59 protein-coding genes (1 of these 59 cut by a window edge) are annotated in these 57,671 nt (G+C 41.2%); 4 read left to right on the forward strand and 55 right to left on the reverse strand.

Features of this window, described 5'->3' with window-relative positions:
- Positions 1–25: 25 nt before the first annotated feature.
- The 15 genes from A8709_RS28460 to A8709_RS28530 form a co-directional block, all read right to left on the reverse strand.
- Positions 26–1,432 carry a UDP-glucose dehydrogenase family protein gene (locus A8709_RS28460; protein ID WP_065857658.1) on the reverse strand — a complete coding sequence of 469 codons (1,407 nt, stop codon included), beginning with the start codon at positions 1,430–1,432 and terminating at the stop codon, positions 26–28.
- 37 nt (positions 1,433–1,469) lie between these two features.
- A complete protein-coding gene (locus A8709_RS28465; RefSeq protein ID WP_065857660.1) occupies positions 1,470–2,429 on the reverse strand; it encodes a UDP-glucuronic acid decarboxylase family protein in 960 nt (319 codons plus the stop codon).
- Between the two features lie 29 nt (positions 2,430–2,458).
- The gene (locus A8709_RS28470) at positions 2,459–3,265 is read right to left on the reverse strand and encodes a WecB/TagA/CpsF family glycosyltransferase (protein ID WP_065857662.1); all 807 of its coding nucleotides are present in this window, start codon (positions 3,263–3,265) and stop codon (positions 2,459–2,461) included.
- Complete coding sequence (locus A8709_RS28475; protein WP_065857664.1) at positions 3,262–4,341, reverse strand: NAD-dependent epimerase/dehydratase family protein; 1,080 nt, start codon at positions 4,339–4,341, stop codon at positions 3,262–3,264. The genes A8709_RS28470 and A8709_RS28475 overlap by 4 nt, the downstream gene beginning before the upstream one ends.
- Positions 4,342–4,374: 33 nt before the next feature.
- Positions 4,375–5,583 carry a glycosyltransferase gene (locus tag A8709_RS28480; protein ID WP_065857666.1) on the reverse strand — a complete coding sequence of 403 codons (1,209 nt, stop codon included), beginning with the start codon at positions 5,581–5,583 and terminating at the stop codon, positions 4,375–4,377.
- An 18-nt stretch (positions 5,584–5,601) separates the two neighbouring features.
- Positions 5,602–6,753, reverse strand: a complete 1,152-nt coding sequence (locus A8709_RS28485) for a glycosyltransferase (protein WP_065857668.1) — start codon at positions 6,751–6,753, stop codon at positions 5,602–5,604.
- 15 nt (positions 6,754–6,768) lie between these two features.
- Positions 6,769–7,725, reverse strand: coding sequence for an O-antigen ligase family protein (locus tag A8709_RS28490; RefSeq protein WP_167357198.1), 957 nt, complete (start codon positions 7,723–7,725; stop codon positions 6,769–6,771).
- Positions 7,726–8,167: 442 nt separating this feature from the next.
- Positions 8,168–9,460: an oligosaccharide flippase family protein gene (locus A8709_RS28495; RefSeq protein WP_065857672.1), complete on the reverse strand. Its 1,293-nt coding sequence runs from the start codon at positions 9,458–9,460 to the stop codon at positions 8,168–8,170.
- A 31-nt stretch (positions 9,461–9,491) separates the two neighbouring features.
- Positions 9,492–10,148 (reverse strand): sugar transferase, encoded by a 657-nt coding sequence (locus A8709_RS28500; protein ID WP_208607762.1) that lies wholly within the window; start codon positions 10,146–10,148, stop codon positions 9,492–9,494.
- Between the two features lie 17 nt (positions 10,149–10,165).
- A complete protein-coding gene (gene galU / locus A8709_RS28505) occupies positions 10,166–11,062 on the reverse strand; it encodes a UTP--glucose-1-phosphate uridylyltransferase GalU (protein WP_065857674.1) in 897 nt (298 codons plus the stop codon).
- Between the two features lie 347 nt (positions 11,063–11,409).
- The gene (locus A8709_RS28510; RefSeq protein ID WP_065857676.1) at positions 11,410–12,120 is read right to left on the reverse strand and encodes a CpsD/CapB family tyrosine-protein kinase; all 711 of its coding nucleotides are present in this window, start codon (positions 12,118–12,120) and stop codon (positions 11,410–11,412) included.
- Positions 12,101–12,856, reverse strand: a complete 756-nt coding sequence (locus tag A8709_RS28515) for a YveK family protein (RefSeq protein ID WP_065857678.1) — start codon at positions 12,854–12,856, stop codon at positions 12,101–12,103. The genes A8709_RS28510 and A8709_RS28515 overlap by 20 nt, the downstream gene beginning before the upstream one ends.
- Before the next feature lie 77 nt (positions 12,857–12,933).
- The gene (locus A8709_RS28520; RefSeq protein WP_084225570.1) at positions 12,934–13,695 is read right to left on the reverse strand and encodes a tyrosine-protein phosphatase; all 762 of its coding nucleotides are present in this window, start codon (positions 13,693–13,695) and stop codon (positions 12,934–12,936) included.
- On the reverse strand, positions 13,689–14,138 hold the full coding sequence (locus A8709_RS28525; RefSeq protein WP_065857680.1) for a hypothetical protein: 450 nt from the start codon (positions 14,136–14,138) through the stop codon (positions 13,689–13,691). The genes A8709_RS28520 and A8709_RS28525 overlap by 7 nt, the downstream gene beginning before the upstream one ends.
- A gap of 690 nt (positions 14,139–14,828) precedes the next feature.
- The gene (locus tag A8709_RS28530) at positions 14,829–15,827 is read right to left on the reverse strand and encodes an LCP family protein (RefSeq protein WP_065857682.1); all 999 of its coding nucleotides are present in this window, start codon (positions 15,825–15,827) and stop codon (positions 14,829–14,831) included.
- Between the two features lie 583 nt (positions 15,828–16,410).
- Between A8709_RS28530 and A8709_RS28540 the strand changes: the two genes are divergently transcribed.
- Positions 16,411–16,779, forward strand: a complete 369-nt coding sequence (locus tag A8709_RS28540) for a helix-turn-helix domain-containing protein (RefSeq protein WP_065857686.1) — start codon at positions 16,411–16,413, stop codon at positions 16,777–16,779.
- Positions 16,780–16,884: 105 nt separating this feature from the next.
- On the opposite strand, the gene A8709_RS28545 is transcribed toward A8709_RS28540, so the two are convergent.
- Positions 16,885–17,391: a tyrosine-type recombinase/integrase gene (locus tag A8709_RS28545; RefSeq protein WP_065857688.1), complete on the reverse strand. Its 507-nt coding sequence runs from the start codon at positions 17,389–17,391 to the stop codon at positions 16,885–16,887.
- A gap of 242 nt (positions 17,392–17,633) precedes the next feature.
- On the opposite strand from A8709_RS28545, the gene A8709_RS28550 reads away from it, so the two are divergent.
- A complete protein-coding gene (locus A8709_RS28550) occupies positions 17,634–17,924 on the forward strand; it encodes a hypothetical protein (protein ID WP_065857690.1) in 291 nt (96 codons plus the stop codon).
- Positions 17,925–17,967: 43 nt separating this feature from the next.
- On the opposite strand, the gene A8709_RS28555 is transcribed toward A8709_RS28550, so the two are convergent.
- Complete coding sequence (locus A8709_RS28555) at positions 17,968–18,834, reverse strand: metallophosphoesterase (protein ID WP_065857692.1); 867 nt, start codon at positions 18,832–18,834, stop codon at positions 17,968–17,970.
- 212 nt (positions 18,835–19,046) lie between these two features.
- On the opposite strand from A8709_RS28555, the gene A8709_RS28560 reads away from it, so the two are divergent.
- Positions 19,047–19,220 (forward strand): anti-repressor SinI family protein, encoded by a 174-nt coding sequence (locus A8709_RS28560; protein ID WP_244163362.1) that lies wholly within the window; start codon positions 19,047–19,049, stop codon positions 19,218–19,220.
- A 19-nt stretch (positions 19,221–19,239) separates the two neighbouring features.
- On the opposite strand, the gene A8709_RS28565 is transcribed toward A8709_RS28560, so the two are convergent.
- The 3 genes from A8709_RS28565 to glmS form a co-directional block, all read right to left on the reverse strand.
- Positions 19,240–19,581: a helix-turn-helix domain-containing protein gene (locus tag A8709_RS28565; protein WP_065857696.1), complete on the reverse strand. Its 342-nt coding sequence runs from the start codon at positions 19,579–19,581 to the stop codon at positions 19,240–19,242.
- A 161-nt stretch (positions 19,582–19,742) separates the two neighbouring features.
- Entirely contained in the window at positions 19,743–20,084 is a 342-nt protein-coding gene (locus A8709_RS28570) for a helix-turn-helix transcriptional regulator (protein ID WP_065857698.1), read from the reverse strand.
- An 8-nt stretch (positions 20,085–20,092) separates the two neighbouring features.
- Positions 20,093–21,895, reverse strand: coding sequence for a glutamine--fructose-6-phosphate transaminase (isomerizing) (glmS, locus tag A8709_RS28575; RefSeq protein WP_065857700.1), 1,803 nt, complete (start codon positions 21,893–21,895; stop codon positions 20,093–20,095).
- Positions 21,896–22,010: 115 nt separating this feature from the next.
- Between glmS and A8709_RS34790 the strand changes: the two genes are divergently transcribed.
- Complete coding sequence (locus tag A8709_RS34790; RefSeq protein ID WP_167357199.1) at positions 22,011–22,178, forward strand: hypothetical protein; 168 nt, start codon at positions 22,011–22,013, stop codon at positions 22,176–22,178.
- 13 nt (positions 22,179–22,191) lie between these two features.
- Here the strand turns inward: A8709_RS34790 and A8709_RS28580 are convergent, their stop codons facing one another.
- The 35 genes from A8709_RS28580 to A8709_RS28735 form a co-directional block, all read right to left on the reverse strand.
- Positions 22,192–23,361, reverse strand: a complete 1,170-nt coding sequence (locus A8709_RS28580; protein ID WP_065857702.1) for a DegT/DnrJ/EryC1/StrS family aminotransferase — start codon at positions 23,359–23,361, stop codon at positions 22,192–22,194.
- A 66-nt stretch (positions 23,362–23,427) separates the two neighbouring features.
- A complete protein-coding gene (locus tag A8709_RS28585) occupies positions 23,428–24,072 on the reverse strand; it encodes an acetyltransferase (RefSeq protein WP_065857704.1) in 645 nt (214 codons plus the stop codon).
- 4 nt (positions 24,073–24,076) lie between these two features.
- Complete coding sequence (locus A8709_RS28590) at positions 24,077–24,673, reverse strand: sugar transferase (RefSeq protein ID WP_065857705.1); 597 nt, start codon at positions 24,671–24,673, stop codon at positions 24,077–24,079.
- A 13-nt stretch (positions 24,674–24,686) separates the two neighbouring features.
- Positions 24,687–25,520 carry a glucosamine inositolphosphorylceramide transferase family protein gene (locus A8709_RS28595; protein ID WP_167357200.1) on the reverse strand — a complete coding sequence of 278 codons (834 nt, stop codon included), beginning with the start codon at positions 25,518–25,520 and terminating at the stop codon, positions 24,687–24,689.
- Positions 25,521–25,662: 142 nt separating this feature from the next.
- On the reverse strand, positions 25,663–25,809 hold the full coding sequence (locus tag A8709_RS35765; protein ID WP_482194137.1) for a YwzD family small protein: 147 nt from the start codon (positions 25,807–25,809) through the stop codon (positions 25,663–25,665).
- Positions 25,810–25,812: 3 nt separating this feature from the next.
- Positions 25,813–26,853: a UDP-glucose 4-epimerase GalE gene (gene galE / locus A8709_RS28600; RefSeq protein WP_065857707.1), complete on the reverse strand. Its 1,041-nt coding sequence runs from the start codon at positions 26,851–26,853 to the stop codon at positions 25,813–25,815.
- A gap of 23 nt (positions 26,854–26,876) precedes the next feature.
- Positions 26,877–27,950: an EpsG family protein gene (locus tag A8709_RS28605; RefSeq protein WP_065857709.1), complete on the reverse strand. Its 1,074-nt coding sequence runs from the start codon at positions 27,948–27,950 to the stop codon at positions 26,877–26,879.
- A 21-nt stretch (positions 27,951–27,971) separates the two neighbouring features.
- Positions 27,972–28,856, reverse strand: coding sequence for a glycosyltransferase family 2 protein (locus A8709_RS28610; protein WP_065857711.1), 885 nt, complete (start codon positions 28,854–28,856; stop codon positions 27,972–27,974).
- Positions 28,857–28,860: 4 nt separating this feature from the next.
- Positions 28,861–29,970 (reverse strand): glycosyltransferase family 1 protein, encoded by a 1,110-nt coding sequence (locus A8709_RS28615; protein WP_065857714.1) that lies wholly within the window; start codon positions 29,968–29,970, stop codon positions 28,861–28,863.
- Positions 29,955–31,109 carry a glycosyltransferase family 4 protein gene (locus A8709_RS28620; protein ID WP_065857716.1) on the reverse strand — a complete coding sequence of 385 codons (1,155 nt, stop codon included), beginning with the start codon at positions 31,107–31,109 and terminating at the stop codon, positions 29,955–29,957. Before A8709_RS28620 ends, A8709_RS28615 begins: the two co-directional genes overlap by 16 nt.
- Before the next feature lie 11 nt (positions 31,110–31,120).
- Positions 31,121–31,996 carry a UTP--glucose-1-phosphate uridylyltransferase GalU gene (gene galU, locus A8709_RS28625; protein WP_065857718.1) on the reverse strand — a complete coding sequence of 292 codons (876 nt, stop codon included), beginning with the start codon at positions 31,994–31,996 and terminating at the stop codon, positions 31,121–31,123.
- Between the two features lie 19 nt (positions 31,997–32,015).
- The gene (locus A8709_RS28630; protein WP_065857720.1) at positions 32,016–33,842 is read right to left on the reverse strand and encodes a polysaccharide biosynthesis protein; all 1,827 of its coding nucleotides are present in this window, start codon (positions 33,840–33,842) and stop codon (positions 32,016–32,018) included.
- 484 nt (positions 33,843–34,326) lie between these two features.
- On the reverse strand, positions 34,327–36,519 hold the full coding sequence (locus A8709_RS28635) for a right-handed parallel beta-helix repeat-containing protein (RefSeq protein ID WP_065857722.1): 2,193 nt from the start codon (positions 36,517–36,519) through the stop codon (positions 34,327–34,329).
- A 122-nt stretch (positions 36,520–36,641) separates the two neighbouring features.
- Complete coding sequence (locus tag A8709_RS28640) at positions 36,642–36,971, reverse strand: S-layer homology domain-containing protein (protein WP_065857723.1); 330 nt, start codon at positions 36,969–36,971, stop codon at positions 36,642–36,644.
- 334 nt (positions 36,972–37,305) lie between these two features.
- Complete coding sequence (locus tag A8709_RS28645) at positions 37,306–39,723, reverse strand: right-handed parallel beta-helix repeat-containing protein (protein WP_065857725.1); 2,418 nt, start codon at positions 39,721–39,723, stop codon at positions 37,306–37,308.
- A 237-nt stretch (positions 39,724–39,960) separates the two neighbouring features.
- Entirely contained in the window at positions 39,961–41,508 is a 1,548-nt protein-coding gene (locus tag A8709_RS28650; protein ID WP_065857727.1) for a lipopolysaccharide biosynthesis protein, read from the reverse strand.
- Positions 41,505–42,545: a glycosyltransferase family 2 protein gene (locus tag A8709_RS28655; RefSeq protein ID WP_065857728.1), complete on the reverse strand. Its 1,041-nt coding sequence runs from the start codon at positions 42,543–42,545 to the stop codon at positions 41,505–41,507. The genes A8709_RS28650 and A8709_RS28655 overlap by 4 nt, the downstream gene beginning before the upstream one ends.
- Before the next feature lie 14 nt (positions 42,546–42,559).
- Positions 42,560–43,747, reverse strand: a complete 1,188-nt coding sequence (locus A8709_RS28660) for a glycosyltransferase (protein WP_065857730.1) — start codon at positions 43,745–43,747, stop codon at positions 42,560–42,562.
- A gap of 21 nt (positions 43,748–43,768) precedes the next feature.
- Positions 43,769–44,962: a glycosyltransferase gene (locus A8709_RS28665; RefSeq protein ID WP_065857732.1), complete on the reverse strand. Its 1,194-nt coding sequence runs from the start codon at positions 44,960–44,962 to the stop codon at positions 43,769–43,771.
- 20 nt (positions 44,963–44,982) lie between these two features.
- The gene (locus A8709_RS28670; protein ID WP_065857734.1) at positions 44,983–46,176 is read right to left on the reverse strand and encodes a glycosyltransferase; all 1,194 of its coding nucleotides are present in this window, start codon (positions 46,174–46,176) and stop codon (positions 44,983–44,985) included.
- Between the two features lie 61 nt (positions 46,177–46,237).
- Positions 46,238–47,434: a glycosyltransferase gene (locus tag A8709_RS28675; RefSeq protein ID WP_065857736.1), complete on the reverse strand. Its 1,197-nt coding sequence runs from the start codon at positions 47,432–47,434 to the stop codon at positions 46,238–46,240.
- On the reverse strand, positions 47,424–48,029 hold the full coding sequence (locus A8709_RS28680; RefSeq protein WP_084225574.1) for an acyltransferase: 606 nt from the start codon (positions 48,027–48,029) through the stop codon (positions 47,424–47,426). The genes A8709_RS28675 and A8709_RS28680 overlap by 11 nt, the downstream gene beginning before the upstream one ends.
- A complete protein-coding gene (locus A8709_RS28685) occupies positions 48,026–48,748 on the reverse strand; it encodes a glycosyltransferase family 32 protein (RefSeq protein WP_065858687.1) in 723 nt (240 codons plus the stop codon). Before A8709_RS28685 ends, A8709_RS28680 begins: the two co-directional genes overlap by 4 nt.
- Positions 48,749–48,892: 144 nt before the next feature.
- A complete protein-coding gene (locus A8709_RS28690) occupies positions 48,893–50,086 on the reverse strand; it encodes a nucleotidyltransferase domain-containing protein (RefSeq protein WP_065857738.1) in 1,194 nt (397 codons plus the stop codon).
- Positions 50,087–50,141: 55 nt separating this feature from the next.
- Positions 50,142–51,950, reverse strand: coding sequence for an ABC transporter ATP-binding protein (locus tag A8709_RS28695; protein ID WP_065857740.1), 1,809 nt, complete (start codon positions 51,948–51,950; stop codon positions 50,142–50,144).
- Between the two features lie 108 nt (positions 51,951–52,058).
- Complete coding sequence (locus A8709_RS34270; protein ID WP_141692692.1) at positions 52,059–52,196, reverse strand: paeninodin family lasso peptide; 138 nt, start codon at positions 52,194–52,196, stop codon at positions 52,059–52,061.
- Between the two features lie 24 nt (positions 52,197–52,220).
- The gene (locus A8709_RS28700) at positions 52,221–52,673 is read right to left on the reverse strand and encodes a lasso peptide biosynthesis B2 protein (protein WP_065858691.1); all 453 of its coding nucleotides are present in this window, start codon (positions 52,671–52,673) and stop codon (positions 52,221–52,223) included.
- 10 nt (positions 52,674–52,683) lie between these two features.
- A complete protein-coding gene (locus tag A8709_RS28705) occupies positions 52,684–52,980 on the reverse strand; it encodes a lasso peptide biosynthesis PqqD family chaperone (RefSeq protein WP_065857743.1) in 297 nt (98 codons plus the stop codon).
- A 2-nt stretch (positions 52,981–52,982) separates the two neighbouring features.
- A complete protein-coding gene (locus A8709_RS28710) occupies positions 52,983–53,909 on the reverse strand; it encodes a phosphoenolpyruvate carboxykinase (ATP) (protein WP_065857744.1) in 927 nt (308 codons plus the stop codon).
- Between the two features lie 102 nt (positions 53,910–54,011).
- Positions 54,012–54,143, reverse strand: a complete 132-nt coding sequence (locus tag A8709_RS34275; protein ID WP_141692693.1) for a paeninodin family lasso peptide — start codon at positions 54,141–54,143, stop codon at positions 54,012–54,014.
- A 12-nt stretch (positions 54,144–54,155) separates the two neighbouring features.
- Positions 54,156–56,096 (reverse strand): asparagine synthase-related protein, encoded by a 1,941-nt coding sequence (locus A8709_RS28715; RefSeq protein WP_065857746.1) that lies wholly within the window; start codon positions 56,094–56,096, stop codon positions 54,156–54,158.
- Between the two features lie 296 nt (positions 56,097–56,392).
- Complete coding sequence (locus tag A8709_RS28720) at positions 56,393–56,851, reverse strand: S24/S26 family peptidase (protein ID WP_065857748.1); 459 nt, start codon at positions 56,849–56,851, stop codon at positions 56,393–56,395.
- Positions 56,838–57,107 (reverse strand): PqqD family protein, encoded by a 270-nt coding sequence (locus tag A8709_RS28725; protein ID WP_065858693.1) that lies wholly within the window; start codon positions 57,105–57,107, stop codon positions 56,838–56,840. The genes A8709_RS28720 and A8709_RS28725 overlap by 14 nt, the downstream gene beginning before the upstream one ends.
- Before the next feature lie 99 nt (positions 57,108–57,206).
- Positions 57,207–57,410, reverse strand: a complete 204-nt coding sequence (locus A8709_RS28730) for a hypothetical protein (protein WP_065857749.1) — start codon at positions 57,408–57,410, stop codon at positions 57,207–57,209.
- 12 nt (positions 57,411–57,422) lie between these two features.
- A protein-coding gene (locus A8709_RS28735) for a hypothetical protein (protein WP_084225576.1) crosses the window boundary here: on the reverse strand, positions 57,423–57,671 show its final stretch. Its footprint extends 1,473 nt past the window's final position; the window shows 249 of its 1,722 coding nt (coding positions 1,474–1,722); the start codon falls outside the window, past its right edge; its stop codon occupies positions 57,423–57,425.

The following is a 57,671-nucleotide window of genomic DNA, read 5'->3' on the forward strand; positions in this document are numbered from 1 at the left end:
GGAAACACTTCAGCCTCATTTTACGTTAAGTCCTGACAAACTCTTGGATTCTATTTCTCGAGGAACTGATCCCTAATCCTTCATAGTCAAAACCTAATTTCTGCAAGGGACCTTGCTTTAAGACATTTCTCGTGTCTAGCACATATGGACTTCGCATATTATCCTTGGCAGTCGACCAATCCATGAGCAAATACTCATCCCAATGGGTTAATAGAATAACAGCATCCACGTTATGCGTAACATCTATGGCACTAGTTACATATTGCACGTCCAACCCAGCATTCAATTGCTGGAACATCACCATGCCATGAGGATCATGCGCTTTTACTCTGGCACCTGCATCTATCAACTCTTTAATAATGACGGAGGCTTGCGTTTTACGTGCATCATCCGTATTCGGCTTAAATGTAAGACCCAAAATGCCAATGTTTTTGCCTGTCAACGTCTTCAATTTCCGCTTAATTTTATCTACAACATACTCATGCATTTGTTGATTCGAATGAACAGCCGCTTGAATAACGGTTAGTTCGCAGCTGTATTTCTGGCTCGTTGCTAATAATTCAGCTGTGTCTTTCGGGAAACAGCTCCCGCTCCAGCCGCTAGAAACCTGTAGAAATTTAGAGCCGATCCTAGAATCCATGCCCATCCCCGTTGCGACTTCCGTCACATTGGCCCCTAAGGTTTCGCACAGTCGCGCGATCTCATTAATATAGCTTATTTTCACTGCTAAAAAAGCGTTGGATGCATACTTAATCATCTCGGCGCTTTTGATGTCCGTTTCATAATAGGTGGGCAAAGCGACATTCGGATTATGAGCGAAATGAAAATCAAGCGACTTTTCTTCATAGTCTACCCGATTTAACAAATTGAAGTATAATTCTTTCATCACTTTTTTAGAATGAGCATTCTCAATACCCATCACAATGCGATCCGGGAAAAACACATCTTCAAGTGCGTAACCTTCCCGGAGAAATTCCGGATTGCTCGCCATTGCAAAATGCGTGTTGACCTGTAACCCAGATACTTCCTCAATGATCGAAGCTACCAAATCTGCTGTGCCGACAGGAACCGTGGATTTATTAATAATAACCGTAAACTTATTCGGATTAATATGATGCCCTATACTTTGCGCAGCAAGTCGAATGTATGTCAAATCGGCCGTTCCATCCCCCTTGGAAGGCGTTCCTACACCAATAAATACAACATCTGCATCGTAGATAACACCGTAGTCCGTTGTTGCAAACAACGATCTTCCGATATAACTTTCAATTAAATGATCGAGCCCCGGTTCATAAATAGGGCTTTTGCCCGCGTTCATTTGATCTACTTTATGCTGATCAATATCCAGCACCGTCGTATGATGCCCTAACACCGCAAATGCTGCTCCTGTCACACTGCCAACATAACCCGATCCGATACATACTACATTCATCGTATGTTCCCTCCTAGTCTCTCTATACCCATGTGTATTAGATAAGCGCTAGCTTCTCTTGATAGGAATGAATCGTTCTACGCAAACCTTCCTCCAGTGAAATGTCAGGATGCCAGCCCAGAATGTCAGCGGCTCGATCAATGACGGGTCTTCTTACTTTTGGATCATCTTCGGGGAGTTCATGAAATGTAATCGCGCTAGTGGTGTTCGTCAATTGTTTCACGAGCAGGGCTACATCCAAGACAGAATGTTCATTCGGATTGCCAATATTAATAATTTGTCCGGTTGCAGCATCTAGCTCCATCATACGCATAAGCGCTCTGATCGTATCGTCGACATAGCAGAACGAACGCGTCTGACTGCCATCGCCATACACCGTTATATCATCTCCCATCAAAGCTTGCGTTACGAAATTAGAAATGACCCTGCCATCATCATTGCGCAGTCCAGCCGAGTACGTGTTGAATAGGCGGACAACTTTCGTTCGCACCTGATATAAGCGATGGTACTCATAACAGAAGACTTCACCAAGCCTCTTGGCTTCATCATAGCAAGCACGTGGTCCCCACGTATTCACATTGCCACGATATTCTTCAGGCTGCGGATGTACCTCCGGATCGCCGTAGGCTTCACTCGTACTCGCGTAGAGAACTTTGGCGTTATACCTCCTCGCCAGTTCCAGCATGTTCTGTGTGCCAATCGTATTCACATAGATGGTCTCAATCGACGATGCTTGGTAGAGCTTTGGCGATGCGGGAGAGGCAAGATGATAGATTTCATCCACTTCTTGGACACCCTCCACATCTATGATGGCTTTGTTGGATACATCAAATTCAATAAAGCGAAAACCGGGATGATTCATGCATTCACTTAAATTTGACATTCTCCCTGTCACTAAATTATCAACACCGACCACCTGATGACCTTGACCTAATAATTCCTTCGTTAAATGTGAACCCAAGAAACCAGCTGCACCTGTAATCATGATTTTACTCATCGACACGTACCTCCTAATAATTGAGATCACTACCCAAACGATTGCTCCCGTTCACTTCCAGTGGGGAATAGGACAGGTATCTTTTTAAAACCGATAAGTTCCCCCACGACGGTGAAAACGTACAATGGATTTAAATACATATATCTCTTCCATAGACGTTTAGGCTCCTGAATCATACGATAGAACCATTCTAAGCCTCGCTTTTGCATCCAAGGCGGTGCTTGCTTGAGCGTACCTGCGTGAAAGTCAAAGGCGGCTCCAACTGCAAGCAACGGCATGCCTAGCAAATCCCTATACTCGAAAGCCCACACTTCTTGCCTCGGACAACCGAGACCAACGAATACAAGCTGAGCACCGCTCGCCTGGATTCGATTCACCACGCCCATTTTCTCCTCAGACGTTAGCTTTCTAAATTGGGAAGGCTCCTTCCCCGCAATTTGTAACCCTGGAAATTGCTCTTTCAAATTCTCCTCGAATAAATCGAGCGTCTCCAACTTGCTGCCGTACAAATAAATCGATAGCTGCTGATTAGCAGCCGCTTTGGCCACCCGCAAAGTCAATTCAGGACCATAGACACGTTCTTTCAATCCCGTTTTATATAGCCAGTTTAATCCCCACTTCACCGGTTGACCGTCGGGAACGACTAAATCCAAACCGTTCAATCTTCGACGATGCTCGGTATCCAAATATCCCGTCATTACGCCATGAACAGCTAATGCGGATACCGCAAATGGTATACGTTGCTGCGCTGCATTCGTAATTAACTGGACGGCTGAATCATAATCAACCGCAGATATATTCACACCACAGATGGCATGCTTCCCTTTATTGATCATATAGCGACACTCCAGCGATCTTTATTCTCTTCGAAAATACCTTCCAAAATCATTTGAATATGGTTATAGGCTTGCTTCCATTCCGGGAAATGCGCCTTGAATTTGGCCATATCAGAAACATACCATTGATGATCTCCCGCTCGAGCTACATCTGAATACGTATAATTGAATTCCCTGCCCGTGATTTCCTGCGAAATCTGGATCGCTTCAAGCATAGACACATTCGAGTCTCTACCGCCTCCCAAATTGTATACTTCCCCACCTCTTCTCGGATTCGTATAGAATGCATGAAAGGCTGATATCACATCGCTAGAATGAATAACATCTCTGACCTGTTTACCTTCATAACCAAAAATCGTGTAAGGCGTTCCCGTTATCGCACATCGCATTAAGTAGTTGATAAAACCATGCAGCTGCACGCCAGATTGCTTGGAGCCGCTTAATACACCACCTCTGAAACATACCGTTTTGAAGTTAAAATATCGGCCATATTCCTGCACGAGCACGTCTGCGGCAAGCTTGGAGGCACCGAATAAAGAATGCATACTTTGGTCTATACTCATTTCTTCTGAAATGCCATTACAGAACGTATGCTGCGGATCGATCTCCCAACGGGAGTCCAACTCAATAAGTGGAAGGGTGTTAGGTCGATCCCCATACACTTTGTTCGTTGATGTGAAAATAAAAACTGCCTCCGGACAATAATGCCTCATCGCCTCAAGCAGATTTAAGGTCCCGTTGGCATTCACCCCGAAATCGGTAAAGGGATCTCTTACTGCCCAATCATGTGAGGGTTGAGCGGCCGTATGAATGATGAGAGAAATATCTTCTCCATACAGACGAAATACGTCATTCAATTGATCCGCATGGCGAATATCAATCGTATGATGCTTGTAATTAACGCCTAACATGCCCTCTAAACGCTGACGATTCCATATCGTTGATCCTTCTGCCCCAAAAAATGTTTCTCGCATATTATTATCGATCCCAACAACCGTATAACCTAGACCAGCATAGAACTCTGTTGCTTCTGAACCGATCAAACCAGCGGAACCTGTAATCATGACGATAGACATAATTCAACACTCTCCTCGTTATTTGCTATTCATTTAGCTGACAAAGATCTGCCGCTTCTCCGGATTGGCGTCATTTTTCACGAGCAAGTTTGCATATTCGAGCTTAATTTTATTAACCGTATGTTGGACTAAAAACTGATTTCTAATGGTTTCTGTTGCATGAATCCCTAGCCGCTTCCTCTCACTGCTATCCGTTAAAAGTCTTTCTAAACCTTGACTCATCGCCACCTCGTTCGCATTCACCAGTAGTCCGTCTTTCCCAGAGGTAATAATATCAACCGGACCTCCCCAATTAGTAGCAATTGAAGGAAGACCGCAGTACATCGCTTCAATTAAAACTCTGCCGAAAGGCTCTGGTGTGGTAGAGGCTAGGACGAAAATATCCAATGCCACATAGATGTTACGGCTATCCTTAATAAATCCGGCAAAAATGACCCTATCTTCGATATGTAACTCTTTCACAAGACGTTTGAGACCTTCCAACACATATTCATTACCAGGAAAACAATCGCCAGCCAAAATTAAATAGGTATTCGGCGGCTTCTGACAAGCTGCGAACGATTTAATGAGCAAATCTTGACCTTTCCATGTACTGATTCGCGCTACATTTCCGATGACAACAGCATCAAGTGGAATGCACAGCTTTTTACGCATTTCCGCCCGATTCATCCGCTCACTCACTTGATCGATATAATCTTCTTCAATACCATTAAAAATGGTAACCAGCTTACGATGCTTGCGATACTGCCCAAAACGCTTACTTACATCCGTCGAAATACATATAATTCGGGTCGATAAATGAAAAATGAGGTATCGATATATTCCCCAAAGCAGCTTTGGAAAATCATCAAATACCTCTCGCATATGCCAAATATGGGGAACTTTCAGCAACTTAGCTGCTATGGCTCCTGACATGATAATGGCTGAATTACTATGGATAAGACTAACCTTCTCTTGCTTTACTAATTTGTACAACTTGGGTATGGCTAGAAAGAAATGACTCACAAATCGGAGTAAACTTAAGAGATTAACAAATGTTTGCCTTCTTAAAATCAAGAGATCCTGCCTAATGAACACTTTGGCCCCGAGCATTTCCAGCTCTCTTACCAACTCGCCCTCTTCAGGCAAAATGACCATGGCCTCATACTTATCTTTTTCCAGACCTTTTATTAAAGATAGAAGCGATCTGCTGGAGCCATATAAATCACCAGTAACATGAAAATATAAGACTTTTATTTTCATTGAAGCCCCATATCCTTCCTAACTAATTTTAATGGGTAGATTATTCTGGATAATCCCCTCGTACAAGGCTTCAAGTTCCGTATTTTGCTTGGTAATATTAAATAAACGTCGTACTCTGTCCTTACCCTGTTGGCTAAAAACCTCCCAAATATGTTGCTCTTCTAAAAGTGTTCTAATATACGCAGCGAGCATGTTGGTATCCTTTTCTGGAACTAGAAACCCTGTTTCACCATGCGAAACCGCTTCTGTAATTCCCCCTGTAGCGAAACTAACAACGGGAAGTCCCATCGCATTCGCTTCAGCAAACACCATGCCAAATCCCTCTGCATCGCCATTACTCGCAATGACGCTTGGAACGGAGAATACCCTCGCTTTATTCATCCATTCCCGAACAACCTCAGGCGGCTGTACGCCTAGAAATCTGTATTTCTTTAGTAAACGCCCTGCCTTTTCCTCTAAGTGATTCCTAAGCGGGCCATCACCTATGCAGACAAGTTCACAATCAGGCACCCATTTCTGAACTTTTCTCATCGCATCAATTAAGTATTCGGCTCCCTTCTTCTCTACTAATCTGCCTACGAACAGAACAATCGGATATCGTTCAACCTGATCGTCAGGTGTGAAGGCATCCACATCAATCCCAATATAATGGCGGACGACCCTCTCCTCCGGATACCCCTGCTCTAGCATTTTACTCCTGATAAAATCAGATACCGCTATGAAAAGTGTGCCCGTTCTCTGTAATTCCTGACGCTTTCGGATGTACAATTTATGCGTATAGAAATCAGCATATTCATCCTTTACTGTCGCATCAAACCCATGAAAGGTAACAATTAAGGGCACCCCTAACGATTTCACTAATGGTAAAGCGAGTACGCCTCCAAAACCAAAATGTGCATGAATCAGAGATGGCTTGATACCAGCAACTTTCTTCATGAACCCTGTTGATTTACCTAATAGTTTATACATCGTTTCTTTGCCCCAGCCCATAACGCTCTGGTCATTCAACACGATCACCCGTTCATTCGGCAGCTTGAGCCCTTTAATTTCTCTAGAGCCTACGTAGTAGGGTGTGAATGTTTGTAAGGCTTCTGATTGGGCTCTGACAAATGTTTCTGAGGGTGATAACAGATGATCCTTATAGATCACCACGTTCCTTTTTCCATTCATAGATGCCCCCACTCCTTATACATTCATATTTTGTGGTTTGATTTGCGGTATCCCAGGTATCCGGTTATCACGTTTACTCCCTACATGACTTAGACTTAGCCTAGATGGTTCTATATTTCCCAGCATCTTTTCCTTTTCTTTTTTGACATAAATAAGGAGCAATGTGAAAGTAATAAAATGATACAAGAAATTTTCTTTGAAAATATTACTTTCCAATGTAGATTCTGTAATCCCTCTAATTAACAAAAGAAGCACCATCATGATCGTAATAAACTTACTCTCTTGCGAGTAGCGCCATCCAAATTTAATTAAGATAATGACATAATAAATAAGGCCAACTACACCGACAATGCCTGATTCTCCGAGTGTTTGAAAGAACTGATTGTGTGCTTGACCAGGTGCCCAATTATACATCGATAGGAAAGGCAGCCTTGTTTCTTCATCTTTCCAAAGATCCAATCCGTACCCAAATATCGGGTTATGCCGCCAAATATCGATGGTATAGCTCCAGACAAAATTCCTACCCGTTAAACTCGTTAGTAATTGCACGTCTTGGCTTTGTAAATCTAAATAATTCGAAGCTGCAGAATTGATCATAAACAGATAGATGCATAACACGAATATCCCCGCAATCAGCAAGTAAATATGACGTACGGCAGAAGTTCGAGAAACAATTAAGACAAAAATAAAAATAATCAAAAATGTAACCCAAGTCGTTTTGGACTGCGTCAAGATAAGTACTGTTAGACTAACCAGCCAATGGAGACTATTTACATAAACATTCTTTTTCTCCATCATACGATTCGTCACCCAAAAAACGATGGCCATTGGCGCCAAATGATTCGCTAAGTTAGCTATCCCATGTAAACGAAAGGAATAAATAAAGCCTAATTTGTAGTTCTCCTCAATCGCAAAGCTAGGGTCAGCAATAGCAAAAATTAAGCTTCCATAGAGATAAATTAATGCAATCATTCTTACTAGCTTAATGAACCACATTAAATCCTTTCCTTTCATTAATAAAAGCGCAGTGAAACTCAAGGGCAACACGAACCATTGCGGAGAAAGAGATACTTTCGATCCAAGAAATGAGGACAAAATCGGACCACAGGAAAAGATCATGGAGGAGAACCATAATTGCAGTTCGGGTTTATAAAATTTTTGTTGGATACCTGGCCATACGAAAAGAAAGCTAACAAACAAGATGATAGCTGTTATGGCGGATCTTAATAGGAGAGCAGTGCGATCCTTTTCCATCGTGACAACCATGAATTGATCTAGATTAAATACTCGGGGGCTTGTAAGGTTATTAATAATGGGAGAGATCATAATCAGAACTATTACGCCGATTAAGCCTATTCTTAGTATATTGATCTGAGCATGGCTGTTAGGATTATGTATCATTTACGCCTCCAAACTACTGACTTGCAACCTTCGTAATCAGTTTAGTTTTGGTCTTACACTGCCACACGATCACCCATAATCCAACGCCTAGAACCGTGTTAGCTACTAATCCGGAAATAATCGCCCCTTTCCAAGAATAGAGGGGGATTAACACCATATTTAATACGACACTCACGATAGCGACGCCAATTTGCATCATACTTCGGTATCCTTGTAAGCCTGCTCCCGTCAATAAGTCTGCTGCAAAATATTGAAGTCCTCGAATACATGGCAGGATGGCCATCCATCTAATCGCTTCGACGGCATTATTATAATCAGATCCTAGGACATACGGGATAATGGGGGCAAAAGCATATAACATCATGCCGGATACCACGCCATATACGCATCCCGCTGGAAGCAGCTTCTTGGCAAATTGAAGGCTTCCACTTATCCCCCTAGAGCCATGCTGAAAAAACTTGCCATATGACGCTGCTAATAACGACCGTATGGGTGTAAACACAACATCGATAATACGGTAAGCTGCGGCATAAATACCCGTCGCTTCTAAGGTTGAGATTTTCGCAAGGATACTCTTGTCGATTTCATTATAAACACCTTGCGAGGATAGACTGATCGAGAAATAAAAGCCTTCTACGATATCTTTTTTAGTAAACGTAAGCTTCATACTTGGATAACCAAGTTGGCGGTTGACGATGATGACACCCATTACCGTTGTTAGTACTGTACACAACAAATACAAGCCTCCCCATTGGTCAGGCGTAGGCTGAGATACAGTAAAAAACAAACCGCATGCAGCTATCATCCGCATCACGCTTTGGCAAACTTGCAGCTGCGCCGTCCATCCCAGCCTTTCGAAAGCTTGGAAGGCCTGACCGCTTATATCTAGTATTCTTGCAAAAATCATATCGGATATGGCCACGGTTGCGAGCAGTTTAATAGGAATAGTGGCTGGCAAAAATAAATGGGCCACTATTAATAAAATACCGACTAACAGGATGCCTGATAACACGGTTATGATCAGTGCATTTCCCCAGGACTCCTTAAAGGAGGAACGATCCCTAGCTACATTTCTCACCAAGATATTTCCTGTACCGAAGCTGGCAAATGGGGAGAAAATCGATGTTATGGCTACGACACCAACAAAAGCACCAAAGCCTTCCACACCAAGTGCGCGTGCGATGAAAATAAAATAGATGGCTTGAATACCTGTCTTCAAGCCATTCCCTATAAACATCCAGAGCGTATTCTTAGTCAAATTATTGTTCTTCAACCGAAGAACCCTATTCATCCACTCATTTTTCATCAAAGTTCCGAAGTCTCCTTAGCTACGCAAATTAGACCGTGTTGCTTCTGATTACGACCATTACTGTTCCCCATATGATCTTGATATCCATTCGCCATGAAATCTCTTCGGCATACTTGAAATCGTGTTGCAAATTGTCGTGAATTGGATAGATTCGCTCCGGGCTAATTTGCCATAAACCTGTGATACCCGGTGTTACTCGGAATCGTTGCCACTCCCAATCTGTATACTCCGCCTCGACAATCGATTTCTGTTCAGGTCTCGGACCAATAAAGCTCATTTCGCCTCGTAAAATATTAAAGAGCTGCGGCAATTCATCTATGCTGCACTTTCTTAATATGCGCCCTACCGATGTAATTCTTGGATCCTCACCAGAGATAGGCGATCTCCCTTCTTTGGGTACATCCACATACATGGTACGAAATTTATAAATGTTAAACAGGCGACCGTTTTTACCATATCGTTGCTGCTTAAAAATGACAGGACCTTTGGAATCTATCTTAATCCATATAGCGACGATGAGAAGAAGTGGAGAGGTAAACAAAAGAAGACTTAAGCCCACGAGTAGATCAAGCAGCGGCTTTACGACTTGAATATAAATCCCACTTGGTTCAGATAGCTGAGTGAAGGTGTCTCCAGCTACAGAATTACCAGTACTCGCCCTATTTTCGATTGTCGCCATGTCCATTTCTAGTCATTCCCTCCTTAAACAATCGTTCGAAGTGCAGGTTGAGCTACCGCATATTCGTATAAATACCGTTCAAACTCTTCACTCAATTCATTATTCTTCAGCGCAAATTCGACGGTCGCCTTCAGGAATCCGATCTTGCTGCCTACATCGTATAATTTACCTTCATACATATAACTGTACATCGCTTGCTGCTGTGCAAGCTGCTGCAGGGCATCCGTTAATTGAATTTCACCACCTACACCGGGTTGTGTGTGTTCTAACAGATCCATTATTTCTGGATTTAGAATGTAACGACCCATGATGGCTAGATTAGACGGCGGGTTTTTCTGCGGTTTTTCAATGAGATTATGAACAAATGAAAGGCGATCTGTCACGTGTTTCCCTTCAATAACACCGTACTTATTCACCTCTTCCCAAGGGACTGGCGCAACAGCAATGATGTTGGAACTATCCGTGGCATCGTACACGTCCATCATTTGCCTTAAACAAGGAACCTTACTATCAATAATCATGTCCCCTAGTAGTACGGCGAAGGGCTCATTCCCAATAAATTTACGTGCGCACCAGATCGCATGCCCTAGACCCAAAGCTTCCTTTTGCCGCACATAATGGATGTCTACGAGATTGGTTAGATCATGTACAATTTGCAGTAATTCGCTTTTGTTTTTACTTTCTAAGTTTTGCTCCAGTTCGTAATTTTTATCAAAATGATCCTCAATCGGTTTCTTACTTCGTCCCGTCACAATGATGATGTCTTCGATGCCGGAATCAATGGCTTCTTCAACGATGTATTGAATAGTCGGCTTATCCACGATCGGCAGCATCTCTTTGGGCATAGCTTTCGTTGCAGGTAAAAATCGGGTTCCTAAACCAGCTGCAGGAATGATGGCCTTTCTTACAATTCTCTCCATATTACTCCTCCTATTTACTCTTTATCTATCAACTACGGGTTACAGTTGGCCAAAATAAACGGCTACGCCGTCCTTCAAGGACAGAGCGTTTATCTAGGAATATAAGACAATTTAGTATGTGAAACTTATAAAGTCTTATATTTTTAAAAAAACCAGGCATGTTGTCTTACGAAGTAACACAACACGCCTCGATTTTTTAATGTGAATCAGGGCATTTAACCCCCCCTCACTACACACCATTGACGCTAAACGTCTAAGGCCTGGGGCCCACGGCATGCACGAGTGCCTACAATGATAACGGTGTAGTAGACATTACCAATAACGGATTGAACTAGGTTGGATTCATCCTATTGACCATAGTAATAGTTATATGAAACATCACTTTTCTTATGGCGCTTATTGTTGAGCACAACGCCTAGAATCTTGGCCTGAACTCTCTCCAAGTTCTCAATCGCTTTTCTGGCCACATCTCGTTTTACTTTACCCTCACTAATCACCATGACAACACCATCGCATTTGGTCGCTAGAATCTGTGCGTCTGCCACGGCCAAAGTTGGCGGAGAATCGATGATAATCATATCGAATTGGGTGGCCATATCAGCTAAGAGTGCCGTCATTTTCTGAGACATAAGCAGCTCGGAAGGATTCGGAGGGATCGGACCCGACGTAATAATGAACAAGTTTTCCACCGTGGTTTTAAAAATAACCTCCTCGATTTCCGTCTGATTCGCTAATGTACTCGTGAGTCCGTATCGATTGGACTTTGCGAAATAGTGATGAATGGTTGGCTTTCTTAAGTCAGCATCAATGAGCAGTACTTTCTTCCCTTCCTGGGCATACGCCACTGACAAATTGGCAGCTGTTGTTGATTTGCCTTCAGCGGGTTGCGCAGATGTAATAAGAACCGTTTTCATCATGTGATCGATCGAGGAAAACTGGATATTCGTTCTTAACGTTCGATAGGCCTCTGAGACTTGCGATTTGGGGCGTATGTCTGTGATGAGCTGATGGCTAACAGCTTTATCCGCTTTACTAGTCTTATTGGTTAGCGTTCGCATATACCGTATCCCCTACCATTCTTTGTGATTTAGAGGCTACTTTGCCTGTTAATTCTTCCGGCTTCACATTCGAGATAGTAGCAAGTGTCGGTAAACTTAGGTACAAGGTAATGTCTCTTTCGGACTTGATGGAATCATCCAAATAATCTAGAAGAAATACAAGGCCGATCGCGATCATCAGTGACACCACGAATGCGATGGCCACATTTAATTTTAAATTGGGTGAGACTGGCGCCAAGTGATCTTCCGGCTTCGCTTCGTTTAAAATAATGACATTATCCACTTTCAAAATTGAAGGAATCGTATTCTTGAATACTTCGGAAACGGCATTCACTGTTTTTGCCGCGTTCTCCAACGATTTACTCTTAATCGATAAGGTCATGACCTGTGTATCAATGGTGGAGTCAACACTTATCATGTCAAGTAAATCTGTACTTGTCAGTCCAAGTTCAGGGTACTTCTCCACGACCTTATCTAGAATAGCAGGGGTTTGAATAATCTCCTTATAGGTCTTAATCAACAACGCATTTGTCCGTAAAGAATCATAATCCATGTTATCTCGGCCTTGCGTATCGTTTGATTTATTTACTATGATTTTAGAACTCGCTTCGTAAAGCGGGGACATCAAATAATAGCTCGCAAGACCTGCTGCCACACTAGCTAGTAAGACAATGATCGCGATGAACCCTATCTTTTTTTGAAGAATTTGGAGATATTGTTTTAATTCAATTTCCATAGTAACCTCCAGTACTTAGTTAATGTTAGATAAAATATCACTCCATGTTAGATACATGCTCAAAAAAATTTCCCCATTCATTTAAATGACCAAAAACGTCTTTGATAGGCCTGAGGCACGATCGGAATCGGTTCATTTTGAACGACACATGCAGCGTTTAACAGATAATTCTCTACGGCTTTAGGGCCTATCTGTTTATCCAGATAAGCGAGTGCCATGGACAAATCACTCCTCCTGCTGGCCATATTATGCGCATCGGAGGCGATGAGATGAGACATATTCGTCTTGCATAAGTGAATTGCGAACTTCTGAACTTTACGACCAAATAATCCGGTGATGGATTGTGAAGTCACCTGAAACCTGCAACCTTGCTCCAAGTAATGGTGGAGACGGTTCGGGTTACTCATCAAAACCTGATTACGTTCAGGATGTGCAAGGATGACTGTTAAACCGAGTACGTGCACTTCATACAACAGGTCATCGAAATAGGTGGGAATATCGCCTAAAGGCAACTCCAATAGTAGATAGTTGGAATCATTTAGTGTCCGAATTTCGCCAGCTTCCCAATCATTTAGGAGCTCTTTGTACACTCTTACCTCTTGACCAGGAAGAATCTCAATAGGAATTTGCTGTTTCTGCAGCTCCGCATTCAGTTCTTGGACAGCAAGACCAATCTGTTTAGCCGGATTATCATATCTGCCACACCCATGGTGAGGGGTAGCAATCATGCTATGTACCCCCTCCATCGCAGCATACCTAGCCATTTCAACCGCCACTTCCAGGCTAGGGGCACCATCATCTAAGCCAGGGAGAATATGACAATGCGTATCAATCAGCATGACACATCCATATATGGCGTTTGTGCTGCATGCCTCATCGCATGTTCATACCTACGCACGGACTTCTGATATTCAAAGAAATATTCACTTTCCCATGAACTTACAACTTGCTGCACAATAGCTTCAGCGTATGATTCTTCTTCCAACCACACTACCGTATAGATAAAGCCACTCTCAAACTGACTCCGTTGACGAATTACACCGCGGAGAGAAATCGCTTCGTTATGAAAATTGAATTGAAAACACCAAATTACATTTTCATTAGTGGGTAGGCTTAAATACGAAATAAAATCCATTTGGCTGACACTAATACGGACCGCTTTAAACGGCGTATACTTGGAATCCAAGCAGTGTTGATCGATCTGTTTAATATTCATCAAACCGTAACAAGGATATTTCAAAACAATCGCTGCCTCGCAGACTTCAGTAAAGCTTGTAGTCATTTCTTCCCCTCCTCTAATGTTACGTTGTGTATCATCGCGGGCCTGACTGACTACAATGCTGACTTCCTTACACTGTGGATGTTGTTAGTTAGAACTTTCTGAGGTGTGACTTATGGAGATTCGGACTTAAATCGTGGGAGCGTAGAAACTAATTGCCTGTGAGTGAATTAGCTTTCTCGCATATGTCAGAGGGGGGCGTTCGATTGATTAGAAAGGGGCTTCTGTTTGGATTGGCTTTCGTGCCATAATATAAATTCCTTAATATCCAATCCCAAATGTCTCAAAACATCTTTGATGTCAAGTGATACTGGCTTATCTTCTACCATAAAAGAGCACCATCCTTGATCATGTTATGTTTCCTGACAACTTCAGTTAATCTGCTTTCAATTTATGATACATCTTGTATCTTGTCAAGAACATTTTACAAATCGTTTACGATTACTCGTTCACTTACTAGCTGGTTAGTTCCCATGAAAATAACATCATTTGTTTTCAAAGTTATGCCTGTAATTCCCCCATTATGATAAGAATTACGCATCAATTTGAATATCTACTCTTGTAAGCGCACCCATCGTCTGATAGAAACATCATCACTCTTGCTATGCCTTTTTTCGAAAATAATCTCCTCACCTTACAGATACATAATGTATCAATAAGGGCAGCATGGTCCATTGAATGCGTCACTGCGTGCTAATTCTTTAGTAATGTGCTGCTGATTTCCTTCACCTTATCCAGATCGGGTATCCAAAAATATAAGCGTAGTTGTGTCAATGGATCCAACTCATAACCACTGTGACCCGGAATTTGCATGGTCGTAAAATCTTCTGATGTCATTCCTTTGAATAACCAGGCTAGGCTAATGATATCGCTATCTTGGAAATTGGTATCCACAATATCCTTTTTCACTTTGGTTAGCAAGCTGGCAATTTCGCCAATATGCTCGGGTCTTAGCACTTCTTGCGCGACGTTTTTTAAAATCTGCGATTGCTCCGTTTGCCTGCCGAAATCACCGTCGGGAAACGCATATCGTTCCCTCGCTAAGCTTAACGCTAATTTTCCATCGATATGCTGCATGCCTTTGGGCAAGGTCGTTTGAGAATGCAGTAAGTAAATATCGTTTTTGACTTCTACATTCACGCCCCCAATGGTATCGATGAAATCTTCAAAGCCTTTAAAATTAGTTTTCATGTAATAATTGATGGGCACATCTAAGAAATCACTTACCGTTTGGAGGGCTTCCTGCGTTCCTTTCTCGTTTCCTCCCTTCATCTCACCAACCAAATGAGCATGATTGATTTTGGTGTAACCCACGCCCTCAACCTGAACCCTGCTGTCTCTGGGAATCGAGATGATGTTCACCTTGCGAAGATCCGGCATAATATGCAAAACCATAATGACATCAGACCTTGAATCTTCATCTCCTCTGGCATCAATACCCAAAAGAAGCACATTAAATGCTTTTACCACCTTTGTTGGTGCTTGGGTAGAAGGTTGAACCGTAGGTTCACTCTCCTCTTTACGCGCTGCAATCGTCGTTGTTGTTTCTGTCGAAACGGCCGGCTTACTCAATACAGGTAATGTAACTTGCTGGAAGTGATGACTCGGTTCGTATTTCCAGTAGATCGTCCCCCCAATACCTATGATTCCAACAAAGAGAAAGCCTGCAGTGTACACTACCCAACGACGCATGTAGTCACTCCCTTAACTTACCTATTTATTAGATACGTATTGTATCATTACATATAGGTAAACACAAGTACGAATAAACCACACCGCCTTTTTATTAAAGGGAGTGTGGTTTATGGGTTGCACCAGCTACCGTTCACATCTACCAAGCTAATCCCGCCTTACTCATTTAGATCCAGCTTTCAACTGCCATTCCTTCATAGCTGTGTATAAAGATATTGGGTACGGTTTCACATTTCAAACAATGAGCTAGAGGAATTGTTGTATGATAATACCCCGTTTTGAATACCTTCTTAGCATGACTTTTGTCCATCGTAGCCTTACATTCGACACAATATACCTTTTCCAAATTAATCATTTAACTTCACCCCTTAATATATGACTATATGTCGCTTCGTGTTACAATATGTATATATATTTCATTATATGATACAATTCGTAACTTATCAAGGGGTATCGTGTCTTTCTCATACATTTTGTATCTAGTCAAATGATTCTCTACTTTGATATAATAGTCTTCTGGTATAATTCGTTAAAGATAGTGGATATAATGATAAGGAAAAATGTACAGTGAGGACTGATCAAGCTGAAGTATGGAGATCGTATTGCGCTCTTGCGTGAAAAAAGAGGACTAACCCAAGAGGAACTATCCATTAAAATTGGTATATCCAGGGCATCCCTTTCTCACTACGAAACAAATCGCCGTGAACCAGATTACGAAACTATTAATAAGATTGCAACTTTCTTTCATGTTTCTATTGATTATTTGCTTGGTCGTACTAATCTTCAAGACACGGTCCTGGATACCGATGTTCGTGATTTCGTTGAGAACCTCGATTTAACTGACGAGAGTATCTTACAGAAGTTTGCATTAACTGTAGATGGTAAGCCGCTTTCCTCTGAGGAAGCACGACGATTCATCGCGTTTGTAAGGGCTGAGCGTTCATTAGAGTAGTTTGTAAGTAAAATTTTACAATACGATCATTCTCACGCCCTAGATCCCAAATTTTACGTTCAAGTACATCTTGCTGAGTACCTACTCCCAACGCTCAGCCAGCCATTAATTGTTGACACCGATATACTTTAAAGTCACAGATGGTGCAGACTGATTAAACAGATCCCTAAGCACAGAGACATTTCTCGTTTTGAGGTAGTAATGATAGCCGTAGGTTTTTCGCAAGGTGTGCGTACCTATATCTGTTAAACCTACCTGCTTTGCAGCCTGATTGAGAATGCGATATACGCGTATTCTTTTGATGGGGTTACCTGTTCGTTGGGAAGGGAATAAGTAGCTATCCTCGTCCATATACTGAACATATTCCTTAATATAAGCTTTTAGCTGCGAAGAAAGCTGAAATGTCTTTATTTTACCCGTTTTTTCCTCGCGTACACTCACTGTATTTCGATCCATCACATCTTTCACTTTCAAAAAAAGAAGATCACTGAGATGGAGCCCGGAATTGATCCCAATTGTGAAAAGAAGCCAGTCTCGCACCGATTGTTCCTTCAACACTTCCTGTATCTGCTCAATTTTCTCTTGTTCTCTAATAGGTTGAACAACTTGCATGAGTAGCACCTCACATGACCTTAAATAGTTTTCATTAGTATGTTACACTATGTATCTACGAATAACTATTAATCCGTTTTTGTTAAATTTATCACACTCCTTAACTATAATATGTTACATATTGTATCATAAATTTAGGAAATGATCTATGCTTTTACCGTTCTCAAATCCTATTATTTGCGGTATAATTCTTAATAAAGAACATTTCTCGCTAGGATTATTCGTGAAGGGAGGCCAAGTGCATGGTTAAATTCCTTAAATTCCACTTTATTATCCTACTCGCCAGCGCCATCATTTTTCCTGCGTATTCTTATGCATCAGCAAGCACCTCTCAATCAGACAATGCGCTCCAAAGTAAATCCCAGAGCATTCATCAATTTTTCAGCTATTTCTTTAATGATCATAAGAAAGTAAATGAAGAATTTAATGATTTTATAGCCAGTTGGAACCAGCAAGACTTTGACGACATTAACTGGGATGACGATGGGACAAGAAGTTCATTGGATATTTGGAAAAAATGGTTCAGCTATTAAAATAGCGAAAACTCCGCTGATATAGAGCGGAGTTTTTATATGTTTATGTCAGCCTTGGTTCTAAGGCAAACACGGTAATTTCAGGCCGACAATTAAATCGAATCGGATACAGGGTAGTGCCAATACCACGATTCGTGTAGACATGAAAATCGCTGCCTACGAAGCTGTATAAACCTATCGAATACTTTTGCCCTAAATCGGGTGTAAATACACTTCCGTAAAATGGAATTCGAATTTGACCGCCATGGCTGTGACCTGACAACTGTAAATCGACAGGATATTCCCAAGCGGTATCAGCGAAATCCGGCTCATGTGCAAGTAATAGGACGAATTCCTCATCCCGAATTCCTTTTAGCGCAAGCGGTAAATCCGGATTTCCATAAAACATTTCATCCACACCGACGACTTGAATATTCCCCTCCGCACGTTGCACAGACCTGCTCGCATTGACCAAAACGGTAAAACCGGCTCGCTCCAGAATAGCTACAATGCGATCTGCGCCTAAACGCATATCATGATTACCAAGCACGGCAAATTTCCCCAATGGCGCGTGCAGCTGCGATAAAATGGGTATAACATCCTCCGTCACTTCACCTTGATTAGAGTCAAATAAATCTCCTGTAAAACAAAGTATGTCCGGGGACTGCCTTTGAAGAAGTTCAACCAGCTTAGACAGGTGATTCAAGCCGTAATACTTGCCAATGTGTGTATCACTGAACTGCACGATTCGTACACCAGCAAATGATGGCGGATACCGCCGGAATGCTAGCTTTACAGTCGTCGTCTGTACCCAATTCCGTTCTCCGAATATACCATACGCGCCACTCATCCCTAGTAATACACCGAACGAGCCAAAGGCAAAAAGACTATGCTTAAGGAATGACCTGCGACTTATACGTTCCTTGTCCACGCCTATGTTTCCTCCCCTCACCCTGTCCAAATTATGGGCCATTCGACTTACACTGACGCGTTATTTGTCGGGGGATGTCAGCGCAAGTCATGATACACTTTGTATAATTTTAATATAATCGGGATTGATTTCGAGTAAAAAACGTGAGATAATACTTCTAACGATACAAAGTGTATCTTACACAGAATGTTTTGGAGGGGTCGTTTGTGAGTATGATAAACCAGATGGATATCGAAGAATTTGATGCTGAGTGGATCACCCTAATCATGAGCGCACGCAAGATGGGCCTGAGTATGGAGGATATCCGCGCATTCCTAAGAAGCCCCTTCCAGCCGAAAAAATACGCACATAACACGACTGAAAATGATCCTTGTATGTCCCCATAGAATAACAAACCTTGCCTACTTATTCATCGTTTGGCCGCTTCAATCTCCATTTATTGAAATCCAAAAACTCCCGAAATTGCTGCTTATCTACGCCAGAAGTCATCGCTTCTCTAATAATATCGTACCATTCTTCATCGATTTCATGTTCACTTCCAACCGTCACTTCCTGGTCATCGATAAGTCGATCGACAGGCACTTTTAAGACAGCGGCAATTTTCTCCAAAAATTGAATCGAAGGATTCTTTTGAATATCTCGCTCCAAGCTGCTAATATACGATTTGGCTACCCCTGCACGTTCAGCTAGTTCTGTCAGGGACAAGCCCTTCTCTTTCCTTAATTGTTGAACCCGTTTTCCAATCATATGCGATCTTCCCTTATATTAAAGTAGTAGTTTCTCCCTTTATTATAGCAGAATTCCTTGTAAAGAACAAATATTGTTCCTAATAAAGAACAGTAATAGCCCCTAAAAGGGGCTATTACTTACTTGTTTCCTTTACACCATTCTAGCGAAGATCCTTCATGCTAAGTCACTTTTTCCGTATGCCATTTCATAAACTCTATGAGCATTTTGAACTCTTGGATCCGTTCTTTTTTGATGCCGGATCGCTTCAAATCCAATATAAAATCCATCCATTCTTGATCCAGCCCGGCGTTCTGCTCTGCCTCAACGGTAATGAGTAATAACACCTTTAAATCAACCTTCAGAACCAACGCAATTTTCTCCATCACATGGATAGAAGGGTTCTGTTTGAGATTGCGCTCAATATTGCTTAAATATGACTTGGAAATACCTGTTCGTTCAGATAGCTCCGACAATGTGTAGCCTCTTTGTTTACGGATGCTTGAAATGTTATGACCTATCATCGTTATCCTCACTCCACAGTGACACTTTTCGCCAGATTTCTTGGTTTATCAATATCACATCCTCGATACTTAGCTGCGTAATACGCGATAAGCTGTAAGGGAATAACTGAAACTAGCGGCGTAAGCAGCTCGTGCACAGCCGGCAGAACGATCTGATCCGTCCCTTCCTCCATTCCCTCCATGCTAATCATACAAACATGTGCGCCGCGCGCCAAAATCTCTTGGACATTGCTTCGTATGTTTGCACGAACCGAGGACTGTGTCACTAATGCGATTGCAGGAGTCCCCTCCTCGACTAAAGCAATCGTACCATGCTTCAGCTCACCGCCTGCAAATCCTTCAGCCTGAATATAGGAGATCTCCTTCAGCTTCAAGGCACCTTCCAAAGCGACGTAATAATCCACACCCCGCCCTATAAAAAAGCAATTCCGCGAGGCATTCAAATACTGCCAAACTACCTCTTCCATCATTTCTTTTTTATTAATCATAATCTCCATGGCATTAGCCGCCATACTGAGCTCATGGAACGGATTCATCTGTCCCGCTCTGCCTTGTGCTTGCGCTTGATCGAAAGCCAACAGGGCTAATACAGCAATTTGAGCTGTGTATGCTTTGGTGGATGCTACCGCAATTTCGGGACCAGCATGTGTTAATAGCGTATAATCAGCTTCGCGCGAGAGCGTTGAGCCTGGTACATTGGTGATCGTCAAAGCAGGATATCCTAACTGCTTAATGGCTACCAATACCCCGCGGCTATCAGCTGTCTCTCCACTTTGCGAGATGAAGATAAAGAACGGATGCTTCGATAGAATAGGCCGGTTATACAGAAATTCACTCGCGATATGCGACTCAACAGGGATGTCAGCAACCTTCTCTAGCAGTTGTTTGCCAACTAGCCCCGCATGGTAACTAGTGCCACAAGCTATGATGTATACACGATCCGCTTCTTTCAGACTGTTTCGTAACTCCGAATCGATTCGGATATTTCCGCTAGCATCTTGATATTTGGAAATCACCTTACGAATGACCAACGGTTGTTCATCAATTTCTTTGAGCATGTAATGCGGGTAAAGGCCCTTCTCCATGTCGCTGGCATCCAGCTTGACTTGAAAGGGTCTTCTTTGCATGATTTCCCCTCGTAAATTGGTAATCTGCTTCGCATGCTGGCGAAGAATGACCATCTCTTCATCCATCAATTCTACGAATTGATTGGTAAGCTGCAGCATGGCCATGGCATCGCTTGCAATAACATGAAAATCAGTACCTTGCCCGATGAGCAAAGGACTTTTATTTTTGCCAACATAAATCGTTTCCGTATCCTCATGATCCAACAGTGCAATGGCATAAGAACCTTTAATTTCTAAGAGCAGCTGCCTGAATGCTTCCGGTACACCTAGTCCCTTTTCCACCAAATAGGCCATCATCTGAGCAATGACTTCCGTATCTGTGTCACTAGCAAAGGAAACTTGCGACAGAAACTGACGCTTCATTTCTTGATAGTTCTCAATGACACCATTATGTACAACCGTGAATCGGCCATTATTACTTTGATGCGGATGGGCGTTTCTCCGGCTTGGCTTGCCATGTGTCGCACATCTCGTATGTCCAATGCCAACGTTCGCCACCTCTTCAAGATCGATCACTTCACGAAGAGCTGCAATTCTGCCTTCTTCTTTATAGACATGCAGCCCCCTGTCGTTCAAAATAGCAATGCCAGCAGAGTCATACCCTCTGTACTCTAATCTTTCTAAGCCTTTGACTAGAATCTCTTTTACATCTTGATTACCGATATAACCCACAATCCCGCACATCGTAGAGGCCTCCTCATGGATATTCTTAATAAAGAACGATAGGATAATAGCTCGTATTAACTGAATACATTTGCCGATTTATACATACGTTTGTACAGAGGGGAGGGATCATGTCATGTATTCACTTTGGTCGGGTGTATGGAAGAAGACGTCATCTACTTACCATAAAATTATGCATGCCTACACTTACATTCTCTACCAAGACTGCCTAGATAGCGAAATGAAGGAAGCCTTCTTCACGAAAATGCGCTATCATCAAGCAAAAATTGATACATCAGCCTAAACCGCTTAGACGACTAAGCCGTCATACTTTTCGCGGTTATGATCGACTTTTGAATACAGGTAATAACCCTTGCTTGTTCTTCCTCCGTCAGGCTGGACCCCGAGGGTAAGCAGATTCCTGTCGTAAACAATTGCTCCGAAATGTGCTCCGTATCGCTATGCGGATAATAGGCAGCACCTTCGAATATAGGCTGCATATGCAGCGGCTTCCATACGGGACGAGCTTCTATATTCTCTTCCGTCAATACGTCTAATAATGAGGCTACAGAAACACCGGTTTCGTCAGGATCTAGTGTAAGAACCGTTAGCCATCGATTGGATCTCGTCTGTGCTAATTCCGGCATAAAACGTATACCCGGCAGATCGCTTAACGCTGCAGAATAGCGTTCGAATACCGCGCGCCTTGCTAGGACTCTGTCTTCCAAAACAGCTAATTGAGCGCGGCCTATCCCCGCTAATACATTGCTCATCCGGTAATTATAGCCAAGTTGACTATGCTGATAATGAGCCGCATTGTCTCGGGCTTGCGTCGCCAGGAAGCGCGCCTTTTGTAAGCCTTCGACATCATTGGAAACTAGTATGCCGCCGCCTGATGTCGAAATAATTTTATTCCCATTAAAGGAATAGATGCCATATTTGCCAAAGGAACCGCTCGCTCTTCCTTTATAAGACGATCCTAAAGATTCCGCTGCGTCCTCGATGATCGGGACTTGATACGCGTTACATAGCGCTACGATTTCGTCCATCTTGGCGCTCTGCCCATATAAATTAACTACGATGACCGCTTTAGGCAAGGCATCTTGTCGCGCGGCCTCTCGTAATGCTCGTTCTAATGCTTGCGGCGACATGTTCCACGTTTCTGGTTCCGAATCAATGAATACCGGTGCAGCGCCTAGATAAACAATGGGGTTTGCGCTTGCTACGAAGGTGAGACTTGAACAGAATACGGTATCACCTGCCGTTACATCCAATAATCGCAGGGCTAAGTGAATAGCTGCAGTTCCTGAGCTAACCGCCGCTGCATCGATGCGTCCCACATAAGACGCAAGCTCTTTCTCGAAGGCATCAACGTGTGGACCTAACGGAGCGATCCAATTTGTATCAAATGCGTCCTGGATATACGCAAGTTCATTACCACTCATATGCGGAGGAGAAAGATAGATACGCTTCTTATTCGTAAACATGGTTTCAGGTCACACCCTTTCAACATAATAAGAACTAGACTAGTGTCGGTACAGTGATGATGTCGTTTACGTTTTACTAGGAAGAACAGTTGCTGGAGTTCCTACAGCCGTCTGGTACGAAGGAATATTATGAATAACGGTAGCACCAGCACCTACTAGCGTCCATTCACCAATATGTTTTCCTGGAATAATCGTCGCTCCAGCTCCAATCATAGTTCCTTCCTGGATGACAACAGCCCCAGTTAATGTTGCTCTTGGTGCGATGTGAACATAGTCTGCTAGCTGACAGTCATGCTCAACGATCGCTCCTGTATTAATAATGGCATGATAGCCAATTTTGGCGTCCGCATTAATGACTGTGTTGGCCATAATGACCGTTCCTTGCGCGATAGAAGCGCTCGAACTGATCACTGCCGTTTCATGAATAAGGGTCAGGTAATGCTCATTCGGGATATCTAATCTTGCTATAATCGACTTTCTAATGCTATTGTTGCCAATAGCTACAACCCAGTTCAGTGCATTAACTTGTTCTGCTAATTGCGCAGCAGATGAAATTGGCCCCACGTACATATCCTCGTTCATCAGGAGTTCATCATACTTATCATCTAAAATGGCAACAATCCGATAATCACTTCTAGCATTTATTATTTCTCTAATGACTTTGCTGTGACCACCCTCACCGACCAAGACAACATTCACCTCCGACCACATCTTTTCATGAAAGATTAGATCCTGAGAATTTCTCCATCGTCACATGATTACCATGACTGACGCCTTCTGACTTCAATACTTTGCCAACCGTCATTGCTAGAATTTTCAGATCCAGCATAAAGCTTCTATTTTCCACGTACCAAATATCAAGTTTGAATTTCTCTTCCCATGAGATGGCATTACGTCCATGTACCTGCGCCCACCCTGTAATACCAGGCCGTACGAGATGACGTTTGGCTTGCTCTTCCGTATACAGCGGTAAATAATCCATTAATAAGGGCCTTGGCCCAACTAAGCTCAAATCTCCTTTGATTACGTTGACTAATTGAAGAAATTCATCCAGGCTGTATTTCCGTAGAAATTGGCCAAATGGCGTCAATCGAATGGCGTCCGGCAATAAATTGCCTTCACTGTCTCTTTCATCCGTCATAGATCGCAGTTTTAACAGCAGAATCGGCTTTTCATGGAGACCAGGCCTTTGCTGCTTAAAGATAATCGGCGATCCTAACTTCAGCTTAATAAGAAGAGCAACGACGCCCATAATTGGAAGAAACAACAATAATAGTGGGATGGCCACAAGTAGATCAAACAATCGCTTCATCTATCATCTTCTCCTACTGAACTCGACTAAACAGCTTAGATTTCATACGGTCTAGCTTCCAAAGCACATAATTCACATTCTTGAACGTATGCCCGTCCACGGCAACTAACCAGCGATTATCCTTCAATTGGAGCTGATCGATATGATGCATCCCATCTTTGCGCCAGTCATTTTCTTTCTTAGACCCGCTTAAGATAAGTGATACTTCCTCTTCCTCGTAGGCTTCCTCTGTGAGAGTGTTTACTTTAAACACCCGAACGGAGTCACCATAATGCGGATAATCGGCTTGCGTGTACCGATACACGTGTCCTTCCGAAACAATAAGTCTCCCACCAGGTCTGCTGATCTTATCATTTCCCGAAATAATTGGACTTTGCGGGTGCTCCAGCCATGGACCCTCTAACTGATCCGAAGAGAAGATGTGGAAGCTATCCGTTTCCGTGCCGGCGAACATCCACCATTTATCATGAATGTGTACTAGAGATGGGTCTAAATACTGACCTTCCATCAGCTCGCAGGCTACTTCCCATTCGTTCGGGAAATTCTTGGCCTTATATAAAATGACCCGATCCGATTCTGCTGTTTCAGGCAGCATATAAAATTTATTATTATGGATAAACACTTGCGGATAGGATAAATGAAACTTCTCACGCAGTACAACTTGCCCATACTTCCATGTAACCCCATCAGAACTTGATGCGACGCCGATTTCCCCTTGACCGGATGCTTTATTGAGTATTTCGAAGAACAAAAAAAATTCGGAGCCATGCTGGATAATGAAGGGATCGGCTACGAATTCTGCTGGAACGTCGGTTACGTCGGAGGCTTGAAGGCTGGGTTTTTCCAATCTGGTTCCCAATAATGATTTAAAAATAGCTTCGTTGGAATGAAATACATTTATTGACCAAACCTGAGTATCCACTCCCTTGTAAATTAATGAAAACAAATTTCGTATTGTTTGCAGAGGCGACGTTTTCTTTGAGGGCAAGTCATTTCCTCCCTAAAACTGCAACAATTTGTTGTTTTGTCTCTCTAATCAAGTCATTCAAATTGGCATTTTTATTTTCATTCCCAATTTTATAAACATGTAATAAGATTTCCTTCATATCATTTTGAGTGAGTTCAGATATATTCATGAATCATATAACCGGCTGGCTTTCATAATGAAATATGCCGTAACCCTGCGGATTATAGGTTTGCCAACGCCAGGAATCCAAGCACATTTCATCGATTCCCTTTTGCGCGACCCATCCTAATTCCCGCTCAGCTTTCGTCGGATCTGAATAACACATGCCAATGTCACCTGGTCTTCGGGCTGTGATCTTATATGGAACCGACCTGCCCGTTACGCGTTCAAAGGCAGATACCATTTCTAACACACTATACCCCTGCCCAGTTCCTAGGTTGTAAGCTTCTACACCAGAGGTCGCCATCACTTTCTCTAGTGCCTTTAGGTGTCCGCGTGCGAGATCAACGACATGAATGTAATCTCTGACCCCTGTGCCATCTAAGGTGGAATAATCATTGCCGTAGATCTGTAGTTCCTCTAATTCGCCAACTGCCACTTGTGTAATGTATGGCATCAGATTATTAGGGATACCATTTGGATTCTCCCCTAATCTACCGCTGCTATGAGCGCCAATCGGGTTAAAATAGCGCAGCAGTGCGATACTCCAAGCGGCATCAGAAACATGCAAATCTCGCATCATTTCTTCAATCATGAGTTTCGTACGTCCATACGCATTCGTCGCTCCAAGTGGTACATTTTCGGAGATCGGCACGCTTTCTGAGGTACCGTATACCGTTGCCGATGAGCTAAACACAATCTTCTTCACGGCATATTCTTGCATCAGCTCACACAATACGATCGATCCGGAGATATTATTATGGTAATAACGAAGAGGCAAGGAAACCGATTCTCCAACCGCTTTAAGTCCTGCGAGATGAATCACGGCCTCGATACGGTGCTGTCGGAAGACACTTTCCAGATCCTGCCGGTTTAATAGATTGATGGGATAGAACTCGAAGTCTCGGCCAGTGAGCTCCTTTACCCGTCTTAATGATTCCGAGCAGCTATTGCTCAGATTATCAACAACCACGATCTCATACCCTGCATTCAGTAGTTCCACACACGTGTGACTTCCGATATAACCCGCTCCACCCGTTACGAGAATTGCCATCCCAATAACCTCCTAATCCCAGATCAGAATTTGAAAAAATCACTCTTGTAGATAATGTCGAGCGTGACAACATTCTCATAGTAGAAATAGATAAAATAAAATCCGATGATCGCGTAGTAAACGAGCTTCTGTTGTTTTTTGGCGAACAAGCTAACCACCCAGGACATGAGGATCACATTATATAAGCCGAAATAGATGGTAAATCTAGCAAATATCCAGTTTTGCGTAGCGACAGCCATAACAACAAAATTCAATAGAGACATATTGACGACATAGTCGCCGTAGGGAAATATTTCTCTTAGTTTATGTCTACCTAGATAGGCAAAAATTAACGGGACTGCGCTAACCGCTACTCGAATAATATTGGCGCCGCCTTCTTGGAAATTCTGGTACTCACTGTAATGGGTGTCCGCAATTGCTGAGAAAATAGCGTTCGAGATTACACCATAACCAATAATCAGAATGACAGAAGCTGCTAAAAGGACAATCGTGGAGGTGGTCCAAGCCCTTCTTCTTACAATGAAGTAGATCGGGATTAGAATTAGTGCGCTTCCATGAAATAAAGATGCAAAGCCCACCACAAGGAAATACCTCTTCCATTTTCCTTCAAATAGAAATTTCGTAGCAGCGAATACGATCGCAGAGGCTAGAAATTGGCGTACGCCGTTCATTGAGACGATAAAGAGTCCAGATGTAATGAAAATATAGATACTTAATTCGAACAATTTGGAATACTTGTACAGCACATAGACGATAAGAACATTCGTGACTAGCGCCGTTATAAAAATTAACCATTGCGGATTCCCTGTAAATGATTTCAGTATCATTTGTAAAATACCGAAACCAATATCCTTATCCGCTTTGACTTCTGCCCAAGTAAAATCACTCAGGCGATACGAATACATATAAAAAAATGTATCCCCAATGTTATTTCGAAGCCCTGCGATGAGGACAAAGGTCGCCATCACAAGAGCGGTCAACCACTGATTCGGCTTCATCCACAGCTGGCCAGCGCCGTTACGTACCGGCTTAGCTATATGTCTAGAGAAGTATGAAGCCAAATAGACTACGACCAGATTAAGCCACAATATCGCCATGGGAGGTTCCTTTCGGATAGCTTATGAGAATCTCGTTTTTCTACTAACATACCAATACAGAAGGAAACCTAGCGGAATCGCGAGAAGGGTGAGCAGCTTGGCGGGTGTCTCAAGCATGAATTTCCGATTACCTGAGATGATGGAGCTAGATACGTAATGAATGGACTGCTTAAATTTGAATGAGACACTTGCAAAGGGGAGCTTCATGAGTTCTTTTCGGTAAAAGGCGAAACCGTTCGGATTTCTACGATACTGTTTCAACATGTTCATTGAGGAGCCATCCGGCAAATATTCGACGCAGCATAGTACTTCGTTCATTAGCAGCATTTCATATTGCTCATCCAGCTTGTAATACTTATACGCCAAACCGACATATTTCTCGTTGTCGAAAATAGGGTAAGGATGATTGCGGGTTAATTCACTTCGATAGACCAGCTTCTTATCACCTGTCACGCGATGTTTACTATATAGCTCAAACAGTGTCGAGCGTTTGCGGTCTTCTGGAAGTCGAGTACCAATAATGCGGCCATCTGTGAAAGCATCTAGTCCGATGATCCCGCTCACCTGATCATTGCCATGCTGGTCCCAGAAGGTAAGAATATGTTCCACAGCGTCAGACGGCATGTAATCGTCAGAATCAATGCATACATTCAACTCCGTGTCGATAAGTCGATAAGCCGCATTATGTGCGCCATGCATGCCCTGATTATCTTGACGGTGATACCGAATTTGCACGACATTCTCTTCTATCCAGCCCGCAACGACTTGTTGCGTATCGTCCGTAGAGCCATCATCAATAATGAGCCAAACGAAATCTTGGGACGTCTGCTGCTTCAGACTTTCATAACAAACGGGAAGACAGTAAGCCCGATTATAGGTTGGCGTAAACACGGTAAGCTTCTTCATCTCATCACCTCGAAATGCTTTGATAAAAGCCCTCTGTCCAAGCGGCTGTATTCCGAATATCATAGCCCTGGTTCGATAAGGATAAGGCTGGTATGTGCCGAGAGCCGTTACTTGCCATGACTTGCTTCATTCGTTGAATCCACACCTCTTGGTTATTGAGCGGCAATCGATCAACGAGATGAATCCCCATATCCACTTCCTCGGTAATCTCATCTGAGATTACACAAGGCAATCCTGCTCCTTGCGCCTCGATCAGTGTGACAGGCAATCCCTCATGTAACGAAGGAAATACGAACATATCAAAACCTTGCAGCAACTGAGCTATATCACTTCGGACACCTAGGAATTTGACCTTGTGCTGGAGTTGAAGAGCTTCGGCCTTCTGCTCGATCTCTTCTCGCAATGGGCCGTCTCCTACGAGCACGAGCACCGCGTCTGGCTTCTCTTGCTGCATGCGGGCAAACAGTTCGAGGAGATACGTATGGTTCTTCTGATGCGTGAATCTCCCTACATGGCCTATGACATAAGCATCTGGGGATAGCTGCAGCTCACGCCTAATTTGCTTTCTAACCATAGGCGAATAAGCAAATTGATCACTCTCAATTCCATTTTTCAACAACATGACTTTGCTTCTCTTACTAGCAAATAGCCACTGTGCAGCCTTGTTGGAACAGGCTAGGAAATGAGTTGCACAAGAAGCGATGAACGTGCCAGCAAACCATTTGTAAGCTTTCGCTGTTAGACCGCCCTCACTGCTCGTGTTGTGACTATGAGCAATACGAATAGGTATCCTCGCTTTTTTGGCGGAGCGTAAGATAAAACCACTCATTTTATCCATATGGGCATGAACAATCTTGTAATTAGCCTCATCTGCGAAAAACTGATCCAGCGCTTGGATATATCTCTTATGTCCAATATCAGTTACATAGGGAATGCGATGAATAACGCCCCCCAGCTCCCTGATCTCGACATCATAGGCTCCAGCTTTGCAGGTTAAGAAATCGAATTGAATCTTCGTACGATCCACATTACGATATAAATTCATCAGAAGCGTCTCTGCTCCGCCCCTGTTCATATTCACGACGACGTGTAGAATTCTTATTGGATCGCCCACATACTCTCCACCTTTTCGTCCATAAATAAGGAATATATCGTACTCTTTTCCTTCAAAACCTGCTGAATGGCATACTTTCTTTCAACCATTCTTCTACCGCTCAAGCCCAGTTTTAAGCGTAATTCTTGATGCTGAGCAAGCAGTAAAAGCTTCTCTGCCATAGCCTCATAATCATTTGGTGCTGTAAGCCAGCCATTCACGTTACTCTGAACGAGCTCTCTATGCCCTCTATTAGCACCCGCGATGATAGGTAAGCCGCAAGCCATAGCCTCCATAATATTCACGGGCAGTCCCTCGCGCAGACTGGATGCGACTGCAATGTCACACATCGGCAACAAGTGATCGATATCCTTTCGATAACCAAGAAACGCAACACGATCGGCAATCTGGAGCTCCTTAGCTAGCTCTTTGCACTGCTCCTGCAACGGACCTACCCCAGCCAACAATAGCTTGACTTGAGGCACCTCAGCATGAATCGATGCTAACGCACGAATCAGCACCTGTTGATTTTTGTTCGTATTAAATTCTGCCGCATAAAAGAGTAGAATGTCCGTAGATTCATAGCCATTGGCTACTTTCATATCATCTTTACGCTTATCGCTCACAGGCTGGAAACGCTCCGTATTTACACCTACGCCATGTACATGCTCTATGCGGCTGGCTCGGAATCGCCGATCGAGGGCAAGCTTGTAATCTTCCTCATTAATGGTGATCAAGCAATCCGTCAAGTACGATAGGATTTTCTCAAGCGGGTAGTAGACCAGCCAGTGAAACAGCGGCGCACCTTGGCAGAAGTGAAAGCCATGTGCCGTATAGATGACCTTGGTCCCCTTCTTCCGGGTTGCCCTTGCAGCTAACCGCGCAAGTACGCCGCCCATCGGAGTATGGCAATGAATCATCTCATAATGATTCGCATCCATGATCGATTTCAGCCTTGTATAAGCTTCCAGGTTGGCCCGCTTAAGCGGTGATCGCTGGATGGGCACATCAAACTTCACATCCACATAAGGCAAGTCCATACTCCCGCTAGCGGCAATATGCACTTCCCATCCCTGATCCTTGAACCACTTCATATAGGGGAGATGAAAAGCTTGAAAGTGATAGTCGACTGTTGCGCAAAAAAGTATTTTTTTGGACATAAGAGCCTCACCTATTTAATTAATTCTTTCTCCATGAGCTCGGACAAATATTTCAATAGTCCGTATCTTAACTCTTTGCGCTGCAAGGCATATTCAATGGTGGTTTGGATAAAGCCCATTTTCTCGCCTACATCATACCGAGTACCTTCGAACTCATACGCATAGACCGATTCATAGCGATTTAATTCGGCGATGGCATCGGTCAGTTGAATTTCTCCTCCAGCCCCTGGCTGTTGGTTATTTAAGATTTCGAAGATGCGTGGCGTTAAAATGTATCGTCCCATGATCGCTAAGTTAGAAGGCGCCAGCTCTTTGAGCGGCTTTTCTACTAGATGATTAATACTATGTAAGCGCGGTTCGATTTCAAAACCATCCACGATTCCGTACCTAGATACCTCTTCGTCTGGAACGTGTTTAACACCAATGATGGAGGCATCTTGGTACTCGTATTGTTCCATCATTTGCTTTAAGCAAGGCTTATCAGCGCGAACGATATCATCGCCAAGCAGGACCGCAAAAGGTTCGTTGCCAATAAATTTGCGTGCGCACCAGATGGCATGCCCTAAGCCCTTCGGCTCCTTCTGCCTGATGTAATGAATATCCACATTGGAGGACTTCTTCACTTCCGAAAGTAATTCAAACTTTTGTTTCTCTAACAAATTTTGCTCAAGCTCAAATGAATTATCAAAATGATCTTCGATCGCTCTTTTCCCTTTACCCGTCACAATAATAATATCTTCGATACCGGATTCAACCGCTTCCTCAACGATATATTGAATCGTCGGTTTATCGACAATAGGCAGCATTTCTTTGGGCATGGCCTTCGTTGCAGGTAAAAATCGTGTCCCCAGCCCTGCCGCTGGAATGATCGCTTTTCTGACTTTCATGAGTCATTACTCCTTTTTATTAGCCGACTGAAGATAGTTTTTTAGATAAAAGAATGACATTGTTATTGCCTAAATTGAGCAAATGCTCTCTTAAGCTCTCTTTATCGAGCGAAGCATACATGGAAATCATTTCTTTGATTTCTTCGATGTACAGCTCTGCCGTTTTACCTATATAAATCTTGGGATAAACTTGCTGTTCCTCGATTTCATCCGCCTTCAGCAGCTCCTCATAAAGCTTCTCGCCAGGTCTCATTCCCGTGAATTCGATGCCGATATCTTCTACCGAGTTGCCGGAAAGCTTTATCAGATTTTTCGCTAGATCAACGATCTTCACCGGTTCCCCCATATCTAATACGAAAATTTCTCCGCCTTTGGCAAGGGCGCCGGCTTGCATAACTAGACGCGATGCTTCGGGTATCGTCATAAAGTACCGAATCATATCCGGGTGTGTAACGGAGACGGGGCCGCCTTTTTCAATCTGATGCTTAAACCTTGGAATAACGCTGCCTCTGCTTCCCAGCACATTACCGAAGCGAACAGCAACGAACTTGGTACTGCTGCTTTTATCCATATCTTGAATAATCATTTCAGCCATTCGCTTGGTGGCCCCCATGACACTTGTTGGATTCACAGCTTTATCTGTTGAGATCATCACGAATGTGTTGACTTCATATTTGCTAGCTGCCATCGCAACATTCATGGTGCCTATGACGTTGTTTTTCACAGCTTCCTCGGGGTTGCGTTCCATAAGAGGTACGTGTTTATGGGCTGCTGCATGATAGACAACATCTGGTCGGTGTCGATTCATGATCACCATCATCTTTCTGGCATCTTGAATGTCTGCAATCTCGGTAATGAATTCCGTCTGATCAAACTCCGCGATATCCTTTAGTTCCATTTCAATCGAGTAAATACTATTTTCTCCATGACCTAGTAGAATGAGCTTCTGCGGATGGAACTTCGCGACTTGCCGACAAATCTCTGAGCCAATCGAACCGCCAGCTCCTGTAACGAGCACCACCTTATGGGTAACGAATTCTGAAATACTCGCGATGTCTAATTCAATAGGTTCTCTACCTAATAGATCCTCAACATGCACATCCATGAATTGGTTGACCGAAAGCTTACCTGTTACCAGATCTTCCAGCATAGGCAGAGTCTGCGTTTTGGCTGACGTTTTGGCACATTCCTGAACGATGATATTCAGGTCTCTTTTACCCAGAGATGGAATAGCTATGATGATATTATCGATCTGCAGCTCCTTTACAATGTGCGTAATACGATTGACGCCGCCTACCACAGGTATTCCGAGAATATCCAAGTTATGAATGCGTGCATTATCATCAATAAAGGCAATCGGTTCTAGATCTGCGTCGTTATTTTTAATCAATTGCCTGGCTACCATTAATCCAGCGGAACCTGCTCCAACTACTAATGTACGTTTCTTACCTGTTTTCTTAATGTATGTATTCCGTAGAAGCCGCCAGCAGAAACGGGATCCGCCGATCAGCAAAACATGGATCATCCAGGTTACAGCAAGTAAACGGAAGGAAATATCCTGAACAGACATTTGCTGCACGAACGCAACCGCAATAATGGAGAAGCTGACTGCTTTTACAATGAATATTAATTCTGCGATACTCGCGTATTCCCAAGCTTTCTTATACAACTTATACCTGAAAGAAAAGACATGATGACCCAACAGCAGCGTAATGGAGCTTACGACCATGGGAATCGTTACGACATGTAGATCAGCACTCAGTAGGAATCGGCTAACAAAAATGGACGTCATGACAATAAAAGAGTCTATGAAAATTAATAGGGATAACCGTTGGCGATATGACAAATGAATCCCACCCTTTCACTAAAGTTCTTAAGTATAGGGCCTTTGGATAAAGACCGTATAATTAAATCCTTTAATACGTTGTAGGGCATCTAACCCTGCCTCGCACCACACTTTTGACGACTTGCGTCTAAGGTCCATATGACCCACAGCATGATCGAGTGCTTCCATTGATAACGGTTAGGAGGCATCACCGGGATTTGCGAGTCTCTAGCAGTTCTTTATAAAGAACGACGTGTGATAACTCTATCTTTTTCCTATTATAGAGAACACTTTCTCAAGTATTATTCTTTATAAAGAACATTATTGAGAAAAAAAATAGACTTTCTATAGCTGTCTTGACTTATTTTTATTGTAGTTCTTTATAAAGAACATGTCAACACTTTTAATTCTTTACACTTGCTATATAAAAAATAAGTCTAATTAGATTGGTTGGGTTCCAATTGTAAGTTGTAACCCCATTCATCCAGTTAGACTTCTCTCATACTTAGTCAGATAATACTTTGTTATTTGAGTTAATATCATTGGGCTTCAATAGTAATTTAGCATTATGCAGCACGTTGGATTCCACTGTATAAGGAGGTGCATCAGTTCCTGCATCTATTGTGCTAATTCCATTAACTGATACTTTTGAAAGAATAGTATTCCCACGAATTTCCGCCTTCCTTACCTGCGTTTGTTCGGCCGCTCCACCCAGTTTACCCATTCTAATTAAATCAAAGTAAGTAACTGTATTTTTCCGCGCATCAATTGTATTATTATTCAGGATTATTTCTTTTACACTTTGCGTATCAATAAGAGAAAGACCATATCCATCTGCTTTCTGAACAACAAAATTCGAATCAGATACGTGTATAACTGCATCTTTATTAATTACTGATAAAGTAGTTCGGTTCAGTTTGAAGGAACATTTATTAAATACATACGTCGCGGCATTGTTAAGTTCTACAGCTTCTATACCCTCGGAGTTTGTTTCAAATGAACAATTATTGTAGGTTCCTGGCGGAAGATCCAAACTTAATGACGAATCAAATACAACTTTAAAATTATCAAATATACTGCCATTTTCAACGTTGCCTCCAAAGACTCTAGTTGATGGCCCCTGGAACGTTGCATTCGTTACATGAATTGGCTTACCACTTATGTTAAATACCCCATTGGTGGAACCAGAATTAGTCAGCGATATATTGGAGAGTTCGATGCCGAAGGGAATATCGCTATTTACTGCTAGATTAGAATCTATTAATTCTAAATTGTTTACTATTACATTTTGACCCATAAGATCCACTTTCCCATTTTCAACATGATTGTTATTGAAGTTTGCATCATGCGCTACGGTAATACTAGATCCATAGAACTTATTGTTATTAATGGTAGCACCCGAAAATGGATCAGATATCGCTAAACCAATCGGTGCTTTCTCAAAAATATTATCAGTTACAATAGCGTCTTTACCGTCATACAATATTAAATTGTAAACTTCATTATTATAAAACCTGTTTTGCGAAATCGTTACATTTGTATTTGGATTAACACCACCTTCAAGATCAATCCCTGATTGTGGGGCAGTACCTTTCATATCGTGTAGTTTGTTATTGTTAATGAAAATGTTATTGGCTCCAGCAACTGTTATGCCTTGACGACGATTGAATGCAGATTCAGAATTAATTACCGACACTGCTTCTGATCTTGACTTCGTATAAATCCCCATACCATAGATACCGTCTCCACCGACTACTTTCGAATTATCTCCAACTACTGAACTTTCATGGATTGTGGCATTAAAATAGTCAGTATCATTGGGGATTGGAATGTATGACCAATAAAATTGTTGATTTTGAGATGAGCTTATAAAAGTCCCGTCAGCCTTGTAGAAGTAAATATCGAATACATCACTATTTGTAATGCCTTCTGGTCTTTCAAGTTCTACCGTTCTTCTTTCTTCAGTCCTATTCAATCTAGTTTTTTGTAAATTCTTAATTCTGATACTGTTTGAGTTAGCGACCAATTTACCCTGATCATCAATTCCGCCAGATTCAAAATCATTACTAAATAATGAATTGATAACATCGAAATGGGAACCTATATATATGCCATCTCCCGTAAAATTGGTTGTAGTAACACCATCTATCATGACATTTTGGACACCATCTGCTAATATCCCAAAGCCAAACTCTTGTGTTCCCCCTCGAGAATAATCATGAGTGTCCTTATCTCCTTTATATGTTCCACCTTTTATTGTAACGTCATGGACAGTAGGGCCCAAATAAAAAAGTTCATAGCCTTCATAATTATTAGACTCTTTTTGAATAATTGCCTGACTATCCAACTGAAACGTCATATTACTCACCATATTAATTCGTGCATTTTCCTCATGTTGCCCATTACCTTTCGCAATTAAATAGGTTCCGGCCGGCACAGCAAATACTTGGTATCCTTGATCATGCGCCCATTGAAGCGCTTGATTAAACCCGTTTGTTGTTTCAATAGGGTGGGTATTGTCATTATAAATCTGCCAGCGACTTAGCTCTAAATTATAGGTTAATTTAGATTGATCTGCTTTGATCTTCTGATATAAAGGATACAGATCATCAATCGTTTCACCTCGAGTAATAAGCTTGGTGTAGTCATTCGAGGCAGATATGACATTCTGCTGCAAGGCAGTTGCAACGATATTCAAAGCCCAAACTGATGTGACTCCTTGACCACTTTTTGGAGTGCTAGAAGCCTCCAGTTTAAGAGCTCTAAGTAAAATGGTAGCTAGTTGTTCCTTTGTTAGATACCCATCAGGATCAAATACCCCTACCCTTTTCCTTCCATTAACTTTGCACTAGTTACAGCTTCAATATATCCAGCATCTTGAGCCCAATGATTTTTCGTATCCACATAGGGTGAATGATCATTAATTAGCTTTAAATTGTACATTCGCACTAAAATTGTGGCAATTTCTGCGCGAGTCAGATAACCCTCCAATGCAGGATCACCATTACTTCTCCCCTCCAAAATATGATCCGCATTTAGAGCCTCAAACTTTTGTAGTGTTGTCAGATTGGCTGCTTGTGAATGGCTGCCAAAAGAAAACAGAAAAAGTATCGATATTAAGCAAAGTAGGAATACCTTTTTCCTCATCATTCTCCTCACTCCCCATCACATAGATATTTGCATTCATGCCTATCATTATATTGAACTACTTTATTTCGAAAGAATCATAGCTTTCATTTTATAACTAATACTATTCGCTTGAATAAATTATCGTTTGGTTTTTTTTGAATAGTTTTCAAAAAATAGAACTACCTTGTTAATTCTTTATAAAGAACTTATTCAACTCATCTATGATAGTTCTTTATAAAGAACATGTCAACGTAATTTTATAACCTACCGGTGTATCGCACAATACGAAAAGCACTGCCACGGGTGGGAGTGCTCTTATCACCACTAGGTGATTTATTCAAATCATAGCCCCTCATTAATAGATATTCCCAAAGGGTCTCAGTACAGCTAACAATCCAATCTCTTTCCACGTTAACGCCCCATCGGTGTACGTGGCCCCTGAAACAGCCGTCCACGCAGGCTGAGATACTCCTGATTTCCCCCCACCACTAATTACCTCATAAACATGTCCCTTTGCATTAATTCGCCAACCTGTCTCATAGTTGGTGGAAGCTACCCAGCTTTTAGCGTTCGCTATACCCTCTTGCGTACAAATCCATCCCATATTTCCACCAGTTACAAGTGGAACCTTTATAACTTGTTGACTAAGGTAGTAGTACCCCGCGGTTGGCATAGTAGACATCTTATCCGATTGAATCTCTGCAGTAACATTGATTAATTCAAAATTTGTAAACGTACAATTCATTTTTTTAATTGTTCTTGCAGAAACCATGTCAGCGCTAGTTTTCTCTGGGGAAGAAGAAATTATAGAATTAATGAATTCCACATCACCTAGGACACTACCATAGCCATCAAGTAGACCTTGATTTGAAGCTTTACTCCGACTATAGGTTATTTTAGATCCCTTAATGGACACATTGCCCCAAAAGAATGATTGTATTAATGGAATGGAACCTAATGAAATGATGCAATTATCAATAATTAAATTATGTCGAACGCTTCCAATATCATACATGGAAGAGCTAAATACTAACGGTTTCGTTGGGTTATTAATTGTACAATTAATCAACGTATGGGTATTCAACCCAGTGGAGTACTCATATTGACCCTCTTGAAAATCCGAATCACGAACTGTAACCACTGAGGAGTTCTGAACTCTAATACGAGAATTGATAAATTTACAGCGACTAATTATGTCTAGTGATGTGGGCATCGCGTTTACATAAATACTACTATTATCTATAAATACGCATTGCTCAATCTTTGTTAGGTCGTTATTGACATTAAATTTACTATTATTTTTAAAAGTATTATTCCTAAAATTTAAGATTTGAACAGGAGAATCAACTACAGTATTATTTGTAAATACATTATTGGATATTGATGCAACACTCCCTCCACTACCCGGAAAGTTGAGAGAACTATTTATTACGATGTTATTCTCAATAATCCAGCTACGATGGAAATTATCAAATTCATAACCATATAAGTTAGCAAAGTAAAAGTAATTATTCGTAATTACACAATTGTTTAAGTTATATAGAATTACTCCATATACGCAGTGTCGAAATTCATTGCCCGTTATCTCATTAAATTCCCCTCTCAGGGCTATAGCCATTCGAGTAGTATCAAATACATTATTCCTTATTTTACAATTATGACCAACATTATCTTCCGTATTGATACAGTAACGAGTGAAATCAGTGAATGACGGTATACCATCAATATCATAATCTTGTGGAACAGCATTGTCATGAAAGTAATTATGCTGGATGGTTACGTTATTCGTACCAAGTAAAATTCCTCCGCGATGATTTCGGTGAATTTCATTGTGTTCAATAATCACATCATCAGATAACCCTTGTTCAATTAAGTATATCCAGTAAGGTGGGTTGCCTGGTAAGCACCCATCGTCAAGTGTTCCATTGCCTTCAAAGGTAATCTTTATTTTTGCCGCGTTCTTGGGGACACTCACCTTATCCCTTGTTCTTACATCCGTATTACTGGAAATAAATGAATTATCAGATTTATAAAAGTTCAGACTGTACACACTTCCTGGTATGGAAGTTGTAGGAGCGTATCCTAATCCAATCATGGTAAAAGATTTTATTTTACTAGGTAATGCTATGAAATTTGCACTTCGTAAACTGTTAGTTGTTAGCCCGTTAATTGTAGTCCCGCTTTTGAAATCAATTGAGCCAAACTCCATTGTACCAATATCAAATCCTGAATAAGGCGTGTAGCCTAAACTAATAGCATCACCCATAAACTGCGAAAGATTACAGTTCCGAACACTGCAATAATTAGCGCCTGTTCCAAATCTAATACCGTACGTCGTCTCTATCGCTTTTTCTGCGGAAGATGAGAAACTGCGATCAATCCGATCTCCTATCAAGTTCAAATTTTGAATGTGTGTGTATGGTGTGGTACAAAGTATAACACTCCCGGAAAATTGAATAATCGGATTTGTTGTTAGATCAAAAGGTGATCGAACATCTGAATCATAGATGACCTTTAGATTGGAAAAATTAAAATCTATGGTCAGATTTGATTTTGTGATTATTGGATTGGGATAACAAACAGCATAATCAGCTCTAGGGAATACGACATGATTATATCCATTATCATAGGCATATTGTAATACTTTGTTAATGCCAATTATATTATTGTTAGCATTTACATAATTGGATTTCACATAAGGCTTAACAGGAAATCCTGTTACAATGCCATAAGTTACAAGATCTGTCGCAGTTATCGAATAAATTCTCGCCATGTACCTTTACACCTCCATTTTTCTCTTCTATTAAGATATTCAAAGCAATGTAAAGGGTAAGTGATATATAACTATAATCATCGCAATTCCGCGCATCCAACAAAACTGACTAATCGCTTGCTGCTATAAAAGTACGAAAAAGGCTTCCTTTTTTAACAGAAAAACACCTTTCTTGTTATCATGGAAGTGTCGAGCAACCATGCTAACAAAGAAAGGTGTTGTGATTCATTACTGAGATTATACTTGATATGAGTCTATTTTGGGTCTTCTCTTACTGCTTACATATTGCTTTAATACCTGATATAGATATTGAAATTCTTTGGTCTTATAAAATAAACATACGTAAATTAGATTCGGAATCGTGATACAAATTAATCCTCTTACAATAATTGAAACTAGACTATTTCCCACTACGATTGATTGACCTACGTACGATGTCACTATGCATGTCAAAATCGTTAAAACTGCATACACGCCGTATTTAGCAAAGTATAACCATATCGATTTCTTGAAAATATTTTTATACACAATGAGTGGTTGCGTCCAAAAAACGGTAACAATCGTGCTAATTGTTGTGCCCATAAAAATACCCGCTAAATCAAAGTACCTTAATAAGACAAGAGAGGCAATTAAGTTTAAGATTCCCTCTATGATGGGTACATACTTATCTTGAACAAACAAACCTGCTCTGGTTTTAAATGTAGCTATGGATGTACGCATTCCCGTCAAATAAAAGTTTACTAAAATTAACATGTAAGTTCGATGATCTAAAAGGAAACCGCTGCCGAGCCACCAGTTTATGAATGGCTCTAACACATTGTATAAAAAGATTACAATTATCGAAAATAGCCAAAAATTCACCAAATAGGTGATTTTAAAAATGGAGTAATTCTTTTCACTGCTCTCTGTGGCAATTAAATTCCCAATACTAGCTCCAATTCCGCTAAGGATAGGGCTTAATATACCAGATAGTTGCCCCAGAAGCATTGTATAGTTTGAATAAAAGCCTACAACTGCGATACTAATGAATGAAGATATTAATAAACTATCTGTTCCAAATACAAGATAACTACCTACATTATGTAGAAATAATGCTTTTATATTCTTAATGATATTATCCTTTGTACTTACATCAACATCATGTTTAACACTTGTTTTCAGATACTGATATTTTCTATCTACAATTATTCCGTTTACGATATTTTGGAACACTAATACGATGAGTTCAATGGCTAAGTATAGAATATAGTTATGAGTAACAATTAGAATCCATATTTTAATAAATGTAACAACAACCTGAAACAACAATTCCATTCTAGCTAGTATGTACCCTTTTTGATCGGCTTGAATCAATGTCCATTTATGAGCATTGAAATATGAAATCATATTCTTAAATACAAATAAAAAATAGATGGTGGGTAGATATGGGATTTTGCTTGCATCTTTAATAAAATGGCCAAGTAAAGGATATATACAAATACTTATTAATAATATAATTAGAGCTAATATTCGATATGTCTTTCGATATAGTTGTATCAAAGCGATAATTTTATAGCGATCATTGTCTGCGAGCGGTTTATATAAGTTGTATGTAATACTTATCCCTATGCCCCCTTCTACCAGCGCCATCATGGACAACACATTAATTAGTAGGGCATTCACTCCTAAATATTCAATGCCTAGGCTATCTATAAATACCTTCCTAGAAACAAAACCTAGTAGTGTGATAACGACTTGTGAGAAGATACTCATTCCGATGTTTTTAATTGAATTCTGTGTTCTCATTGTGCCTTTACCTTTTCCAAATAAGATTGCACTCTCGTTTTTGTTTTTTCGAACTGTACAAATAGTTTTTCATTCTTATTTACGCATATTCTTTTCAAGAATTTATAATAAACGGAGGGACATTCGTAGTAAGCAATATGTTTTTGAAAATCTCTATCATTCATTATATTTGATAGGATCTTATGCTTTTTTTGTAAAGATAGAGGGCTATGTACTACGCTTTGCATATAATTAGTCGCAGCTGAAATATAATCTTGAAGTATGTGATTCATATAGTCATCTAACTTATACTTTTCACATAAATAAATGCCGAAATTTTTATTATCTTGAATATAGTCAAACATGTTTTCCCTAAACTTCTGAGATAGTGAATTTTCTTTGCGGATGTAATAGTTGTATAGCGGCCTATCTGTAAAAACTAGTTTATTTATCTGGGTTAATAACGTAAGATTCAATCGAGCATCTTCGCCAAAATGCATATTGGGGTTAAATCTATTTGCAATATTTTCAAAGCATGACCTTTTATATAGTTTATTATAGCAAGATAGAAGACTATAGTAGTTGCGCATTAATATTGCTGGAATAATATGATTTTCTATTATTTTATTATCAACAACACAATGAGCTTGATCCCAAATCGAGGTTATAGATATTTGATTTCTTACTTCATCTATGACTTGAAATGGGCAAACAATCATATCTGCCGTGTACTTCAAGGCGTACTCGATTAAGCAATTGTACATATCCGGGTGTATATCATCATCTGAGTCAATAAATCCGATATACTCTCCTTGAGCCATTTCTATTCCACTGTTACGTGCTGACGATACTCCACCGTTCTCTTTATGGATTGCTTTCACTCTTGCATCCCTCTGCGCGTATTCATCACAGATAACACCGCAATTGTCTGGTGATCCATCATTAATTAGAATAAGCTCAAAATCAGTAAACGTTTGTGCTAATATGGAATCAATACATTTGCTTAAATGCGTTTCCACATTGTATACAGGGACGATGATACTTATTTTGGGTTTCATGTATTAACCCCTTTCTACACTAAATTAGCAAATAATTGGTGAGCGTTTTCGTATGAATCCATGCTCGTTTTCCATAAATTATTAGTCAACCTATCACGTTCTTCCGGATGATCGATCAGATATTTAACTTTGTCATACAAGCTATTTTCATCATAGTTAACAACCCATCCGTTATATCCGTCTACAAGTTGCTCATGAGCTCCTGTAAAATCGGTTGTGACAATGGGCTTACATAAACATCTAGCCTCCGCTAGTGTAAGACAATAACCTTCATGTCTTGATGGTTGAACATAGATATCCGCCTGTTCTATGTAGGGATACGGATTTGGCGTTGCTCCTACTAGTATAAAGTCATCCATTACCCCGTATTGCCGAATTAACATTTCATATTCCATTCTCTCCACGCCATTACCGATACAATACCATCTGACGCAATATCCCTCCCGACGCAATCTAGCTAACACTTTAATCGCGAGGTCTTGACCCTTTTCCTTAGAAAGCCTTCCTACTGTTACAATTTGTATCCCGTTAAACGCTTCATCAAATTGAACAGGTGCTCTGGACATTTCACGTATAACATTTGATTGTATGACATTTTTAAATACTTCTGTCTTTCCCGTAGTTGAGGGGATTTTCTTCAACAATTGTTGTTGGGCTTCTTCAGAAACAACATAGATTGAATTATATTTTCGGTATAATTTGGTATACAATTTTGTGTTTATTGCGAATTTTGAAACGTCGAAATGAACCCAGGATATTTTCTTCGCTGCGCTTACTTTGTTCGCAATATAATAATCTATAATATCAGTAGGCCCTTGATAAGTAATGGCTACATCATATTCATTGGAATGGTTCGGAACACTCTTAAATACTTCTCTGTAGTATACATGCCTAAGATCAAAAAATTTAGATACACAATATGAATAAGTAAACGAAATTAATTTTGAGTAGCGTTTGTTTTTCAGGTAACTTTTAATTGTTTTTTGAGGTGGTTGCAGGATAATCGGCTGCAATTCTTTAAACCATGAGGCTTCTTGAACGTTCACCCAGTCTGGTACATGCGCTAAGAATTCGCCTTTTTTCTCTAATAGCAATAGTGTAACCTCGTATGACTCTTGGGGGATAATAGATAACAATGAAAGCAATGATTTTTCTACGCCTCCAATGTTCATACTGCTCATCACTAAAAGTATTTTTTTCATGATAGCCCCCCATTCTTTTACCTATTGGACATCCGCTAATTTATAAAATTTATGTATCTCTTCCCTGGTATCGATTCGTTCATCCCTTAAATTCGCTCTAAATTTACTCCTTAATTCTCCATCGTCCAACAACCGCTTAATCGCTTGATACATCTGAAGCTCATCAAAATTAACTATAAGTCCTGTTTGATTATGGGTGATTTGCTCCCCAGATCCTGTGAAATTCGTACTTATAATAGGATTATCAAAGCATCTCGCTTCGGAAAGGGTGATACAGTAACCCTCATGGCGTGAAGATTGTACATAAATATCACACTGTTTCATGAAAGGATATGGATTGGGATTAGCCCCAAGTAAAATGTATTCATTTTCAACACCATACTGCGCAATTATTTTTTTGAATTCTTCTCGCTCGCTGCCATCTCCAATGCAATACCATCTTACACTGTACCCTTCAGCTTTAAGTCTGGCCAACACAGGAATTGTTAAATCTTGACCTTTTTCTCTACATAGTCGACCAACTGTAAGAAATCTTATCCCTTTAAAATCATCTTCGAATCCATTTCCTTCATCAGCCATCTTTAGAACAAACTCTTTAGATAATATATTAAAGAAGCTATCTGTTTTCTCTTCCACGTTCGGTATAGCCTTTATGAACTTTTCTCTAGCTTCTCTTGACACGACAAAGATTTTATCAAACTTGTCATAAATTTTTGCAGCAAACCTTAAACTGAAAGTTATTTGGGTAATATCAAAATGAATCCACTGAACCTTCTTATTTGCATTAATTTTATTAGCTATGAAATAGCTGACGAAGTCCACTGGTCCTGCATAAGCTACAGCAACATCATATCGTTCATTCATCTCGGGATAATCTTTAAATACATATTTTAAAAAAGGACTCCTATCCTTTTTTATTTTAGAAAGTATGTGTAGGCAAAGTACATTTAAACCTTTAATCCATTTTCCCTTCTTCACAAAGTTAGAAGCAATTACCCACGGTGGCTCATTCACCATTTGATTTATGTGTGGATGATCGTGAATATACTCAACGCATACTCCATCCGGAATATAGGCTAGAAATCCTCCGTATTCTTCCATCATTAACAATGTTATTTTGTATTTATCCTTAGGTATTTCTGACAGCATTGTTAATAAAGCTTTCTCCGTTCCACCGACGTTCATATTGATTAACATGAAAAGTATTTTTTTCATTGAACACTTTCCTAACTTAATTAGTTAATTAATTCGTAAAATTTTTCAAGTTCCTCAATGTTTCCTTTTTTCTCACATTTTAAATATTTAGTTATGTTTTCTCTCAATTCATTGTCATTAATTAACTTTTGAACCCCTTCGGCAACCGCCTCTCCTGTCATATCAACTACAAGTCCATTCTTTCCATCAATCATTTGGTTATAAACAGAATCGAACCGAGTAGAAACAACCGGAATATTTAGCATCCTAGCTTCTGCAATAGCTAATCCAAAACCTTCGTGTCTGGATGTTTGTACGTAGATATCACATTTACTTATGATTGGATAGGGGTTTGACTTCACACCAAGCAAAACGAAATTATCATATAAATCAAGCTTCTTAATGTTATCTTCTAATTCTTTTTTTAGTGGACCCTTTCCTAGGGAATACCATTTAAATTTAATCCCTTTTTCTTTTAACTTTTTACATGCATCCAGTGCAATATCATATCCTTTTTCTTGAGATAGTCTTCCAATCGTTAATATTCTGACTCCATCAAACTTATCATCTAACTCCTTACTTTCTGCTTCGGCCATTTTTGAAATCATCTGAAAGTTATTAATATCATAGATTACATGCGTCTTATCTAAGAAATAAGGGAATGTTTCTACAAATACTTCTTTTGCTGAATGAGAAACACCAACGATCTTTTTGTATTTATTATAGAATTTTTTTTGATATTGTCTTTCCTTCTCATCGAGCCTGTAACTTACATTTACCCATGCGTATTTTTCCTTTGCTTTTACTTTATCAGCCACATAAAAGGTAGGAACTCCTTGTGCATAACTAATCGCAATATCATACTCTTTGGGATTGCATTCAATCACATCAGAGACACTCTGCCAAAAAATCCTTGCTTCTTGTGCTGTTCCATTCCTGGCAAACCTTAATTTAATTGAGTATTTTATTCTAGACATAAACATACTTAAGTTAACATTTGAAATTGAAAATAAGAGACTCTCTTTAATATTTAATTGTGAAAACTGCATATATTTCAGAGGTTGTACTATTCGAACATCCTCCGGCAATAGTTCTTCAAAAGCCCCACCATGCGCAAAAAGCATTAAATCAACTGAATATTCAGAGTAGTCAAGTAAGCTTAATAAGGAGGTTAGACTCTTTTCAGCTCCTGCACAATTGAGCGAATCAATCACAAACAGCATGGTTTTCTTCATAAGATAAAACACTCCTTAATCAATACTACAGTAGCTGGTTGCAGCATAATATCCTATATCTCTAGAGTAAATTGTAAATCTTATTCAGTTCATAACTATTTTCATAATCCATATTTTCACAATAGTTTTTAATCTTTTGTCTAAATGCTTTATCCCAAAATATTTTTTCTATCCCAGCAATAATTCCTTCTACACTCAATTCACAAATTACCCCTTCTAAGCCCTCTTGAATTTGACTACTGGATGTTGAATATTTCGTAATTAATATCGGTTTTCCAAGTATTTTTGCCTCCGTGACTGTAACTGCTTTTCCCTCATAACGTGATGGCTGTACATATACGTCACATGCCTTAATATACGGATAAGGATTCGTTTTCTTACCTAGGAGTAAAAAGCTTTCCTCAACTTTATACTCGACAATCAGCTTTTTTAACTCCGCCTCAAATCCGCCATACCCTACGACCAACCACCGAATATTGGTGAGACCTTTGTCGTGTAAACCTCTCAATGCTTGAATTGCCATATCGAATCCCTTGACGTAAGATAATCTGCCTACAGATACTAGCGTGAAAGCCATTTTATCCGCTGCTATTTGAGGTTGTTCGTTATTGGCCATTTTCCTAATGAAGGAGGGTGATGTTATATTCTCAATTAAAGTAACTCTTGACTTTAGGCTTGGATATTTCGTCAAGAACGCATCCGTACATGCTTCCGAAATCGAAGCAATCACATCAAATTTATTCCACACCGCCAAGTCGATGTGATTATCAATTTCAAGCTCACTATAGTCGGTATGAATCCAAGCTAGCTTCTTCGCAGCAGCAACCTTCGTGGCGACAATATCATGAGGCCAGGCGTAGCTGATGGCTAAGTCGTATTGCTTTTTAATCGGGGGCAACACGAATCTTGTATATTTCAGATCCAGCTGCATTTGGATATAACCCGGTCCCTCTTTAAGCTTTCTCCTCCTGGCTTTCATACCAGCTACCGTCTTGCTAAAAGCTCTAATCAGAAGCGCTGAAACATGCCCTTCTTTTACACATTGCTTAACCGATTTCCGAAAAACCGTATATGCCGGCACTTCCGGCAGCACGTTAACCTGAGGTGGAATTAAGCTCATGAAGTCACCCGAATGATGGCAGATGAAGAGATCAACCTCGAATTTCTCATAATTAAAACCTTCCAACATATTGATTAAGCTGCGTTCAACCCCGCCAATTTCCATATCAAACACCGAAATGAAGATTTTAGTTCGCATAGGGGATATAACTCTTTTCTCTTTTATTTAGGAAGACCGTATTAGCGGGCACATGCCCCTTTACAACACTTCCTGCAGCTATAACCGCATTATCACCAATAAAGGTATCTCTGAGGATCACGACATTGGAGCCTATCCAAACATTTTCACCAATAATGACCTCCCCTTTGATCAAGTGATCGCCAGTTAGATGCTTATAATTGTGATCATGGTCATTGATACTGACATGCGGTGCGATCTTGGTCAATCGGCCAATTGAAATACGGTGTGCACAATTGATATGACAGTTATCATTTATGAATACCTTATCCTCGATGCGAAGCTCACCGTGTTGGTCAACTCGAATACTGGTATGCTTTCTAATAAAGACGAATTTACCAATATATATCTTGGCATGCTTGCTGTACGCCTCAATTCGACTATTCGATTGCAAGGAGAAGATCGAGGACTCGATGTTTTTAAAATAAACCAATGCATTCACATAAGCTCTCAGAATTCCTATGCTATGTGACATATACAACAGCAGCGTATGATAAGTCCCTCTGCCGCGGCATTCGGCAAGTAACGTCTTCGCTATTTTTCGGAGAACACTCATTTCAAATACCCTCTTATCCTGGCAATATTATGGCCGCCAATGAGTTTAGCCAGCAGCATTTTCATCTGACCCTTCCGTCTTTCCTTCGGTGGCAGCCAACTCTTGTAGAAATGATGCATCGCGTAGGTGTTCGAGGTCTTAAAGGTTTGGCAGTTTATGTAGTCGTAGGGGGAGAAATAGGTTTGTGGGTAAAAGGTCCCTAACCCTGGAATGTCTTGATAGTGCCCGTCGGGTTTAAGTCCGAAGTCCTTTAATAGTTGTGTTATCACAGCTACATTCGTTAGTGAATCAAAGCTCCCATCGGCACGAAGAAATGATTTCTGATCGTACGATTCCAGGAAGATCTGGATAAGCTTACTCTCTTTCCTTGCACCGATCGTACTTGTAGCGATATAGTTCGCTTGTTCAAATCCCCAGAACGTGTCGTGGTGCAAGAAATTATCGAAGGATTGAAATACTTCCACATCTGTATCTAAATAAATACCACCATAGTGATACAGCGCATGTACTCTCGCGTAATCACTCACGAAGGCAAATTTGCCAGACGCATACGCCTCTCTGACATAGGCATGACTACAGATATCGAAATTCCTCTCGTTCCACTCGATAAATTGATAGTCTGAGAGATGCTGCTGCCAGCTCGCTAAACATCGCTTAACGATATCTGGCTTATCCCTACCGCCAAACCAGCAGTAGTGGATGATCTTAGGAATTGTCATATCAGCATCACCTCGATAGAGAAAGAATAGGTCCTTAATTTTCGTTATAGAGAACAAAATTGCCGCGAAAGAGTAAAATAATTTGTTCCACATTCCTATAATAGTTCTTTATAGAGAACGTGTCAAGATAAGACTTTTACCTGCTCAAGTTGCAGCGGTTTGCTTTTTCGCTCTTCTCCAGGCCCATAGGAACGGGCGCAATGGGAAGTACAGAAACTGTGCATATTTGGGCAAAGGTAACGTTTCTACATCTTCTGGATAGGGGTACATGAAGCTTAGAACGAACAACACTTTGTTCCAATTCGACATGAGCGAGAACAAATGACGCTTATGATACTTGGACACATCCTCAGGCACGGGATCCGTGTGCAGATTAACCATCTGTCGAATATAAAATATAGCCCCTTGCGCTAATCGTCTTGCCCGACTTCCCGTTGTTAGTACATTCAACTCCGAGGGAAGTGTCGTCTGCAAGAGCTGTGTGGTTAGAACAAGCGCTTGTGCCCCTACATGCAAGTTATCGTGCTTCTTCAATTGCTTGATAAGAACAGACGCATCAAGATTCTGCTTTACGATCTGGTCGATGTCGACTAACCAGCGGAGTCTTGACCATCCATGCCGCGCACCGTGTGAGGCGAGAAACGAAAATAAATCCTCTTTACCTAAGTAATGGACAGGACTGCTCGTAATTGTGCTTAACCGTCTCCTCTCCCATAATTCATTAAAGCTAGGCTCTTTAGCTGGACCAGGTCCTAATCGCCAATGAATTTCAACGGTAACTCGTTTATCCGCGTGGTAATACGTAATATGATGATGCCGCCACTTCCAATCATTCAGAACGGTCAATGGATATTCAATTTTCTCGTAATTTAGTTTACTGAGCAGATCATCAACACGGTCCAAATCATCGATAGGGACCAAAATATCTAGATCCCGCGAGGTGCGCAGCGATATGTCACCGTACAAATCAGCTGCTAATACAGGTCCTTTCAATACGAGGGAGCGAATCATTTGAGTGGCAAACGATTTGCTAAGTTGCTCCATTTCCGCGCTTAAATGCAGCATTTGAAAGGCATTATTATGATAATGTTTACGTAGTGTATCCATCATATGTGATGGCACCCAGGCTGTTTTCATGGTCTGCAGCTTCCTATAGAGCTCAGGGTATACCCGATGGTGCAGAGTTAGCTTAAGAAACTTATCCCAATCAAAATCAACGAGCCAATCTTGGTCTAGTTCTGGAACGTCACCCACGCTTTCCCCACTCTTGAGAAACAGGAATAACACCTTCAATTCTTTAGAAAATTGCGTTACATTCAAATCAAAATCGATATCCATAGGACTCACCAATACCCCCTTGATCCTTCTACACACACGTGCTTTCCTCTATGGACTAACCATGAGGCATAACGACAACTTGTTGCTCTAACAAGTGATTCAATAAGCTCTTCTTTTCATTGGCCAATTGATTAAACATGCCTTTTTGGACGATTGTTCCTTGATCTACAACGATGACTTGATCCGCATTGCGGATCGTCGACAAGCGATGAGCGATGACGATAATCGTCATTTTACCCTTTAACTGATCTAACGCTGCCAAAATCTTCGCTTCATTTTCTGTATCAAGCGCACTAGAAGCTTCATCCAAAACAAGGATAGACGTTTTACGCAGGATCGCTCTTGCCAGCACAAGACGCTGCCGCTCTCCACCCGAAAGTCTAACACCACGGTCTCCAATTAGCGTATCAAGTCCTTGCGGAAGTCGTTTCACAAATTCAGCTGAAATCGAGAATTCTAGCGCTTCCCAGATTTCCTCTTCCGTTGCTTGCGGCTTAATCATTAATAAGTTCTCTCGAATACTGCCATTGAATAAAAATGGATCCTGTGGAACATAACTAATCGCCTGACGAAAGGATAATAAGTTTTCAGAGGTCAATGGTGTACCGTCGATACAGATTTGACCTTTCTCTGGCTGAAGCAGCCCCATTATGATATCAATCAAGGTACTTTTTCCTGCACCAGAACGCCCAACAATAGCTGTTGTCTGATTAGCCGGAATTTGCACTTGGATATTTTCAAGCTGATAGTTGGATTCTTGCTTATTATAGCGGAAGTAGATCTGTTTACATTCGATACCCTGATGAACCGACATGGGCACGATATGCTTAGCGGACTTCTCCGCATCTTCAAACTCCTTAGCATTCTTACTATCCTCTTGCAAGCGAAGAATCGATTCCACAGCTGGGATACAAGAAGCGATTTGCTCCAAATTGGCTTGAATCCCTGTAAATCGCGGCCATAATCGCGAGAAAATCAGCACAATTAATAAGAGTTGACCGGGCTGTGCCTTAAATAATTGGATTGAAACGTAAATAAGGGAGACAATTAGCAAGGTCGAAGTAATTTTGTAGAAGGTTTGTGAGGTGTTGTTTAATCTGTTTATTTTGAGTTTTTCAGCCACAACCCGTTCGCACCACGTCCGTAACCAAGCATAGCGGGATGCTTCTAACGAGTTGCTTTTAATATCTTTAATACCATTGAATTGATCGGTAATTCCACCTAGATAGCTTTGTGCAATTTCAATAGTCTCATTCCCAACCAATCTTGACTTCTTGATAAAACGCCTTGAGAACAAAGCGATAATAACGCCAGCCGCTAAGACGAATAACGTAATCTTTGGTGAAAGCCAAAAGGCAATACCCAATTGAATAGCTGTGAAAATAACAGATGTCATCAGTTGAAGCAAGAGATTCGTCCCTCTCACAAGATGTGAAATTTCTTCCGTTAAGGAATTAATGAGATCCGATTTTCTCTTATTAACAAAAAAAGCCCAATTGGCCTGCAGTAAAGAGCGATAGGTTTCCATACGAATATGGTTGGTGAACCCCATAAGAATACGGAGATTTCGATGATTTAAATTTTGCTGAATGAGTGTTTGTGAGATGATCATCCCCGCGTAAGCACCTAACAGCAGGAGTAAACTCCATTTCGCAGGTATGTCCTGCAAAAAACCAAAAATATGCTGTAAAGTACTGGAGCCTGAGCTAATGCTAAGTACACCACTGAGACTGATCAACGGGATTAAGAGTAAGACTCCTGCACCATCTAGCAAACTAACCAGCACCATACCGATCACATTGATATATAAAATCTTCCCTGCAAATACGTGTAGCTTTCTTGCAAAATGTAAGAGCTGCTTCACCGCAAATCCCCCTAAATAACCTGATCTTCCCTTATGCGAATGTGTAGTAAAGCCCTTATACAGAGTCTCGTATAAGGGCAAATAATCCTTTTATATAGTATTCAGTTCTTAGCTATGATCTTTAGGCCCAAGAATTTCAGGACTATGATCGAACAAGGATGCATCCCATTGTTCGTTCGGACTTCCAGCCATCGTCATGTTAAGATCAAGTGTTTCCAAATCTGGTTTTTGCCAATTTTTTTGCATAGTATCACCTCCCTTCATGCAGATCTAGATTGCCTTTTTAGCAAAAGTACCAACAACAGTAAACCTTTTCATTTCTTCTGCCCCGGAGACATAATAGGGGCCGCTGCGCAGCCAAGCATGTGCAATCATGCTCCCTGTTTCATCCTTCGCAGTACCAAGATAAAGTGTACTATCGATCTTACGACGTTCTAGCATTTTCATAGCCGCTAGTGCTCTCACCAGGCATTTGCTATCCCATGGGGTATAGCGGCTCATGGTTTGAATCGCACTAGCAACGCTAGAAACCTTCCTTCTATCAATATGGAGAGGGCTAATGCTTGTCTCATCCATCTGAAGGCCAAACATGTCAATAACTTTTGTGAAACGGATTGATTTAAGGATGCGGGCCCAGCCCAGAAATGTATAAGCTTCCAAAAATAAAAGCATTGTTGTCATATCTAAGGAACAAATAAGTTTAAGGATGCGAACGAATCGCATGGGGACGATCTTATTTTTCACGAACATAAATAAGTTCTTCTTTCAGTAAATGTTCCAAAAAGCCAATAACATGTTCTTCACATTGCTCTTTCTCGACCTGATATTCCGAAATTAAAGTAAGAATGATTTCTGCGATAACAGTTGGAGATGCAATAAGCTCCCAGATCCTGCCGCCTACTTCGCCTAAATTATAATATTTATTATGTTGCACATTGAGCATGACTTTATCTTCACCCATATTACTAACGATATTGCCTTTACCCTGCTCAACGATATCAACGATTGTCAGCGTAGCTTGTTTGATCATGGTTACTCCTCCTCATGGATGGTATCTAGAACTAATGAGACAAGTTGATGAGCGGTAAAGCCGCTAGTCGGGCGATTCAATTGATACATATCGATATTTTTCATCATGCGTGCTGATGTAGAGAAGTGCCAGTCCAGCAAGCCTAGCGGTGCTAGAAAGGTTTGCCGATACGTATGTTGGAACAGCCTAGATAAGCCTGTCAGTCTCGGAATTTCTTGAAGACATACCTGTTCACCGTCATACTTCACTAGCTCGAATACGGCTGCTAATGGGAGTGTTTCTGTTGTAAAATTGGAGGGAACGGGTATCGTGTATTTCGTTTCTCTCTGGAATATAGGATCGTACCTACTTGTTTCCATCCCAAAGTGAGTAAGACTTTCCTGCCAAAGCTTCTGCTGCGGGTACGCTGGCGTCACCACCGGCTGATCTGCAGAATCAAACGAGATTGGAATGACATCATCACTTAACAAGGAGTAACCATGATTGATAAACGCTGAAGCGAGCGTTGATTTCCCAGCTCCTGAATGCCCAACAATCGCGTATGCTTTACCATCAATTGCGATCGCACTGCCGTGTAAAGGCAATATGCGCCTCTGCATCAATATCGCACCCATACAAGTCCCAAGTAGATAAAGGCGAATTTTGGATTCCTCCGCATGCTTAACCGGTGAGATCGTAATCCTCTTCCCATCTTGAATCAAGAAAATAGCTGTATCAGGAATCTCAAATATGACTTTATCTTCATAGATGAGGATACCTTGATTAGCAGGCACAAGTTCTGACCACAAATTGGTTAAGTCAGCCATCGTAACTTCTACATCAGCATCTCCTTGTATATCACTTAGTAGGCTTAGTTCGGGCAGATGGAAGTCGCTGCGAATGCTTAAGCCAAATGCTTGAAAAATCACTCTCTCTTGTGTTTTTATCATCTCATTCACTCCAGATACGCTGCAAAATTTTTGAAGCAACCCTTATACTGGCTTACGTATAAGGGTTGTGATGGATACCTCACACTGCTAGGTTAAACAAGATTAGCTATGGTGAAGTGCACCTTGCTCATCCTCGTCTTGATAGTTCTGATCCAAATAACGAAGACCAGGACCAGCCAATGTCATACTCAAGTCAAGTGTTTCAAGTACAGGTTGATTCCACTGTTTTTGCATAATATCACCTCCTTAAGATAGTTTCCTGAGAAATCGATAAACAATAAGGCTTCTCATGAGTATTCCGAAATCAGGACTGAATGCTGCATTCGCTTGTGGTGAACTGCGAATATTCGAAATCGCTTTGTGTAAAACAGGCACATTCATCATCTCTGAAGCCATTGGATCTTTGATTAAGTGCTGAACCTCATCAATAAACTCCGACCAGGCAGGTGTCATACGATGAATCACATCAACGCCTTGAATCCCCCGAACCCGTTGATTTAAGCGAATGTCATCTGGCAACAGATTGTGCATCGATCTTCGGATTAGTGCGCGATCCTGGCCCTGCTGTATAAACTGTTCCGTCGGTAATGATAGGCAGAATCTTATGACTCTTAAATCATTCGTAGGGTCGCGTCCCTGCAGCTTATATCGAAGCGATAGCTTAGATGCGCTTGTATTACTTGTGCTCCATAGATTTAACTGTTGGAAGTGATTGTATCTTTCGATTTCCAAATTGTTGGAATTATGAACACCTGCAAGCAATCCTCGCGATTCCAATTTATGAATAATATTTGTTTTCTTAGCTAATGTTGGATTAATTAATTGTAGAGGGGCTTCTGGTTGGGTTTCTTTGGAGAGCCATTGATGGATCCCAGGAAATGCTTTCTGTGCGGTCAACTTAAGAATTCGAGCTCTGCCTACGCCCGTATTCACACTGTATTTGCACACTTCATCATACAGATGGAGCCAATTCAGTTTCTTCATGAGTGATGCATAGTAAGGCATAGCCGGCCCCCATGAAATTGTGAAATTCCCTCGGCTCCCATTTAAGAGAACACCGATATCCTGCTGATGTGCTCTTTCATATATCCCTTTAATCCACACGGAATTCGCGAAAAACTTGTAAGGCATCTCCATAATCTCAAGCCAATCATCCACTTCTGACAAGGCGCTTTTTCCTGCAAAGTCTAGATACTGATCGTTAATATTACCTACATGAGCAACCGTGGATTTGATAAGTGGTCTTTCATCGGCTAACCTATATCTATTCGTCCAATCCGAGAAATTCCCCTCGGGAATTTGACTGTACGTATATAATTGTTTCTTCTGCTTCTGCAGCGCTCTTGCTGCAAAGCTGACAATAGATCCCGAATCCAAGCCTCCGCTTAACTGGGAACCGACGTTGCGGTGCGTACGCACCCTAGCCGTTACTGCACTTTGGAAAACATCACGGAAGGCCTCTTCATATTCTTCGTTCGTTTTTAATTTCAACGGTTTGCCTGCAGAGAATGTAAGGTATTTGGAAAGTGTTACTTTACCAGCCTTTACTGTAATACTGTGTGATGGAGGTATTTGCTCAATATGCTTGTACACCGTTGATTCCACATCGACCGTATCGATAACACTGGTTATCGCTAGGAACTCAGCAAGCCAATCCTCATTCAACTTTTTTTCAATATAGGGTAGGGCATGTAATGGTTCTATCATTGTGGAAAATACAAAGCTCGCTGGATTGTGAAAGTAATACAGAGTTCGACTCCCCGTGAAATCTCTAGCACCGAAGAGCTGCCTGTTTTTTGCATCCCAGATCATAAAGGCAAAGTCGCCAATTAAATACTTCGGAACATCTTCGCCCCACTTGCGGTACGCTAACAGGATGAGTGCACTATCGGGAAACCCAGCTCGCAGGCTTCGTTCTATTTGTAATTGCTCGAATAACTCATCTCGATTATCCAGGATCGCATCTGCCGTAATCGCCAGCTGCCTCTCTGGATCGTAGGTTGGAACTCGTTCGCCAACTGATTCCGGGGTAATCCACTGGGCATGGCAACCAAAGAAGACTTGCTGGCTGCTCCAGGTATGACTATCATCTGCAGGAAACTTTTCTAGCGCCTTCATCAAGAGAGCCCCATGGGCTAAGGAAACGGGCTGATCGTTCATTTGAAAAATACCAGTTATAGCGCTCATAGTTCCTCCAACGTTCGATCTATTAATTTTTTTCCAACGCCCCCGATCGTTCTCTCGAAGAAACGTTTTCCATTGTTTACTGATTCATTTGTTCTTTATAAAGAACATTTTTAGAATATCATCTTCTTTTCTACCTGTCAACCATTTCTCTTAACTTTTTCTTCCAATCATTCACCCTACATAGCTAACTATCGTTACGGCATACCTAGCCGGAATCTCCACATTCAAATGTTCAAAACTTTGCCTCCGAAAAGAATCAAGTAAACGTTTTCTCTACTCATCACGCCATGACCATCCTACGACGTATGGATCCGTTCTCTATGATACAAATAATATTGCAAAGCGACTGACACCATAGGCACGGTGAGCACAAGATGGCCCCATATGTAAGCTAGCGGACTTGTCACAAAAATAATCCGTTCATTTCGTTTAATCCAATCCATCTTTGCGATTAACTGGTCCTGCTGAATAGCAACATCATAAGACAAATTTGAATCTCCCTTACAAAGTAAGGTCAGCTGTTCGTTCGTTATGACTTTTCGACATAAGCGGTGAGCAATTAAGTTACCTTGCGGTGTACAAAATAAAAGAATATCGCCTCTCCTGATCTGAGTGGCCAGCGCAGGTACGAATCTGCAGATATCGCCCCTTCGAATAAAAGGAAACATACTCGTGCCTTGTGCCGGAAGCTCAATCCAGCCCCGCTTCTTCAAGACTTGGGCAAACAGCTTTACGAATTCATTAGGAAACGGCATATTGAACCAAGCCTCGGCCAATCATATCACGTAAAAACGCTTCGATATCGGCTTCAACCGTTTCATCAACGGATTCATACTCCCTCCGTACTGCCTCACTAATGGAGCTTACCGTCTGCGCGGTACCTAACATAGACCAGCAGAATCCGCCCACACCATTTAACTTCGTCAAGGTATATTCATCCGTGTTTAGAATAATCCACTCCATATCCAATTGAATGGACTCGTAATCATTCATTCGAAGATACTGGGTCATGATGATATCAGCTCCCAAAATTATTTTAAAAACGCTGCTGCTTTCATTGAATGGGGAGGTCAACAAGATTTCCCTCATTGACCTCACTGAAGTCATTTCCTATAGCTTACTGTGCCCATTCCCCTTACGCGATTCGCGATAGGATGGGTTCGAATCATGTCTCTCGCCATCCCTAGCTCCCGCATGATCGGAATGGCCTTGTCCTTCATGCCAACTTGGAGCCGTTTCAAAACGAACCGGTTGCTGACTTAATACCAGCGGCCGGGTATATCTTTTGGGCCGATCTGCACCTTCATTGTCCATGACGTGTCTCTCCTAACGATTCCATGATTGGATAAGCCTTCTGACTTCACCGAAAGGCGTGTCAATAATCTCATACATCCGAAGGGTTACCGTATTTTCAAGCCTGTCCAGGTCAAAATTCAGGGTTTGCGTTCCGCTAACGATCTTATCATCACCTATAAATGAAAGCACTTTGGAAGCCATGACCCTATTGGTCGAATCGACGACTTCTAGTCTCATTTTGGAGAAATTTTGGTCAACGACAACGGCATCTTGAAGCTT

This window comes from Paenibacillus pectinilyticus (assembly GCF_001700435.1).
GTDB lineage: Bacteria > Bacillota > Bacilli > Paenibacillales > NBRC-103111 > Paenibacillus_E > Paenibacillus_E pectinilyticus.

What these genes read in the sequence shown, in the direction of transcription:
- A8709_RS28510 (WP_065857676.1), bottom strand. Translation starts at nt 12,120, where the DNA reads ATGCGAACGCTAACCAATAAGACTAGTAAAGCGGATAAAGCTGTTAGC.
- A8709_RS28730 (WP_065857749.1), bottom strand. Translation starts at nt 57,410, where the DNA reads ATGGACAATGAAGGTGCAGATCGGCCCAAAAGATATACCCGGCCGCTG.
- galE (WP_065857707.1), bottom strand. Translation starts at nt 26,853, where the DNA reads ATGGCAATTCTCGTAACGGGTGGAGCGGGTTATATCGGAAGTCACACG.
- glmS (WP_065857700.1), bottom strand. Translation starts at nt 21,895, where the DNA reads ATGTGCGGGATTGTGGGTTATATCGGTAATCAAGATGTAAAAGAGATT.
- A8709_RS28520 (WP_084225570.1), bottom strand. Translation starts at nt 13,695, where the DNA reads ATGCTGATTGATACGCATTGTCATATTCTCCCTGGCTTAGATGATGGT.
- A8709_RS28640 (WP_065857723.1), bottom strand. Translation starts at nt 36,971, where the DNA reads ATGATGAGGAAAAAGGTATTCCTACTTTGCTTAATATCGATACTTTTT.
- A8709_RS28475 (WP_065857664.1), bottom strand. Translation starts at nt 4,341, where the DNA reads ATGTCTATCGTCATGATTACAGGTTCCGCTGGTTTGATCGGTTCAGAA.
- A8709_RS28680 (WP_084225574.1), bottom strand. Translation starts at nt 48,029, where the DNA reads ATGAGTGTTCTCCGAAAAATAGCGAAGACGTTACTTGCCGAATGCCGC.
- A8709_RS28665 (WP_065857732.1), bottom strand. Translation starts at nt 44,962, where the DNA reads ATGAAAAAAATACTTTTCATGTTAATCAATATGAACGTCGGTGGAACG.
- A8709_RS28525 (WP_065857680.1), bottom strand. Translation starts at nt 14,138, where the DNA reads ATGACTACAAGCTTTACTGAAGTCTGCGAGGCAGCGATTGTTTTGAAA.
- A8709_RS28580 (WP_065857702.1), bottom strand. Translation starts at nt 23,361, where the DNA reads ATGTTTACGAATAAGAAGCGTATCTATCTTTCTCCTCCGCATATGAGT.
- A8709_RS28700 (WP_065858691.1), bottom strand. Translation starts at nt 52,673, where the DNA reads ATGCGATTCGTTCGCATCCTTAAACTTATTTGTTCCTTAGATATGACA.
- A8709_RS28490 (WP_167357198.1), bottom strand. Translation starts at nt 7,725, where the DNA reads ATGATTGCATTAATTTATCTCTATGGAAGCTTAATTTTTGCTATTGCT.
- A8709_RS28560 (WP_244163362.1), top strand. Translation starts at nt 19,047, where the DNA reads ATGATAAACCAGATGGATATCGAAGAATTTGATGCTGAGTGGATCACC.
- A8709_RS28650 (WP_065857727.1), bottom strand. Translation starts at nt 41,508, where the DNA reads ATGAGAACACAGAATTCAATTAAAAACATCGGAATGAGTATCTTCTCA.
- A8709_RS28515 (WP_065857678.1), bottom strand. Translation starts at nt 12,856, where the DNA reads ATGGAAATTGAATTAAAACAATATCTCCAAATTCTTCAAAAAAAGATA.
- A8709_RS28725 (WP_065858693.1), bottom strand. Translation starts at nt 57,107, where the DNA reads ATGACCCAGTATCTTCGAATGAATGATTACGAGTCCATTCAATTGGAT.
- A8709_RS28570 (WP_065857698.1), bottom strand. Translation starts at nt 20,084, where the DNA reads ATGATAGGTCATAACATTTCAAGCATCCGTAAACAAAGAGGCTACACA.
- A8709_RS28495 (WP_065857672.1), bottom strand. Translation starts at nt 9,460, where the DNA reads ATGAAAAATGAGTGGATGAATAGGGTTCTTCGGTTGAAGAACAATAAT.
- A8709_RS34270 (WP_141692692.1), bottom strand. Translation starts at nt 52,196, where the DNA reads ATGCAAAAAAATTGGCAAAAACCAGATTTGGAAACACTTGATCTTAAC.
- A8709_RS34275 (WP_141692693.1), bottom strand. Translation starts at nt 54,143, where the DNA reads ATGCAAAAACAGTGGAATCAACCTGTACTTGAAACACTTGACTTGAGT.
- A8709_RS28500 (WP_208607762.1), bottom strand. Translation starts at nt 10,148, where the DNA reads ATGGACATGGCGACAATCGAAAATAGGGCGAGTACTGGTAATTCTGTA.
- A8709_RS28470 (WP_065857662.1), bottom strand. Translation starts at nt 3,265, where the DNA reads ATGATCAATAAAGGGAAGCATGCCATCTGTGGTGTGAATATATCTGCG.
- A8709_RS28550 (WP_065857690.1), top strand. Translation starts at nt 17,634, where the DNA reads ATGGTTAAATTCCTTAAATTCCACTTTATTATCCTACTCGCCAGCGCC.
- A8709_RS28720 (WP_065857748.1), bottom strand. Translation starts at nt 56,851, where the DNA reads ATGCCGTTTCCTAATGAATTCGTAAAGCTGTTTGCCCAAGTCTTGAAG.
- A8709_RS28705 (WP_065857743.1), bottom strand. Translation starts at nt 52,980, where the DNA reads ATGATCAAACAAGCTACGCTGACAATCGTTGATATCGTTGAGCAGGGT.
- A8709_RS28620 (WP_065857716.1), bottom strand. Translation starts at nt 31,109, where the DNA reads ATGTCCAAAAAAATACTTTTTTGCGCAACAGTCGACTATCACTTTCAA.
- A8709_RS28545 (WP_065857688.1), bottom strand. Translation starts at nt 17,391, where the DNA reads ATGCAAGTTGTTCAACCTATTAGAGAACAAGAGAAAATTGAGCAGATA.
- A8709_RS35765 (WP_482194137.1), bottom strand. Translation starts at nt 25,809, where the DNA reads ATGAATATATCTGAACTCACTCAAAATGATATGAAGGAAATCTTATTA.
- A8709_RS28715 (WP_065857746.1), bottom strand. Translation starts at nt 56,096, where the DNA reads ATGAGCGCTATAACTGGTATTTTTCAAATGAACGATCAGCCCGTTTCC.
- A8709_RS28685 (WP_065858687.1), bottom strand. Translation starts at nt 48,748, where the DNA reads ATGACAATTCCTAAGATCATCCACTACTGCTGGTTTGGCGGTAGGGAT.
- A8709_RS28460 (WP_065857658.1), bottom strand. Translation starts at nt 1,432, where the DNA reads ATGAATGTAGTATGTATCGGATCGGGTTATGTTGGCAGTGTGACAGGA.
- A8709_RS28670 (WP_065857734.1), bottom strand. Translation starts at nt 46,176, where the DNA reads ATGAAGAAAACCATGCTGTTTGTGATTGATTCGCTCAATTGTGCAGGA.
- A8709_RS28645 (WP_065857725.1), bottom strand. Translation starts at nt 39,723, where the DNA reads ATGGCGAGAATTTATTCGATAACTGCGACAGATCTTGTAACTTATGGC.
- A8709_RS28585 (WP_065857704.1), bottom strand. Translation starts at nt 24,072, where the DNA reads ATGTGGTCGGAGGTGAATGTTGTCTTGGTCGGTGAGGGTGGTCACAGC.
- A8709_RS28465 (WP_065857660.1), bottom strand. Translation starts at nt 2,429, where the DNA reads ATGAGTAAAATCATGATTACAGGTGCAGCTGGTTTCTTGGGTTCACAT.
- A8709_RS28480 (WP_065857666.1), bottom strand. Translation starts at nt 5,583, where the DNA reads ATGAAAATAAAAGTCTTATATTTTCATGTTACTGGTGATTTATATGGC.
- A8709_RS28690 (WP_065857738.1), bottom strand. Translation starts at nt 50,086, where the DNA reads ATGGATATCGATTTTGATTTGAATGTAACGCAATTTTCTAAAGAATTG.
- A8709_RS28710 (WP_065857744.1), bottom strand. Translation starts at nt 53,909, where the DNA reads ATGATAAAAACACAAGAGAGAGTGATTTTTCAAGCATTTGGCTTAAGC.
- A8709_RS28565 (WP_065857696.1), bottom strand. Translation starts at nt 19,581, where the DNA reads ATGATTGGAAAACGGGTTCAACAATTAAGGAAAGAGAAGGGCTTGTCC.
- galU (WP_065857674.1), bottom strand. Translation starts at nt 11,062, where the DNA reads ATGGAGAGAATTGTAAGAAAGGCCATCATTCCTGCAGCTGGTTTAGGA.
- A8709_RS28610 (WP_065857711.1), bottom strand. Translation starts at nt 28,856, where the DNA reads ATGAAGAAGCTTACCGTGTTTACGCCAACCTATAATCGGGCTTACTGT.
- A8709_RS28485 (WP_065857668.1), bottom strand. Translation starts at nt 6,753, where the DNA reads ATGAATGGAAAAAGGAACGTGGTGATCTATAAGGATCATCTGTTATCA.
- A8709_RS28660 (WP_065857730.1), bottom strand. Translation starts at nt 43,747, where the DNA reads ATGAAAAAAATACTTTTAGTGATGAGCAGTATGAACATTGGAGGCGTA.
- A8709_RS34790 (WP_167357199.1), top strand. Translation starts at nt 22,011, where the DNA reads ATGTATTCACTTTGGTCGGGTGTATGGAAGAAGACGTCATCTACTTAC.
- A8709_RS28655 (WP_065857728.1), bottom strand. Translation starts at nt 42,545, where the DNA reads ATGAAACCCAAAATAAGTATCATCGTCCCTGTATACAATGTGGAAACG.
- A8709_RS28590 (WP_065857705.1), bottom strand. Translation starts at nt 24,673, where the DNA reads ATGAAGCGATTGTTTGATCTACTTGTGGCCATCCCACTATTATTGTTG.
- galU (WP_065857718.1), bottom strand. Translation starts at nt 31,996, where the DNA reads ATGAAAGTCAGAAAAGCGATCATTCCAGCGGCAGGGCTGGGGACACGA.
- A8709_RS28675 (WP_065857736.1), bottom strand. Translation starts at nt 47,434, where the DNA reads ATGCGAACTAAAATCTTCATTTCGGTGTTTGATATGGAAATTGGCGGG.
- A8709_RS28605 (WP_065857709.1), bottom strand. Translation starts at nt 27,950, where the DNA reads ATGGCGATATTGTGGCTTAATCTGGTCGTAGTCTATTTGGCTTCATAC.
- A8709_RS28530 (WP_065857682.1), bottom strand. Translation starts at nt 15,827, where the DNA reads ATGCGTCGTTGGGTAGTGTACACTGCAGGCTTTCTCTTTGTTGGAATC.